Origin of the sequence: Brevundimonas sp. TWP2-3-4b1 (genome assembly GCF_049897665.1) — a bacterium.
Taxonomy (GTDB): domain Bacteria; phylum Pseudomonadota; class Alphaproteobacteria; order Caulobacterales; family Caulobacteraceae; genus Brevundimonas; species Brevundimonas subvibrioides_B.
Genome location: NZ_JAFCWQ010000001.1, coordinates 54,170 through 108,551, shown reverse-complemented (window position 1 = coordinate 108,551; position 54,382 = coordinate 54,170). Strand labels below are relative to the sequence as shown.

Below are 54,382 nucleotides of genomic sequence, written 5' to 3'. Positions count from 1 at the left end.
TCCGCCCACGCTCGACTACGCCGGACCGACGTCTCTGGAGGGGCTGCGGATCGCGACCTCCTATCCGAAGATCCTCAAGCGTTATCTGGATGAGCGTGGGATCCGGGCCGAGACCGTCGTCATGCGCGGGGCCGTCGAGGTGGCCCCGCGGCTGAAACTGGCCGCGGCGATCTGCGACCTGGTTTCCACGGGAGCAACGCTGGAAGCCAACGGCCTGGTCGCCAAGGAGACGGTGTTCGAAAGCCAGGCCGTGCTGATCCGGTCGCCCGTGGCGCCGGAGCCGGGGCTGCAGCACCTGCTGGATTCGATCATCGAGCGGATGGCCGGCGTGGTGTCCTCGCAGGGGGCCAAATATGTCATGCTGAACGCCCCGCGCTCGGCCCTGGACGAGATCACGGCGATCCTGCCGGGCGCCGGCGCGCCGACGGTGATGCCGCTGATGGGCCGGGACGATGCGGTCGCGGTCCATGCCGTGTGTCAGGAGGCCGTCTTCTGGGAGACGCTGGAGAAGCTCAAGCGGGCGGGCGCCTCGTCCATCCTGGTCCTGCCGATCGAGAAGATGATGTGATGAAGCGGTTCGACTGGTCATCGCTGGATGCGGCGGGGCGGAAAGACGCTCTCGCCCGGCCGAAACGGCGCTCGGAGACGCGTGTCGGCGACGTCGTGCGCGCGATCTTTGACGACGTGCAGGCGCGCGGCGGCGCGGCCGTGACCGAGTGGGCGATCAAGCTGGACGGCGCGCCGCCGCGGCGCATCGCCATCACCGACGCCGTGGTCGCCGAGGCGCGCAACGCCCTGCGCCCGGCGGATACGCGGGCGCTGCGGGTCGCGGCGGAGAATGTGCGTGTCTTCCATCAGGCCACGACTCCCGAGGATTCGAAACGGGTCGAGACGACGCCGGGCGTGACCTCGCGGATCGTCTGGCGCCCCATCGGTGCGGCCGGTCTCTATGCGCCCGGCGGGACGGCGCCGCTGTTCTCGTCCCTGCTGATGCTGGCCATTCCGGCGGGCGTCGCGGGCGTGACGACCCGCGTCGCGGTGACCCCGCCGTCGAAGGACGGTTCGGCGCATCCGGCGATGATCCTCGCCGCCGCCGAGGCCGGGCTCGACGCCCTGTGGCTGCTGGGTGGAGCCCAGGCGATCGCCGCCATGACCTTCGGCGTGACGCTCGACGACGGCGAGATTCCCGCCTGCGACAAGCTATTCGGGCCGGGCAACGCCTATGTGGCCGAGGCCAAGCGGTATGCGTCGTCCCTGCCCGGCGGGCCGTCGGCGGACATGCCGGCGGGGCCTTCGGAACTGCTGGTCATCGCCGACCGGTTCGCCGATGCGGAGTTGGTCGCGGCCGACCTGTTGAGCCAGGCCGAACACGACGCCGACGCCCAGGTCGTTCTGGTCGCCGACCGGGCCGCGACGATCGACGCGGTGCTCGAAGCGGTCGAGGAGCAGGTCTCCACCCTGCCCCGCGAAGCCATCGCGCGCGCGTCTCTGGCCGAAGCGCGGGCGGTGCTGGTCGCCGATCTGGCCGAGGCCATCGCAGTGTCGAACCTCTATGGCCCCGAGCACCTGGCCCTGCATGTCGAGGACGCCGAAAAGCTGGTGCCCTCGATCCGGGCGGCGGGCGCGGTCTTCGTCGGGCGCTGGGCGGCCGAGACCCTCGGCGACTATGCGGCGGGGCCGAGCCATGTCCTGCCGACCGACGGCGGGGCGCGGACGCTGGGCGGCATCACGACGTCCAGCTTCATGACCTCCATGTCGGTGCAGACGGTGACCGAAGCCGGCGCCGAACGGCTGGGGCCGATCGCGGCGCGGCTGGCGCGGCTCGAGGGGCTGGAGGCCCATGCCCGGGCAGCCGATCTGAGGAGCGTGCCGTGACCCTGCCTGCCCCCTATGCCCCCCTCGTCTCCGGCGGCGAGGGCCTGGAGAATTATCCCGGCGAGGCGTCGGCGCTGCAGGCGCGGATGGCGCAGATCTATGGCGTTGCGGCCGGTCAGGTGCTGGCGGTGCGGGGCCTGAGCCACGGGCTGGAACTGGTCTGGCGACTGGCGGCGCGCGACGGCCGGTCGGTCGAGGCGCCCGACGCCGAGCCCTATGCCGGACTGAGCCGCATCTATCGCGCCAGCGACGGCGAACGGGCGGCGGTGGTGATCCGCGCTCTGGGCTCTGCGGAAGCGGTGGCCGAGATGGCGGAACGGGTCGCGCCGGCCCTGCTGGTCGTCGACGAGGGGCTGGTCGAGTTCGCGGATGCACCGTCGGCGACGCCCCTGATCGCGGACCACGCCAATCTGGTCGTCCTGCGTAGCCTGTCGCTGGCCTATGGGCTGGCCGGGGCGCGGGTCGGGGCGGCGCTGGGTCAGACGCAGACGCTGGCGAAACTGGCCGAGGTGGTCGAACCCTACGCCCTGCCCGAGCCTGTGGTGCGGCTGGCGATCCAGGCCCTGGACCCGTCGCGGATGATCGAGACAGGGGAGCGGATCGCCTCGGTGCGGCGCGAACGCGAGCGGCTGGTGCGCGAGATCGGCCGGGCCATGGTGGTCGAGAGCGGCGTCGGGCCGATCCTGATGGCGCGTCCGTCGGACATCGAGGCGACGCTGGCCGAGTTGGCAAGATACGGGGTGGCGGCGGACCGGCCCAGAACCGGAGATCGCGACCGGCTGAGGCTGCCGGTTTCGATCAAGGCGGAGGTCAACGACCGGCTGTTGACGGCGCTCGGCCTGGCGCCCGCCAAGACGCGGCCGCACCGGGTCGGGCAGGCCGTGCGCGACACGAAAGAGACGCGCATCGTCTGCGCCGTCGATCTAGACGCGACCGGGCCGATCCGGATCGAGACCGGCGTCGGCTTCTTCGACCACATGCTGGAACAGGTGGCGGCGCACGGCGGGTTCTCGCTGCGCCTCCAATGCGAAGGCGATCTGCACACGGATCCGCACCACACGATCGAGGACAGCGCCATCGCCTTGGGCCAGGCGCTGAAACAGGCGCTCGGCGAGCGGCGCGGCATCCAGCGGTATGGCTTCGTCCTGGCCATGGACGAGGCCCAGGCCAAAGTGGCCATCGACCTGTCGGGACGGCCCTATCCCCTGTTCGAGGGGACGTTCGCGACGCCCTTCATCGGCGAGTATCGCACCGACCTGACGGCCCACGTCTTCCGCTCGCTGGCCGAGGCCATGGGGGCGGCGGTGCATATCTCGGTCACCGGCGACGACGACCACCACAAGACCGAGGCCGTCTACAAGGGCTTCGGCCGGGCGCTGCGGCAGGCCATCCGGGTCGAGGGCGACGCCGTGCCGAGCACCAAGGGGGTGCTGTGATGCGGGCGAACCCTTTCCTTCTCCCTGTGGGAGAAGGTGGCGAGCGCAGCGAGACGGATGAGGGTCGGGTCTCACCGGTAGCGCACGACCCTCACCCTTTCGCGCAATACCGATCGCTGACGCTCCCGGGCGCTCAAGCCCTCTCCCACCGGGAGAGGGCGCGGTGATCGCCATCGTCCATCTCGGCGCGGGGAACACCGCGTCCGTCCAGTTCGCGCTGGAGCGGCTGGGCGCCGAAGTCATCGTGACCTCGGACGCCGCCGTGATCGCGGAGGCCGAGCGCATCGTCCTGCCGGGCGTCGGGGCGGCGGGCTACGCCATGGAGCGGATGGGCGCCCTCGGCCTGACCGACATCATCAAGAGGTTCGAACGGCCGCTGCTGGGCCTGTGCCTCGGCCAACAGTTGCTGTTCGCCGAGAGTGAGGAGAACGGCGGGGCGACGATGCTCGGGTTCATTCCCGGACGGGTCACCCGGATGCCTGTCCGCGACGACCTGCCGGTGCCGCACATGGGCTGGTCCCAGCTCCATGGGCTGGCCGACGACCCGATCCTGCAGGGCGTTCGCGAGGGCGACTATGCCTATTTCGTGCATTCCTACGTCTGTCCCGATACCGATGCGACCATCGCCTGCGCCGACTACGGCGCCAAGGTTCCGGCCATGGTGCGACAAGGCAATCGCTGGGGCTGCCAGTTTCACCCGGAGCGTTCGGCGAAGGCCGGCGCGCAAATCTTGCGAAACTTCCTGGAGCTCGACGCATGATCGTCTATCCCGCCATCGATCTGCGGAACGGCGTCTGCGTGCGGCTGATGCACGGCCGGTTCGATCAGGTGACCGAGTATGATCAGGTCCCGGCCGCGCGGCTGGCGGCGTTCGTCGCCGAGGGCGCGACCTGGGTCCACATCGTCGACCTGGACGGCGCCGAGGCCGGCCGCGCGGTGCAGCACGCCCTGGTCGGCGAACTGGCCGGCAGTATCGAGGTCAAGATCCAGTCAGGCGGCGGCGTGCGCGACGTGGACGATGTGGAGCAGCTGCTGGCTGCGGGCGTATCGCGGGTCGTGGTCGGATCGCTGGCGGTCAGCAATCCGGTCGTGGTGGCGGCATGGCTGGAGCGATTCTGCCCGGATCGGATCACTCTGGCGTTCGACGTTCGGGTCGGCGAGGACGGGGTTCCCGTACCCTCGTTGAAGGGCTGGACCGAGGCGGCGGGGCTGGACCTGTGGGCGGCGCTGGATCGCTATCCGGTCGGGACGCTGAAACATGTGCTGATCACCGACGTGGGCCGGGACGGGGCGCTGACCGGGCCGAATCTGGAGCTGCTGGCCGAAGTGCTGGAGCGGCGGCCGGAGCTGAAGGTGCAGGCATCGGGCGGGGTCTCCTCGCTGGAGGACCTGCTGGCGGCGAAGGCCATCGGTTGCGACGGCGCTATCGTCGGTCGGGCGATCTACGAGGGCCGGTTCACCGCGCGACAGGCGATCGAGGCTGTGACTTGACCGCCTCCTCTTTTCTCAAGAAGCGAGTCGTCCAATGACGGCTCGACGCATCATCCCCTGCCTGGACGTCAAGGACGGCCGGGTCGTGAAGGGCGTGCGGTTCGAGGGGCATGTCGACATGGGCGACGCCTGCGAACTCGCCGCCCGCTATCGCGACGAGGGCGCCGACGAACTGGTCTTCTATGACATCACCGCGAGCCCCGAGGGGCGCACGCTGGACTATGGCTGGGTGCGGGATATCGCCAGGCTGCTGGACATTCCCTTCTGCGTGGCGGGCGGAATCCGCAGCGTGGATCAGGCGGCGGCCTGTCTCGACAACGGGGCGGACAAGGTCTCGATCAACTCGCCGGCACTGGAGCGGCCTGAGCTGATCTCCGAGATAGCCGAGCGGCTGGGGTCGCAGTGCGTCGTCGTCGGCGTCGATAGTCGGCGCGAGGACGGCGACTATGTCGTGCACAAATACACTGGCGATCCCGATGCGCGGCGGCTCGCCGGGCGGCGGACGATGGACTGGATCGTCGAGGCGCAGGAGCGCGGCGCCGGCGAGATCGTGCTGAACTGCATCGACCAGGACGGGGTGCGCAAGGGCTATGACACGGCGCAGCTGGCCGATGCACGGTCGCGACTGACCATTCCTCTGGTGGCCTCGGGCGGGGCCGGGGCGGCGTCGCATTTCCTCGACGTGTTCGACCGGGCGAACGTGTCGGGCGCGCTGGCGGCCAGCGTGTTCCACTCCGGACAGATCGCGGTGCCTGATCTGAAGGCGTTCCTGGCGGGCGCGGGTGTTGAGGTGCGGCAGTGACGACCCTCTCCATGCATCCCCGCGAAGGCGGGGACCCAGGTTTTCAGACGATCGGGCAGACCCGGCTCGTCCCTCACATCAATCCCGGACGCCGTGCGTCACAAAAGAACTGGGTCCCCGCCTTCGCGGGGATGCACGGAACCTAAGATGATCGATCCATCCAACCTCGACTTCGCCAAGGGCGGCGGCCTGATCCCGGCCGTGGTGCAGGACGCCGACACGCTTCAGGTGCTGACGCTCGCCTATATGGACCGGGCGGCGCTGGAGGAGACGATCGCGTCGGGAGAGGCGACCTTCTTCTCGCGCTCGCGCGGCGGCCGTTGGCGCAAGGGCGAGACCAGCGGCAACCGGTTGACGGTCGTATCGATCACGCCCGACTGCGACGGCGACGCCCTGGTGCTGGCGGTGCGGCCGATGGGGCCGGCCTGTCACCTCGGGACGACCAGCTGTTTCGGCGATGCGGACGCGCCGGGCCTGGGCCGGATCGCGCGGCTGGAACGGACCATCGCCGAACGCGCGAGCGCCGATCCGGAGAGCAGCTGGACGGCGAAACTCCTGGCGCAGGGGCCCAAGCGGGCCGCACAGAAGGTCGGCGAGGAGGGCGTGGAGACGGCCCTGGCCGGCGCCGCCGGGCCTGATGAAGAAGTCGCATCCGAAGCGGCGGACCTGATCTACCACTTGCTCGTTCTGTTACGGGCGCGTCACTTGTCGTTTCAGGCGGTGCTGGACGTGTTGGCCTCGCGCGAGCGACCGGCCAAACAACCACAATAGACGACGGGGCCTCGTCCCCGACAGGGAGACAGGCAAGCATGACGGCTCTGGTGCTGTTCGGCGGCGGCGGCGATCTGGCGATGCGCATGCTGCTGCCCTCGCTTTACTTCCTGGAGCACGACGGCCTGTTGCCGGACGGGCTGAAAATCATCGGCGCGGCCCGCTCCGAGGAGAGCCGGGACGAGTATGTGGAGAAGGTCCGCGCGGCCGTCGAGGGCAAGGCGAAGGCCGACGACGCCTGGGATGACGCCAGCTGGAGCCGGATGAAGGCGCGGCTCGACTATCTCGCCGTCGACGCCACCTCGGCGGAGAGCCTGAAGCCGCTGAAGGACAAGGTGGGCGACGGGTCCTGCACAAGCTTCCTCGCCGTCTCGCCGTCGCTTTACGCCAGGATCGTCACGGCCATGCGGGCGGCGGGTCTGGCCGAGCCCGAAGACCGGGTGGTGCTGGAGAAGCCGGTCGGGCGCGATCTCGAGAGCTTCCGCGCCATCGACGACGCGGTCGCCGACGCCTTCTCGGAACAGCAGGTGTTCCGCATCGACCACTATCTCGGCAAGGAGACGGTCCAGAACCTGATCGCGCTGCGCTTCGGCAACGTCATCTTCGAGCCGCTGTGGAACAACCTGTCGATCGACCATGTCCAGATCACGGTCGGCGAGACGGTCGGGGTCGGCGACCGCTGGCCCTACTACGACGAATACGGCGCCCTGCGGGACATGCTGCAGAACCACATGCTGCAGCTGTTGTGCCTGGTGGCGATGGAGCCGCCGTCTGACCTCGATCCGGACTCGGTGCGCAACGAGAAGGTCAAGGTCATCCGGTCCCTGCGCCCCATCACCGAAGAGGACGCCGAACGCACCACCGTGCGGGGCCAGTATGTTTCGGGCACCGTCGAGGGCCAGCGCGTTCCGGGCTACGACGAGGAACGCGGGGCGGACTCGGACACCGAGACCTTTGTCGCCATCCGCGTGGACATCGACAACTGGCGCTGGGCCGGGGTGCCGTTCTTCCTGCGCACCGGGAAGCGACTGCCCGAGAAGCGGACCGAGATCGTCATCCAGTTCAAGCCGGTGCCGCACTCGATCTTCGGCGACAACGGCCACGAGGAAGACAGCGCCAACCGCATGGTCATCGAGCTGCAGCCCGAGGAAGACATCTCCCTTACGGTCATGAACAAGAAGCCGGGTCTGGATCAGCGGATGCAGCTTCAGCCGATCCAGATGTCCCTGTCGTGGGGCGTAGGCGGGGCCGGGGACAAGCCGCCGCGCCGCCGGATCGCCTATGAGCGGCTGCTGCTCGATGCGCTGAACGGGGATTCGACCCTGTTCGTGCGCCGCGACGAGGCGGAAAAGGCCTGGGAGTGGGTCGACGGCGTGTCGCAGGCCTGGGTCGACGGCAAGGTGAAGCCGCAGCCTTATCGGGCGGGAACGTGGGGCCCGGATGCCGCCGACATGCTGATGGTGCGGACCGGCCGGGACTGGAACACGCAGGCATGACCCGCTTCACTCCGTGCATTCCCGCGAAGGCAGGGACCCAGGCCTTTGGGCGATCAGCGGCGCCGTGTGAGCCCCGCCGCCAACGGACCTTGTGCCTCACGACAGAACTGGGTCCCCGCCTTCGCGGGGATGCACGGAAATAATATGGCCGAAATCGAGACCTTCCCCACCCTCGACGCCTGGTCGGCTACGATCGCCGGCCGCATCGAAGAATCGCTGGCCGCCGCCGTGCTCGCCGACGGCAGGGCCCTGTTCGCCGGTCCCGGCGGCTCGACCCCGTCCCCTGTCTATGCCCGTCTGGCCCAGGCCGACATCGGCTGGGACAGGGTCGCGGTCACCCTCGTCGACGAGCGCTATGTGCCCGAGACCGACCCGGAATCGAACGCGCGGCTGATCAAGGCCGTGCTGCTCCAGGGGCCGGCGTCACGGGCGACCTTCCTTCCGCTGTACCATTCCGAGGTCACGGTCGACCGGGCGGCGGCGGTGGCGGCGCACAGGCTGGCCGAGGCCGGCGGGCGGTTCGACGCAGTGCTTCTGGGCATGGGCGAGGACGGGCACATCTGCTCGATGTTCCCCGGCAGCCCGACGCTGAAGACCCTGTTGTCGCCGACGCTGAAGCCCACGGTGCTGGGCGTGCCGCACGGGCGTGACGGGATGGCGCCGAGCCTGGAGCGGATCTCGATCAACCTGCCGTACCTGATGTCGGCGGGTCGGGTGATCCTGGGCCTTAAAGGCGCAGCCAAGCGTTCGGTGTTCGAGCGGGAGGCCCAAGGCGATCCGGCCGTGCAACCGATCGCGGCGATGATCGCCGCCAAGGTCCCGCTCGAAATCGTCTGGACGGAGGCCGGTTGATGGCACTGCATCCTGTTGTCGCGGAGGTTACAGCCCGCATCATCGAACGCAGTCGCGAGACGCGGACCGACTACATCCGCCGCATGGACGCGGCGCGGGACGCGGGGGTCGGTCGCGCCAAGCTGTCGTGCGCCAACTGGGCCCATGCCTTCGCGGGCCAGACCATCGCCGACAAGCTGAAGGTGATGGACGGCAAGACGCCCAATGTCGGCATCGTCACCGCCTACAACGACATGCTGTCAGCGCATCAGCCGTTCGAACGCTTCCCGGATGTGATCCGCAAGGCCACCCGCGAGGTCGGCGCGACGGCGCAGGTCGCGGGCGGCACGCCCGCCATGTGCGACGGCGTCACCCAGGGGCGGCCGGGGATGGAACTGTCGCTGTTCAGCCGCGACGTCATCGCCATGTCGGTCGGGGTCGCCCTGACCCACGACGCCTTCGACGCAGCCATGATGCTCGGCGTCTGCGACAAGATCGTGCCGGGCCTGTTCATGGGGGCGCTGGCGTTCGGCCACCTGCCCGTCGTGTTCGCCCCCGCAGGGCCGATGCCCTCGGGCATTCCGAATGCCGAAAAGGCGCGGGTGCGGGCCGAGTATGCGCAGGGCAAGGTGGATCGCCAGACCCTGCTGGAAAGCGAGATCGGCTCCTACCATTCGCCCGGCACCTGCACCTTCTACGGCACGGCCAACTCCAACCAGATGATGATGGAGCTGGGCGGACTGCATATGCCGTCGACCGCCTTCGTTCACCCGGAGACGGGCCTGCGCGACGCCCTGACGGCGGCCGCTGCGAAGCGGGCGGTCGAGCTGGCCGTCAACGGCGAGTCCCGGATGGCTGACGTCGTGGACGAGAAGTCGATCGTGAACATGATCGTGGCCCTGCTCGCCACCGGCGGATCGACCAACCACGCCATCCACCTGGTCGCCATGGCGCGGGCGGCGGGGGTGCTGATCGACTGGACCGACATGGACCAGCTGTCGTCCGTGACCCCGTTGCTGGCGCGGATCTATCCGAACGGATCAGCCGATGTGAACGCCTTCCAGGCGGCGGGCGGCGTGGCCTTCGTGGCGCGGGAACTGGCCCAGGCGGGCCATATCCATTCCGACGTCACCACCATCATGGGCGGGGGCATCCACCATTATTTCCAGGAGCCGGCGATGATCGACGGCGAGCTGGTCTGGAAGGATGGCGTGGCCGAGAGCCTGGACCGCGACATCCTGCGTCCCGCCTCCGACCCCTTCGACAGCGAGGGCGGCCTGCGGCTGGTGAAGGGCAACCTCGGCAGGGCGGTGATCAAGATCTCGGCCGTGAAGCCGCAGCATCGCAGGGTCGAAGGCCCCGCACGGGTTTTCGATGCCCAGGAGGACGTGCTCGCGGCCTTCCAGGCGGGCGCGCTGGATGGGGGCGGCGTGATCGTCCTGCGCTTCCAGGGGCCGAAGGCCAACGGCATGCCGGAACTGCACTCCCTATCGCCCCTGATGAGCGTGCTGCAGGATCGGGGCGTGCCGATCGCTCTTGTCACCGACGGCCGGATGTCGGGCGCCTCGGGCAAGACCCCGGCGGCCATCCATGTGACGCCGGAAGCGCTGGAGGGAGGGCCGCTGGCCTATGTGCTCGAGGGCGACATCGTCCGACTGGACGCCGAGGCCGGTGTCCTGGCCATCGACGCCGACCTGACCACGCGCGAGCGGGCGCGGCCGAACTCGGTGCAGAGCTGGGGCTATGGCCGCGAGTTGTTCGGCGCCTTCCGCGCGGCAGTGTCGTCGGCCGAGCGCGGCGCCTCGATCTGTTTCGCGGCCGAACCAACGCAGCAGCAACCCGAGATCCGCGATGTCGCCGATCCCAATGTGCAGAACCGGGAGATCGACGCATGAGCGACAGCACCCTTCTCGTCGGCGATGTCGGCGGAACGAATGCCCGCTTCGCCCTCGCCCGCATGGTCGACGGCCAGATCACGCTGGACCACCACGAGAGTTTCCCGGCCGAACAGTATCCGACCTTCCTGAAAGGGGTCGCGGCCTTCGTCGATGGCTGCGATGTCAAACCCTCGGGAGGCGTCATCGCCGTGGCCGGACCGGTGACCGACGGGGCCATCGACCTGACCAACAGCCCGTGGGCGGTGTCGGAAGCCGAGTTGCAGGCACTGGGCCTCAATCCCGTGCGGCTGATCAACGACTTCGAGGCTCTGGCCTGGGGCGCGCCGGTCGTACCGGCGGCGGATCTGGCGCATCTGGGCGGGCCGACCGAAGGCGATCCGCATTCCGCCATCGCGGTGCTGGGCCCGGGCACCGGCTTCGGCGTATCGGCCCTCGCACGGGATATCCACGGTCGGGAAATCGCCCTGCCGTCCGAGGGCGGCCACGCCTGTTTCGCGCCGGGCGATCCGGTCGAGGACGAAATCCTGCGCATCCTGCGCCAGCGCTACGACCGGGTGTCGATCGAGCGGCTGATCTGCGGTCCGGGCCTGCTGAACATGCACCGGGCCCTGGCCCAGATCGACGGCCGCGTGACCCATATCGATGATCCTGCCCAGATCACGAACGAGGCTCTGGCCGACCCGCGCAGCCACTGTGGCGCCACCCTGGCCCGGTTCTGCGCCATCCTGGGCGCCGTGGCCGGCGACGTGGCGTTGACGATGGGTTCGCGGGGCGGGGTCTATATCGCCGGCGGAATCGCGCCCCGCATCCTGCCCTTCCTGAAGGCCAGCCCCTTCCGTGAGCGCTTCGAGAGGAAGGGCCGGTTTCAGGACTATATGGCCGATGTCCCGACCTGGGTGATCACCCACAAACAGGCCGCTCTGCTGGGCGCGGCGCGGGTCGCCTTTGCCGACATCGCGTAACGTCGATCATGTTTTTCTTCACGTACCCGTGAACCTTCCGTGAGGTGGTGCATTTTTTGGGCTTCACTGAAAGGAATTCCCCATGCGTAAACTGATCATCGCCTCCGCCGCCATCGCCCTGGCCGGCTCGCTCGCCGCCTGCGGCGAATCCGCTGCCGACAAGTCTGCCGAAGTCCAGGCTGACGCCCTGGAACAGCAGGCCGCCGCTGCTCCGACCGAACAGCAGGAAACTGCCCTGAACGCTGAAGCTGACCGCATCGAGCAACAGGCCGGTAACGCCGATGGCGGCATGACCACCGCCAACACGCCGAACACCTCGCCTTCGGCTCCAGAAGCCCCGGCCCACTAAGCCGATCGGCACGGGGTGTCATGAACCCCGATTAGCCTTCAGAAGACTACGTAGCCCCCGTCGCGAAAGCGGCGGGGGTTTTCGCTATGTCTTCTTCGGCGGCATCGGGATGAAGGCGCTCGTGCGGCGGATGTAGTCGGCGTATTTCGGCCGGGACTTTCCGATGGCCTTCTCGGTGATGCCGATCCCCGACCAGCGGGTCAGGGTGAAGGTCAGGAAGATCGGCCCGACCACCGAGGCGATCCCGACCCAGCCGGTCTCGGCCGCGATCAGCCACAGCCCCCACCAGACGCAGGCGTCGCCGAAATAGTTGGGGTGGCGGGTGTAGCGCCACAGGCCCGTGTCCAGCACCTTGCCCTTGTTTTTCGGATCCTTGCGGAAGGCGGCAAGCTGGGCGTCACCGACGCTCTCGAAACCGATGCCGACCACGACGACGAGGGCCCCGATCCAGCCGAGCCAGCCGATCGGCCCGTGTTCGACCTGGCCCAGTTGCACCGGCAGGGAGGTCAACCACCCCAGAAACGCCTGGGGCAGGAAGACGAACAGCAGGGCGGTCTTGCCGAAACTCCAGCCGTGCTCCCTCTCCTGGGTCTCGACGATCTCGGCGTAGCGGCCGTCGACGCCGTTCGCGCGCCACCGGCGCAGCAGGTGCCAACCCAGGCGGACGGCCCAGACGGCGCAGAGCCAGAGCAGCAGGAATTTTCGCGTCTGATCGCCGTCGGTGCGGGGGAAGGTGATCAGGGCCAGGAGCAGCATCCCCAAGGGCCAGACGCCGTCGATGAAGCTGACGTCCTTCAGCCGCAGCGCCAGTCCCCAGAGGGCCAGCATCGTCACGGTCAGCAGGACGAGGTTGAGGCCCAGCAGGGCGGCGAGTTCAGGCAGGGTCATGCGACAGAAACGCTAGCATGACCCGCACGGATGCGTCCTGAACCTTGGGGGCCGTCAGTCGACGCACAGGGTGGGGCCGGCGCGGCCATTCTCAACCGGGGTGTTGCAACCGAACGGCAGGTCGTTGGGCGCGCAGACGCCGGTGACCGCTCCCTCGCGCGGACCCGCGGTCTCGGCGCGGCAGTCGCCGAGGCAGTCGTCGCCGTCGCGGCAGACCTTGCCCGCGTCCGGGAAGGGCACGACGCAGCGCGAGGTCTGCAAACGGCCGACGCGCATGATCTCCCCGCCCCGCGCGGCGCAGGCCGCCCCGGCGGTCTGGGTCGGGGCGCCGGCATCCGGGGCCTGTCCAGCCATAGGCGAGCAGGCTGCGGACAACAGGGCGAGGGCCACGATCAGGATGCGCATGGATAGTCCTTAGCTTATTTGGAGACGTCGCCCCGGGCGAAGCCGGTCCAGACGTCGTCGTAGTCGAGCTGCATCGTCGGCGTGGTTTGCGCCCATTCCGTGGTGCGGATCGGGAGACGGGTCTCGAACATGAAGGCCAGGGTGTTGTCCAGCCTGTGCGGCTTGAGGTCGGCCGAGACCGCCTTTTCGTAGCTCGCCTGATCCGGGCCGTGGCCGCTCATGCAGTTGTGCAGCGAGGCGCCGCCGGGGGCGAAGCCGCCCTCCTTGGCGTCATAGGCCCCGGTCACCAGACCCATGAACTCGCTCATGACGTTGCGGTGGAACCACGGCGGACGGAAGGTGTCCTCGGCCACCATCCAGCGCGGCGGGAAGATGACGAAGTCGCAGTTGGCCGTGCCGACCGTGTCCGATGGCGACGTCAGGACGGTGAAGATCGAGGGGTCCGGGTGGTCGAAGCTGACCGTCCCGATGGTGTTGAACCGGGCCGTGTCCCAGCGGTAGGGCGCGTTGTTGCCATGCCAGGCGACGACGTCGAGCGGCGAGTGATCGAAGGTCGTGACCCACAGGCGGCCGGCGTATTTCTGCACGCATTCCGTAGGGCGGGTGACGTCCTCGAAAGCCGCGACCGGGGTCTCGAAATCGCGCGGATTGGCCAGGCCGTTCGAGCCGATGGGGCCCAGGTCCGGCAAGCGGAACGGCGCGCCGTAGTTCTCGCAGACATAGCCGCGGATGGGGCCGCGGGTGGGGCCGCTGCACTCCACGCGGAAGCGCACCCCGCGCGGGATGACGACGATATGGCCGGCGCTGGCCTCAATCCGTCCGAACTCGGTGACGAAGGCGTGTTCGCCCTCCTGCGGCACGATCAGCAGCTCGCCGTCGGCGTCGTAGAAGACGCGGTCCGTCATCGACCGGTTGGCGGCGTAGAGGTGGATGCCGACGCCGACCTGGGCCTCCGCATCGCCATTGCCGCCATAGGTAACCAGGCCCTCGACCCAGTCGGTCGGCGTGGTCGGCAGGGGCAGAGGGTCCCAGCGCATGCGGTTCGGGCTTGGCAGGGCGTCGTGGAAGGGGCCGGAGCGAACGCGACCCTGATCGAACGGCTGATAGGCCGGATGCTGGGCCGAAGGGCGCAGGCGGTAGAGCCAGCTGCGGCGGTTCTCGGCGCGCGGGGCGGTGAAGGCCGTGCCGCTGAGTTGCTCCGCATAGAGGCCCATCGGCGTCTTCTGCGGCGAGTTCCGGCCGATCGGCAGGGCGCCGGGGACGGCCTCGGTGGCGAAGTGGTTGCCGAAACCGGTCAGATAGGTCGCGCTGTTCAGCGTCATGCAGAGTCTCCCTGACGCCGACTTAGCCCTTCTCCCCTTGCGGGAGAAGGTGGCGAGCGAAGCGAGACGGATGAGGGGTTACACCGACCTCTCCGATCCAACCGCTGGTGTGACCCCTCACCTGATCGCACAAGGACGACGGCTGCGCCGCCGTGTGCGCTCTCCCTCTCCCGCAGGGGGAGAGGGTCGGATCAGTAGCCGCTCGCCCGCGCCAGCTTCTCGGCGTGGAAGCCGGCGTCGCCGAGCAGTTCGTTCAGCACCCGCACCCGCTTCATATAGAGGCCGACATCGTACGCCTCGGTCATGCCGACGCCGCCGTGCATCTGGACCGCTTCCTGGACCGCCAGCTCCGCAACGCGGCCGGCCTTGGCCTTGGCAATGGAGACGGCGAGGTCGGCTTTCGGCGCGCCGGCGTCGAGGCGCTGCAGGGCGCCGAGGACGGCGGCCTTGGCCAGCTCCAGCTCGGTGAACAGGTGGGCGGCGCGATGTTGCAGGGCCTGGAACTCGCCGATCAGCTTGCCGAACTGTTTGCGGGTCTTGAGGTATTCGACCGTGGTCAGGAAGGCCTGGTCGCCAGCGCCGGTCAGACAAGCGGCGGCGCAGGCGCGGCCAAGGTTCAGTGCGCCATCGAGGGCCGCCTCGCCCGCATCGACGTCGCCGATGACGGCGTCAGAGTCGACGTGGACGTCGGTCAGGGTGATGCGGGCGGCGTTGTGGGCGTCGACCATGACAGTGCGCTCGATCTCGACGCCAGAGGTCTTCGGATCGACGAGGAACAGGGTCAGGCCGGCATCCGTCTTGGCCGCCACGATCAGGGCGTCGGCGATGTGGCCGTCGAGGACGAAGCCCTTGGCGCCGTTGAGCTTGAAGCCGTTGCCGCTGCGTTCGGCCGTGGTGGCGATCCGCGACGGCTGGTGTTTCGGCCCCTCATCGAGAGCCAGTGACAGAATGGCCTCTCCGGCCGCGATCTTCGGCAGCCAGGCGGACTGCTGATCGGCGGAAGCCGCGTCGATCAGGATGCGGGCGGCCAGGATCGACGAGCCGAAGAAGGGCGAAGGCGTCAGGGTGCGGCCCAGACCCTCGGCCACAATGCCCGCCTCGACCGCGCCGAGGCCGGAGCCGCCGTGTTCCTCGGGGATGATAACGCCGGCGAATCCCATCTCGCCGAACGCCTTCCACAGGTCGCGCGACACGCCATCAGCATCTTTCATGTCCCGCAGTTTGCGGAAGTGGGCGATGGGCGCGTTTTCGCTGAGGAAGCCGTCGGCGGCGTCCTTCAGCATGGTCTGCTCTTCAGTCAGGATCAGGGGCATGGGCTCAGGCTCCCGGCAGCTGAAGCAGGTGTTTGGCGATGATGTTCAGCTGAACCTCGGAGGTGCCGCCCTCGATCGAATTGGCCTTGGTGCGCAGCCAGTCGCGGGCCGGCGTGCCCTTGTGCGAGCGCTCGCTCTCCCACTCCAGGGCGTCCGAGCCGCCGGCGGCCATGGCCAGTTCATGGCGACGCTTGTTCAGCTCCGAGCCATAGTATTTCAGCATCGAGGCGATGGCCGGAGAGACCTGTTTGGCCTTCACCTGGTCGCCGACCCGCTCCATCGAAAGGCGGAAGGCGGCGGCGTCGATCTCCAGATCGGCGATCTTCGCGCGCAGCATGGGTTCGTCGAGACGGCCGGTGTCGTCCAGACCGATCGAGTCCACCGCCACCTGGCTCATCGGCCGGCCGATGTCGCCGATGCCGCCGATCATGGTGCGTTCGTGGGCCAGCAGGGCCTTGGCGACGTCCCAGCCGCGGTTCAGCGTCCCGATCAGGTTCTCCTTCTCGACGCGGACGTCGTCGAAGAAGGTCTCGCAGAAGGCGGACTTGCCGGAGATCAGCTCGATCGGCCGGGTCGTCACCCCCGGGGTCGCCATGTCAAACAGGACGAAGGAGATGCCGAGGTGTTTCGGCGCCTCAGTATCGGTGCGGATCAGGCAGAAGATCCAGTCGGCCTTGTCGGCGTAGGAGGTCCAGATCTTCTGGCCGTTGATGATCCAGTGGTCGCCCCTGTCCTCGGCGCGGGTCTGGACGGCGGCCAGGTCGGAACCGGCGCCGGGTTCGGAATAGCCCTGGCACCAGCGAATCTCGCCACGCACGATCTCGGGCAGGAAGCGCTTCTTCTGTTCCTCGGTGCCGAACTGCAGCAGGGCCGGGCCCAGCATCCAGACGCCGAAGGACGACAGGGGCATCTGGGCGTCGATGCGGCGCATCTCCGAGGCCAGGACCTTGGCCTTTTCCCGGTCGAGACCGCCGCCGCCGTACTCGGTCGGCCATTGGGGCGCGGTCCAGCCGCGCGCGGCCATGACGTCCATCCAGCGCTTGTGGGCCGGGGTCTTGAAGGTTGCGTTGCGGCCGCCCCAGACGCGGTCCTCGTCATTGTCGAGCGGACCGCGGCATTCCGCCGGGCAGTTCGCCTCAAGCCAGGCGCGCGTCTCCGCGCGGAAGGATTCCAGATCGGCCATGGTTCGCTCCCTGACGCCTGTGCCTGCGCCTCTGGGGGACAGGTTAGCAGCGATCAGTCTGGATAAGCCACCGTGACGCGGCGTCAGCTTCGAGCGTTTTGTCTCCTCCCTGTCCGCCGCTCGGCGGATGGGGAGGTGGCTCGGAGGCGGAGCCGGAGAGACGGAGGGGGTCCTGGTCGCGGCAAGAATCCCTCCGTCAGCTCGCAAGGGCTCGCCGCCACCTCCCCATGCGCAAGCGCGCACGGGGAGGTGGCGCCGGGCGTCACTTGCTGGGCAGGAAGGGCGAGAAGGTGATGACGGTGAAGGTGTCGCGGATGTGGGGGCGGGTCTGGACCGACTTCGTGACGAAGGTGCCGATGTCCATCTCCCGGGGCAGCTGGAACTTGGCCAAGAGGTCGTACTGGCCCGAGGTGGAATAGACCTCCGAGACATATTCGACATTGTCGACCATGTCGGCGGCGACGTCATTGGCGTGGCCCAGCTCGCATTTGATGAAGACGAAGATGGCGGTCATCATGGTCGTGGGCTCCGGTGTTCGGTGGCCTGAGTAGCGGATGCGCACGTGAGCGATAAGCCCCCCCAATCAGACGTGGATCTCGAAGCCGGGTACAACAACCGCGCGGCCGTGCCCGATCACGCCGCCGTCATGGCCAGGTGGAAGGCGGATGCGGAGACGGCTCGGGCGCTCCATCCGCCGACCGCCCTGCCCTACGGCCCCGGCAAGCGTGAGGTCATGGACCTGTTCGAGGCCGGGCCGGACGCGCCGGTCGCGGTCTTCAGCCATGGCGGATACTGGCAGGCGCTGGATCGATCGTGGTTCAGCTGGATCGCGCCGGCGTTTCTGACGCATGGCGTCAGCCTGGCCGTACCGTCCTATGACCTGTGTCCCGATGTGCGGCTGGGGCGGATCGTCGGCGAGATTCGGGATGCGGTGGAGTTGATCCGCACGCGGACCGGCAGGCGGCCGGTCGTGTTCGGCCATTCCGCCGGCGGGCATCTGGCGGCCTGCATGCTGTCGGAGGGACGGGCTTCGGCGGCCGTCGCGATCTCGGGCCTGTTCGATCTGGAGCCGCTGATCCCGACCTCGCTCAACGATGCGCTGCGGCTGGATGCGCGCGAGGCGGCCGCCCTGTCGCCGGTTCACTGGCCCGCCCCGAACGGATCGACGCCGGGCGGGACGGTTCTGGACTGCGTCGTCGGGGCGGACGAAACGAGCGAGTTCGTGCGCCAGTCGCGGGACATGGCGAACTTCTGGGGCGGCAAGGGGGTGAAGACGCGGTTCGAGGCCCTGCCGGGCCTGAACCACTTCACCGTCCTGGACCCGCTGGGCGACCCGGAGAGCGGGCTGGTGAAGCGGATCGTGGAGCTGGCGCAAGCCTGACGCCCCTCGCAATCGCGGCAAAGCGTCGCCACTATAGGGGCTCGCGGCACGGGACGGATCATGGCGGAACCGACGGGAATGGGTCTGGGCCACGCGGTGGCGCTGCTGGCGGCGGCGGTCGTCGCCGTGCCCCTGTTCAAGCGGTTCGGCCTCGGCGCTGTGCTGGGCTATCTGGCCGCCGGTCTGATCCTGGGACCGTCGGCCCTGGGCGTCGTGCGTGAGCCGGAAACCATGCTGCATGTGGCCGAGATCGGCATCGTGCTGTTCCTGTTCATCATCGGACTGGAGATGCGACCGGCGCGGCTGTGGAGCCTGAGGCGGGAAATCTTCGGCCTCGGCGCCGTGCAGGTGATGACCTGCGCCGTCCTGCTGACTGGCGCCGCACTGCTTGCGGGCCTGCCCTGGTATGCAGCGGTGATCGCCGGCTTCGGCTTCGCCCTGTCGTCCACGGCCATCGTCATGCAGCTGCTTGAGGAGCGAAACGAGAAATCCGGACCGGCGGGCCAGCGGGTCGTGTCGGTGCTGGTGTTCGAGGACCTCTCCATCGTACCGCTGCTCGCGATCGTCGCCGCCCTGGCTGGGGCCTATGGCACCGCCGTGGAGGCCGCGAGGCCGGTCTGGATCACCATCGGGTCTGCGGTCGCGGCCGTGGCCGGGGTCTATGTCGCGGGGCGCTGGCTGGTGAACCCCCTGTTCCGCCTTCTGGCGCGCTACGGCGGGCGCGAGGTCATGACCATGGGCGCGCTGGTCGTGGTGCTGGGCTCCGCCTTTGCCGTCAGTCTGGGCGGACTATCCATGGCCATGGGCGCCTTTCTGGCGGGCGTGCTGCTGTCGGAATCGACGTTCCGGCACCAGTTGGAGGCCGATGTGGAGCCGTTCCGCGGCATCCTGCTTGGCCTGTTCTTCCTGGCCATCGGCATGTCGCTGGACCTCGCCGTGGTCGTGCGCGACTGGGCCTGGGTGCTGGGCGGGGTCGTGGCCTTCTCGGCGCTGAAGATGATCGGCGTCTATGCCGTCGCCCGGCTGAAACAAAGCCACGGCGAAGGGCTGTTGCGCGCCGCCCTGATGGGCGAAGGCGGGGAGTTCGCCTTCGTCCTGTATGCGACGGCGGGGGCGGCCGGCCTGTTCGATCCGCGCATGGCGGCGATCCTGTCGGCGATGGTCATTCTGTCGATGGCCCTCACACCGGTTCGGCTGTTCATCGCAGACAGGCTGAGACCTGACGAGGCGCTGGATCCGGACGAGGCGGATGGCGTGGACCGGGCCGCGAACCTGCGCGAGCGGGTGTTGATCATCGGTTTCGGCCGGTTCGCCCAGGTCGTGGCGCAGCCGCTGCTGGCCCGCGACATCGATGTGTCGATCATCGACATGGACGTGGAGATGATCCAGGCGGCCGGAAAGTTCGGCTTCAAGGTCTATTACGGTGACGGCTCGCGCCTGGACGTGCTGCGCGCGTCGGGCGCCGAGGGGGCCGAGACCATCCTGGTCTGCGTCGACAAGCCTGAGGCGGCGGACCGGATCGTGGAACTGGTCAAGGCCGAGTTCCCGCTGACCAAACTGTTCGTGCGCGCCTATGACCGGGGCCATTCGATCCGGCTGATCAACGCGGGCGTCGAGTTCCACATCCGCGAGACCTTCGAAAGCGCCCTGGCGTTCGGCGAGCATGTGTTGAAGGACCTCGGCTTCTCCGAGGACGAGGCGCGCGAGACGATCGAGGACGTGCGTCGTCGCGACGAGGAGAGGCTCATCCTCCAGGTCACCGGCGGGCCACAGGCCGGCCGCAGCCTGTGGAGGAACAACACCTCGACCCCGCAGCCCGAACCTTACGTCAAGCCCCGTCGCGAGGCCCAGGCCCTGAACGAGGACGCCGCCGAGGTCATGACCGCCGAGGAGCGAGAGCGGCAACAGGAAGAGGCCTGAGGTCGCCAGCCCGGGCCTGCTCCAGGGTCTGTGGACTCTAGCGGCGCGTGACGATCCAGTCGTCACCGTCGCGACGGGCGGTCCAGGGCACACCTTCCCAGTCGAGGAAGTTCAGGATCGTGTCGGGATGGGCCGACCCCGCACCGAAGGGCGAATGGTCGAACCGCCGCGCATCGGCGTCCCACCTCGCACGCCAGCAGCCTCCGTCCCAGGTTTGATAATGGATGACGGTGTCTTCGTGCCCCGCGTCGGCGTCTCTGGCCGTATGCAGAAACCGTTCGCCGTCGAGGCTCGCCCGCCACAACGAGCCGTCGCAGGTGATGTAGGGGATTTCCGTGACTACGCGTTCCTGCGTCGCTGCGGGCTCGCTCGCGGCCCCCGCGATCAGACCCAGCGCCCCCCCGACTCCCGCCTGAATCTCATGCATGGTTTCCCTCCGGACCGCTCAAGCCTAGCCGTTTGGGTCGGGGGAGTCAGCCCCTGCTGCGGCGCCCCGGCAACAGTCGGGGACGACAAACACAACTCTCCGCGAAGGCAAGGAACAGCTTGACCACATCGCCATTGTGCTCCGTGAAAAAGGATTGCCGATGCCGACGAAAAAGCCGAACAAGCCCGACCTGAGACTCGTCGTCGAATCCGAGGTCTATGACCTCATGCGCGCGCCCGAAAGCACCACCGAACGGGTCAGGCGCCTACAGATGGAAGCACGCGCCCTGGCCATTGAGCAGGTCGAGGCGCTGGAAAAAATCCTGAACGACGCGGCGACCCTGGCCGACGAGATCGCCAAGGGCGGCGACGCATATCCGGTCGGGGCAAGGGAAATCGCTTCGCGCCTGGCCGACGACCTGCCGGCCAAGGCCGAGACCATCAAGGCGATCGTGTCGCGCCTGCCGTGACGCCGTCACGGGCGTAAAGCCTCTGCCGCAGGCGCTTCGCGAGGCGGAACACCAGAACCGCCAGGACGATCAGCACCACCGGAACGAGGATCGGGGCCAGGAAGGCCAGGATCACCGTGCAGAAGGCCAGCACGTCCTCGATCAGGGACAGGACCGGATTGCCGACGCCGCCGGTCGTCGCGGTGGAGGTCAGGCGGGCTCCTCCCTGGGCGGCGTTGAAGGCGAAGGCGGTCGGCGCGCCGACGATGACCCCGGCGATGGCGGCCGTGGTCGGGTCGAGGCCGGCGAAGACGCTGCCCGCCGCGACCGCTCCAGCGACCGGCCTGGTGAAGGCGCCCAGTACGTTGAGGCCGTGATCGACGACGGGGATCTTGTCGCCCGCGAACTCGACGACCGCAGCGACGCCGAGCGCCGCAATGGCGGGCCAGTCCGCCAGCCAGTCCATCTGGTCGTTCAACTGGATGCCGAACAGGCCGAACCGCGCAGCGAGGGCCAGCATCAGCAACGGCAGGAAGGTGCGCAGACCCGTCGCCGAGGCGAGGCCGAGCCCCAGCAGGGCTGGCAGGACCCAGGTCTGGAGCGGACCGGCAGCGGCGCCGAGCCCTTGCTGAACGGCTTGAAGGTCGATGCTGTCCATCCTTGCTCCTGCGCGTCCGTTGGGGGGCGAATGACGTAGCGCCCCGAAACGTTTAGCCGACCACGTCGGCGTAGTCCCGATGCCGCCTGAACCAGGCGACCGCATAGCTGCACACCGGCGTCAGCCTATGGTTCCCGGCGCGGGCGTGGTCGGCGAGGTTCTGCATGAATTTGCCCGCCGCGCCTGACCCACGCAGTTCGTCTTCGGCCTCGACGTGAAGGAGGGCGCGACGGTTTCCCTGAACAGAATAGTCGGCCCAGACGCGGCGGGTTTCGCCGTCGGCGTCGGTAAAGCCCTGTTCGTAGCGTTGCTCGGCCGCGACGTCGCGGAAGTCGGTCATGAATATCCCCTCAGCACCGGGGTCAAACCCCTTAGGGCGGCGCACCGTTCCGTATGGTCACGCCTGATCAGGCGGGCTTGTCCGACATCAGGTTCACTATGCCGAGAATGCTCTTCACCGTGAACCAGATGCTGAGCAGGAACCACAGGGCACCGAACAGCAGCAGGAACGGGATGCCGATCAGGATGATCGACGCCGCCATACTGATCGCGATCAGGACCCACAGGGCGATGGTCCACCAGAAGACCGACCAGAACAGCGCGATCTGGGCCTCGATATGCTGGCGCGGGAGACCGGTGGCGGAGCCGCGCGCGGCGTAGGCGACGACCAGTCCGACCAGGACCAGCACATTGGCCGACGGAATCGACAGGATGTAGAGGCCCCAGGCGATCAGGGCGGCGGGCTTGCCCTCGGCCTCGTGGCCGGGCTCGAGCCGAGGTTGCGACGCGTCGGACATGGGGACTCTCCTAGAACAGCCAGGCGCGGGGGCGCTCGATCGGACGGCCCGCCTTGAGTTTCAGAACGCCGCCGGCCCCGCGAAGGATCAACCACACCGCCAGAACGAACAGAACGAAGACGCCAAGACCCACGGCGATCAGGATGGCGCCGAGCAGGGCGACGACGGCGCCGGCCCACAGGGTACGCTGCTGGAACATGAAATGGCTGGCGGTCACCTCGCCTTGCGGGCCGGCACGGCCGGTGACGGCCAACAGGGCGATCAGGGCCGAGACGCCCAGGGTCGGCACGGCGAACAGGATCAGGGCGTAGACGGCGTAGATGCCCATGGCGCCGTCTACGGGCGCAGGTTGTTCGCCGCGACGGGCGAAACTGCCGACGGGTTGTTCGAAGATCGGCGTCTCGCGGGCCCACTGCGGGATCGGCTCCGGTGTGGGCGCCGGGGTGGGAATCGGGGTCGGGGCGGCGATCTCGGGAACCGGGGTGTCCACCGGGCCGGGCTCCGCGACGACAAGCTCGGGCTCGGGCTCGGGCTCGGGAGTCGTCGCTTGGGGTTCAGGCTCGACCGGGCGCGGCGCGGGCGCGCGCATCTGACCCTCCAGCGCGGCGGGCGAGGCGAAACCGATCAGGTCGTCGTCATGCAGCTCCGGATCAGAGTTCTGGGGCGCATTGGGATCGCCGGGCTCGGCCATCGGGGTCCTCGCGTTCATGGTCAGGACAATGGCGGGGCCGCCGGTCGGAGGCAAGCCGAACCGCGCGTAACCTTACCCCTTCAGGTCGTTGATCGACAGATCGGCCCGGTCGATCCAGCTTCCAGCGGCCCAGGCCCGTTCGGCGGCGCTCAGGTGCTCGCCGATGATGATGGCGTTGGTCGGGGTCTCTTCCAGAGTGAGTTCGACGCAGCGGTAGGGCGAGCCGTCGTCGGCCAGGATGGCGTCCAGCTTGCGACGCAGGGCGACCGCGAAGGCCTCGGTCGTCGGATCGCCGTCGAACACCATCAGGCGGTCGACCCGCTGAGGCTCGTTCGCCTGGAACCAGGCCAGCATGGGATCGGCGCCGTTCAGCTGGAAGGCGTGATCCACGGCCTTGTCGATGAAACCGTGCCAGCGGCCTTTCAGCGTTTCGAACGAAGTGACGAAGTTCGAGGCGCCGAAATCCATCTCCGCCTCCGTGGCCAGTACGACGTGGACGAACTCGTTGTGGCCATGCGGCACCGCGCACCGCGACGCGGGGTCGGAGAGCAGGCGGTGGGCCATCGAGAAACGGCGGGTAAAACGAACCTGGGGCATTGCGCGGCGACATGTCGTGCCGAAAGCCGGCAAAGGCAAGGCTGGAGCCGAATCAGCAGCCCCCTCGTCCTTCGGCCGAGACCCTTCAGCGTCTGTAGGTCAGTTCGCACCCGGCCCCGTCGGCGGCCTCCAGCGCGTCCGGCTTGTCGATCCGCACGGTCACGCCGAGCACCCGGGCATTCTCCAGACAGTGCAGGGCCAGCCGCTCGGCGAAGGTCTCGACCAGGCCGACGTGGCCCTCGGCGATGATGCGGCGGGCGGAGGCGGCGACGGTCTCGTAGTTGATGGTGTCGGCCAGGCCGTGGACCTCGGCGGGACCGAGATCGAGGGTCACGTCGATGACCAGGGTCTGCAGCCGGCCGTGCTCGTGGTCGTAGATGCCGATGCCGGCCTCGACCCGCAGGCCCTTGACGAAGACGGTCAGGTTGGCGCGCCGGGCGGCCGAAAGGGGTTGAATCACGGCGGGGTTCACTCGGCGATGTCGGGGGTCTGCCAGGCCAGGTGCTGGCCGCCGTCCACGGCGATCATCTGGCCGGTGACCGAGCGGGCGTCAACGAGATAGACGACGGCTCCCGCGATGTCCTCTGGCGACGGGCCGTGGCCCAGAGGCATGGCGGCCTGTTCGGCGGCGAACTCGGCCTCCGACTGATGGATCGAGGCCAGGGTCGGACCAGGGCCGACGCCATTCACGCGAATGCGAGGCGCCAGCGCCTGGGCCAGGGTCCGCGTCGCCCACCACAGGCCGTTTCGCGACAGGGCATAGGAGAAGAAGCGCGGGTCGGGCTTCAGCACCCGCTGGTCCAGCAGGTTGACGATCGAGGCGCCGTCGGGGGCCTGGGCGGCGAAGGCCTCGGCCAGGACGAGGGGGGCGCGAAGGTTGGTCTCGAGATGCAGGTCCCAGGTCTCGCGGGACAGGCTGCCAACACGGTCATCCTCGAACACAGAGGCATTGTTGACCAGGACGGAGATCGGGCCAAGCACCTCGACCGCCGCCGGAATCAGGGCGCGGGTCCCGGCCTCGTCGGCCAGGTCGGTGGGCAGGACCGCAGCGCGCCGACCGAGCGCGCGCACCTCTTCGGCCAGCTGCTCCGCGTCCGCGACCGAATCCCGATGGTGGATAGCGACGTCATGGCCGCGCGCGGCCAGAGCCAGCACGATGGCGCGGCCGATCCGGCGCGCACCGCCCGTGACGAGCGCCGCGCCGCGCCGGAGTTCAGTCAACCCGGCCGAACTCGAACAGGTTAATGGCGCCGAGAACGGCGACGAAGCCGAGGATGATGTAGAGGGCCAGCATGGGGAGTTCCTGATTGTGACGCAGGAATAGAGGGCGCGGTCGAACGGTTCAAGGTGTCGATGCGAGCAAGGCCTGGAACGCAACAAAGCCCCGATTGAAGATCAGCGTTGTGACGGACGAACAAGGCGACCGCCGTGACCCCTAGCGAACGCGATATCCTGAGCAAGGTCCCGGCCATCACCGCCGGCTTCTGGCTGATCAAGATCCTCGCCACGACCCTCGGCGAGACCGGCGGCGACACGGTCAGCATGTCGATGGGGCTGGGCTACCTGACGGGCACGGCGATCTTCGCCACGATCCTGCTGGTGCTGGTGGCGGCGCAGATCCGGGCGAGGCGGTTTCAGCCGTTCCTGTACTGGGCGACGATCATCGCCTCCACCACCGCCGGGACAACCCTGGCCGACTTCGCCACGCGGTCGCTGGGGATCGGCTATACGGGTGGTTCGGCCTTGCTGCTGGCCGCGGTGCTGGCGTCGCTGTGCGTCTGGCGGAGGGTCGAGGGCGAGATCCAGTCCGACACCGTCAGCTCGCCCCGCGCCGAGATCTTCTATTGGGTGACCATCACCCTGTCCCAGACCCTGGGCACGGCGCTGGGCGACTGGACGGCGGACACCGGCAGGCTGGGCTACCTGGGCGCGGCAGCGGTGTTCGGAGCCCTGCTGGCGATCGTGGCCGGGCTGGCGCTGTGGACGCGCGTCAACCGGGTGCTGCTGTTCTGGGCGGCCTTCATCCTGACGCGACCGCTGGGCGCGACGGTGGGCGACTTCCTCGACAAGCCGCTGGACGACGGCGGACTGGCCTTCAGCCGACCGGTCGCATCCGCGGTTCTTGCCGTCGTGATCGTGGGGCTGATCCTGTTGCTGCCCCAGCGAGCGGGCGGGCATCCGGGCGGCGGAACGGGGCGCACGATCCCGGCGGTCTGACGCAGGCGTTGATCGCCGGCCGTCCCTGTCGGACAAGGCGGCCATGACCGACTTTCCCGTGACGATCTTTCACAACCCCGACTGCGGCACGTCTCGCAATGTGCTCCGGGCCATTCTCGACCAGGGCTATGCGCCGAAGGTCTTGCTCTATCTCGAGAGCGGCTGGACGGCGTCGCAACTGACCGATCTGATCGCGCGCATGGGCGTTCCGGCCCGCGCCGTCCTGCGCGAGAAAGGCACGCCCGCCGAAACGCTGGGTCTGCTCGATCCGGCGGTGTCCGACGAGACCCTGATCTCGGCCATGGTCGAGCATCCGATCCTCGTGAACCGGCCGATCGTCGAGACGCCGCTGGGCGTGGTGATAGGGCGGCCGTCGGAGCGGGTGTTCGAGGTCCTGGACCGGCGGCCCGACCGGTTCGTCAAGGAGGACGGCGAGGTCGTCGTCCTGTAGCGTCGCCGCATGAACTGGCGCGTCCGAATCGAGCCCTTCACCCGGCCGCTCTTCTTTGCCTGGTCCCGGCTTCAGCGCGGCATGACGCTGGGCGTACGGTCCGTGGCGGTCGATGCCCAGGGGCGGGTCATGCTGGTGAAACACACATACCTCGCCGGCTGGTGGCTGCCGGGCGGGGGTGTCGATCGCGGCGAGGCGACCGGAGATGCAGCGGCGCGCGAACTGTTCGAGGAGACGGGGCTGAAGGCGACCACGCCCGGCCGGCTGGTCTCGGCCCATTCCAACGAACGGTTCTTCAAGGGGGACCATGTGCTGGTCTATCGCTTCGACGCCTTTGAGGCGGGCGCGTTGACCCACCATGGCGAGATCGCCGAGACCGGCTGGTTCGATCCGCGGAACCTGCCCGAAGATGCGCACAGGTCGACCCGTGACCGGATGGCCGAAATGTTCGGCGGTGCGCCCGTCGATCCGCGCTGGTAGAGGCTGAACCTATGAACTTCGCACCCTGGATCGCCATGCTGGCGGTTGTCCTCGCCGGCGGCGCCACCGCCCTTCAGGCGCCCACGAACGCCCGGCTGGCGACGGCCGTGACCGGCCCGGTCAACGCCGCCTTCGTCTCGTTCGCCATCGGCACGGCGGCGCTGGGCATCCTCGCGGCCATTCTGCACAGCCGCCCCGACATCGCAGCTTCGAAGGCGCTTCCCTGGTATGCCTGGGTCGGGGGCCTGTACGGCGCGATCTTCGTGGTCGCCGCAACCTGGGCCGTGCCCCGGCTGGGCGTGGCCATGACCATCACCCTGATGGTGGCGGGCCAGCTGATCATCAGTCTGGCGCTGGATCATTTCGGCGCGTTCGGCGTGCCGCGGGCGCCGGTCAATCTGGGCCGCATAGCGGGCGTGGCCCTGGTCATCGGCGGCGTCATCCTCGTGCGCCGGAGCTAGGCGGACGTAACCTCAGCGGATCCGGCGGCGAACCCGAGGCGAACCGCCACCGGAGCCTCCATGATCGAATCCCTGTCCCCGCCCCGCCTCGACGGCCGCGCCGCCTTGCGGTTCGGCATCGCCTTGCGGTTCGGCATCGCCCTGATCCTGCTGTGGTTCGGCTACATGAAATTCCTGCCTTACGAGGCCGAGGGGGTTCGCGGCATCGCCGAGGACTATTGGCTGTTCGGATGGCTCTATCCGCTGGTCGGCGTGGGCGGCGCCTCCGCAGTGATCGGCGTGCTGGAGATCACCGCGGGCGTCCTGATCGCCGTCGGCGGCCGATTCCCGTGGGCCGGGCTGCTAGGCGCGCTGATGGGCATGGTGACCTTTGTCGTGACGCTAAGTTTCTTCTTCACCGCGCCCGGCGTCTGGCAGGAGGGCTACGGCTTCCCCGCCCTGGGCTCGACCGGGCAATTCCTGGCCAAGGACGTCGGGCTGCTGGCCATCTGCGTCTATCTGGTGCTCGACGCGCGCGATCGGCTCGACCTGTGACCTGACGCCGGGCGGACGGAGTGCTATCCGTCCGCCATGTCAGCCCCCCTCCCCGACGCCGGCCGCAACTGGGTCGACGCCCGAGCGCCCGAAGGCCTGAAGCCGTGGCTGAAGCTCGGCCGGTTGGACCGGCCGGTCGGCATCTGGCTCTTGTTGCTGCCCGGGTGGCAGGGGATCACCCTGGCGCTGGCGCAGTACAGGACGACACCCGGCCTCCATGAGCTGTGGCTGTTCGTCGGCTTCGCCGTCGGCGCCTGTCTGATGCGGGCGGCGGGTTGCGCGTTCAACGACATCGTCGATCGCGATATCGACCTGAAGGTCGCGCGGACGGCGGCGCGGCCGATCCCGTCGGGACGGATCAGCGTGCGGCAGGCGTGGCGGTTCGTGATGGGGTGCAGCCTGGTCAGCCTGTCGATCCTGCTGACGCTGAACCTGACGGCGGTGCTTCTGGGCGTCGGGTCGCTGGCGCTGGTGGCGGCCTATCCCTTCATGAAGCGGATCACCTGGTGGCCGCAGGCCTGGCTGGGGCTGACGTTCAACTGGGGCGCGCTGATGGGCTACGGGGCCGCGACCGGCGCCCTGTCCTTCCTCGTCTGGGCCAATGGCCAATGGAAGGTCATGACAGGCGACTGGCTGACCTTCGCCGTCGCGCCGGGCGTGAACGGTGAACTGACGATCGCGGCCATCTTGCTCTACGTCGGCGGCGTGTTCTGGACCCTTGGCTACGACACCCTCTATGCCCTGCAGGACATCGAGGACGACGCCATGGTCGGGGTCAAGTCCTCGGCTCGGCGATTGGGCAAGGGCGTGAAGACCGGCGTCGCCGCCTTCTACGGGCTGGCCGTGCTGTTGGCCGTAGCCTCCGGAGCAGCCGCCGGACTGGGCGTGGCCTTCTACCTCGGCCTCCTCGTCTATGCCGCCCATCTGGCCTGGCAGGTGCGCACGCTGAGGCCCGCCGACGGCGCCCTGGCGCTGAAACTGTTCAAGTCGAACCGGGAAGCGGGGCTGATCCTGCTGGCGGCCATCGCCCTCGGCGCCGTATCACTGCCCTTCTAGTCTGGAGATCGCCATGTCCACGCCGTTTCGTCTCGCCGTTCTGAGCCTCGCCGTCGCCTCGACCCTGGCCGGCTGCAACCGCGACAAGGCGGCCGAGCCCGCCCCGCCGACTGCAACCGCCGGAACCGGCGCAATCGTGACCCCGGCCGACGCCGCCGCCCCCATGGCCTTTGAGTCCAAGACTGCCTTCGCCGAGGTCAGCCTGACCCTGCCGGTCGCGATCAAGGGCCAGCCCGACCTTCACGCCCGCCTCTACGCCGCCGCCGTCCGCGACCTGCGCGAGTTCTCCGAAGGGGCCCAGGCCGACCGCACCGAGGCCGGCGGCGACGAGGGCATGGGCGCCTACAACAAGTCCATCGAGATCACGCCCGGCGCCGAGACCGGCAAGCTGTTCAGCCTGATCCGCACGGATTCGGAATACACAGGCGGGGCGCACCCCAACTCGTCCTTCGCCGCGATCCTCTGGGACAAGGCCCTGAAGCGCGAGCTCGCGGCGGCAGACCTGTTCACCAAGACCGGCGACCTGTCGGCGCTGGACACTGCCCTGTGCGCCGCCATCAACGCGGAAAAAAGGAAGCGCGACCCGCAGGCCCGGACGGTGTCTCTGACCGGCAGCGATATGTGGACATGCCCGCGCGCGGCGTCCGTGCCCTTCGTCCTGGCGCAGGGCACGATGCCGGGCAAGACGGGCGGACTGGTCTTCCTGATCGGGCCCTACATGGTCGGGCCCTATTCCGAGGGCGCCTACGAGGTGACCGTCCCGCAGAGCGCCTTCCGGTCCCTGCTGGCTCCCGCCTATGCTGACGAGTTCGCCGGCCAGCCCAAGCCGGAAGCCTGACGATAGTCTCCCTCCCCCTCGGGGGAGGGAAAACATCACGCCCTACTTCAGAAACTCGTCCACCAGCGCGTCGAAGCGCGCCGGCTGGTCGGCCATGATGAAGTGGCGGCTGGCGTCGACGCGGATCACCTTCACGCCCGGCAGGGCGGCGTATTCCCGCTCCCACAGGCCTTGCGCCATCGCGGGCGGCGGCCCGCCGTCCGGATCGGTCGCGTAGAGGGCGGTGACCGGGGTGGTCATGGCGGCCAGACCCGGACGGGCGTCGGTGGTCATGACGTCGCTCATGGCGGCGGCGAAGGCGCGCCGGTCGCTCGCCATCGACCAGTCGATGATGTGCTCGCGCATGGCCGGATCCCGGGCGAGGCTCGCCGCAGTCTGACCCTGTTGCGCCCGGAAGGCGGTCTCGTCGGCGGCGAGGATGCCAGCAGCGGCCTGGGCCGCGAACGGACGAGCCTGATCAGCGGTCACGGTCGGGCCGAACATGGCGCTGTAGAACGGCAGGGCATCGACGATCATCAGTCGGCCGACGTGATCCGGATGCGACTGGGCCAGCAGCAGGCCGCTAAGCCCCCCCATCGAGTGGCCGATGACCGCCGGATGATCGAAGCCGACCTCGGCGATGTAACGGGCCAGTTCCTCGACCTCGGGCGTGACGAACGGGCCGTCGCCGTGGCTCCAGGGTTCACCGGCGAAGCCCGCCAGCTGAACGAGATGCACCCGATGGGTGGCGGCGAGCCGCGTGGCCAGCGGACGCCAGACCTCGCGCGACGAAGCCAGGCCGGGGATCAGGATGACGTCGGGGCCGGAGCCGATGACCTCGACCGACAGGCGATCGGAGCTGAAGGGCGCGGTCTGGGTCTCGGGGGCTGGCTCGGCGCGAGCCTGTGTCGCGAAGACGGCGCCGCCGACGGCCAGGGCCGTCGCGGAGGCCAGGAACAGGGCGCGCAGGGTCGAGCGCCCGACGAGGTAGCGGAGATGCAGCATGACGATGTCCTTGTAAGGTTATCCTGACGAAACGTCAGACGTGGGGATTGTCGAAGACGTCTTCCACCGCGCGTTCGAACAGGGCAGCGATACGGTAGGCGAGGTCGAGGGAGGGGTCGTGTTTCTCGGTTTCAAGCGCATTGACGGCCTGACGAGAGACGCCCAGCGCCTGACCCAGCTGTTCCTGGGTCCAGCCCTTGCCGGTGCGGAGTTCGCGCAGGGTGTTCTTCATCGGCCGCTGCTCTTCACGAACGGCGAGACCAGTCCGAACAGGCCCCAGAACAGCGGATAGATCAGCCAGCCCGGCGCATGCCACGCGCCGCCGTAGCTCTCGGCGAAGCCCCAGCCGCTGAACAGGGCCATGGCCAGTCCGGAGGCGATGACGAAGCGTTTCGCGGTTAGGGCGCGCACGAACTCGTCGGCCTCGTTCATCAAAGACAAGGTGGCCCACAGCTGCCCCGCGATCGGCGCGGCGACGCACAGACCGAGGACCACGCCCGCCGCCTTGCCGATGATCTCGTCGAAGGCGCCGAAGATGGCCGCCACATTGACCAGGACATAGCCGGCCATGAACATGTTGGTGCGGATCACATAGCGTTTGTGCGCCGGATCCAGTGTCTTCCACGAAGCCATGAGGCATCTCCTTTGTAAGGCTCACCTTACACGACAATTTTGTCAGGTCAACATGACTTTTGTCAGGTGATGCTGACACGCCTGTCCAACGCTTGGCCCCGACCCGGAGGCGGCCTATCATCGCCGCCATGCCCGCCGCCCTGCGCATATCGCCCGCCGAGGTCTTCGCTCCCGACGCGTGGGCGCCGTTCCAGGCGCGCTCGGCGTGGAAGGGACCGCTGCTGGTCGTCCACGCCTGGGGCGTCACCGCCCTGGCTGTCCTGGCGGGAGTCTGGCAGCCGATCCTGATCCCGCTCTGCGTCATGATCATCGGCACGCGCCAGCTGGGCCTCGCCATCCTGATGCACGAGGCGGCGCACGGGGCCCTGGCGAAGGACCTGAAGCTCAACGATGTCCTCGGCCACTGGCTGTGCGCCGTGCCGATCGGGGCGTCGCTGGACGCCTATCGCCCCTATCATCTGTCCCACCACCGGTTCGCCCAGCAGCCCGAAGACCCCGATCTGGTCCTGTCGGCCCCCTTCCCCGTCTCCGGCGCCTCCCTGCGCCGCAAGATGATCCGCGACCTGACCGGCCAGACCTTCTTCAAGCAGCGGGTGCTTCTGCCCCTGGCGATCCTGCGGAAGCGGTCGGCGGGCGGAGAGGCGCACGACTATGAGGCCATCGTCACCGGCCGCTCGGTTGCGCCCTTCCTGCTGGTCAATGCTGTGATGCTGGCCGGCTTCATCGTCGCCGGCGTCTGGTGGGCCTGGTTCGCCCTGTGGCTGCTGCCCATGGCGACCTGGTTCCCGCTGGTCACGCGACTGCGCAACATCGCCGAACACGCCTGCGTCGAGGGCTCGGCCACCGACCCCTTCCGCGCCGCCCGCACGACCCGCGCGAGTTGGTGGGAGCGCGCCCTGATCGCCCCCTACTGGGTCAATTTCCACGCCGAGCATCATCTGTTCATGCACGTTGCCTGCTGGAACCTGCCGCGCCTGCACAAGGCAATCCGGGCGACCGGGCCCGGCGGGCGGATGGAGGTGGCGCCCGGCTATGTCAGCGTCCTGCGTCAGGCAGCGTCCGGACGGGGCGGCCGAGACCGCGTGACCATCACCGATCCCGCCGCCTTCATCCTGGCCAACACCCGGCTGCAGGCCGTGCCGCATGCGCCGGAGATCTCGCTGTGGCTAGCAGACGAGATCACCCCGATCTGGAAGCTCACGGAAGAGGAGCTGGGCGAACTTGGTCTGCCGCCCCCGTTCTGGGCCTTCGCCTGGTCGGGCGGACAGGGGCTGGCGCGCTGGGTGCTGGATAACCCAGACACGTTCGCCGGCAAGACCGTCGTCGACTTCGCCACCGGATCGGGACTGGTCGGGGTGGCGGCGATGAAGGCGGGCGCGGCGAGCGTGCTGTGCGCCGATATCGACCCCTTCTGCGAAGCGGCGGTAAGGCTGAATGCCAAGGCCAACGTCGTGGCCCTGTCCTTCACCGACGCCAACCTGCTGGACGCCGCCCCGCCCGAGGTCGACATCCTCTGCGCCGGCGACGTCTGTTATGAAAGGCCGATGACCGAACGGGTCATGGCCTGGCTGAGACAGGCGCGAGCACAAGGATCGCAGGTCTTCGTCGGCGATCCGCACCGGACCTATTTCCGCACCGACGGCCTGACCCATCTGGCCGAGTATCAGGTGCCGACCACGCGAGAGCTGGAGGATTTCGCCATCAAGCGCAGTTCGGTCTTCTCTCTGGATTGATTGCGGCCACGCTTGGCCGAAACGGCGCCTGGCCCCATCTTGAGGACATGAAAGTCGCAGCCGTCATCCTGCTGTTCGCCCTGTCCGCCCTGTCCGCCGGGACCGCTTCGGCGCAGGCGTACGCGCCCGGCCAGCCCTATATCGGCGACCCGCTGGCCGACCGGCTGCGTTCTCGAATGGAAACCCTGCGCCTTCAGTCCGAACAGCAGGCCGCCTATGCTCGCCAGCAGCAGCTCAGCGCCCGCTTGGCCGAGATCGAAATCCGCGCCCAGCGCCAGCCGGAGCCCTATGTCCCGCTGGTCGATGTTCCATCCTCCCCCGACGCCCAGCGCCGCGCACGCGAGGCGGCGACGGCGCGGCGGGAGGCCGTTTCGTCAGGCGTGAGCCAGATCGACGACTGGCTCACGCGCCCTCGACGCTGAGGCTCGTTCTGATCAGACTGCATCCCTTCCCCTCCGGCTGCGTTCCGGCCTAGCTTGAGCGGGACATACGGGAGACGGCGATGCGTTGGCAGGGCGGACAGCGGGGCGGCGGGATCGAGGATCGCCGCGGCATGGGCGGCGGCGCGGTCGCGGGCGGAGGCATCGGCGTCGCCGTGCTGGCCCTGATCGGCTATTTAGTCTTCGGCATCGACCCCTCGACCACCACCCAGGTCGCCAGCCAGTTCGGGCAGGCGGGAGCCTCGCAAGAGGGGGTCCAGGGTACGCCTGAGGATCAAGCCGGTCTGTTCGTCGATATCGTGGGCAAGAACATCAACGACGTCTGGGCGACAAAGCTCGAAGGCTACCGGCCACCCGACAACATCGTCATCTATGAGCAAGGCACGCCCACGGGCTGTGGCTTCGGTCAGTCGGCGATGGGGCCATTCTACTGTCCGACCGATCGCCAGGTCTATCTGGACCTCGCCTTCTGGCAGGAGATGGAGACCCAGCTCGGCGCCTCCGGCGCCGACTTCGCGCGCGCCTATGTTCTGGCCCACGAAATCGGCCACCACGTCCAGACACTGACCGGGGCGTCGGAACAGGTGCAGCGGGCGCAGCAGGGCGCCTCCTCCGAGACCGAGGGCAACCGCTATTCCGTGGCGCTGGAGCTTCAGGCCGACTGCTACGCCGGGGTCTGGGCCGCCAATGCCGCCTCCGTCTCGGGTGGCGAGGTCGCGGTCGAACAGGGTGATCTGGAAGAGGGCCTGCGCACCGCCTCGGCCATCGGCGACGACACCCTGCAACGTCGCTCGGGCGGACAGGTCAGCCCGGAAAGCTTCACCCACGGCTCGTCGGCCCAGCGAATGGAATGGCTGCAGCGCGGCTACCAGACCGGCGACCCGGCGAGCTGCGATACGTTCCAAAGCCTCTAAAGGCCGCTTGTTGCATCGCACACGGCGCGGCATGGTCGCGCCGTGACCGCCCCTGCCCTGACCCCGCCCGAAGTCGCCTCCCCCGCCGCCAGCCTGCGCGCGGCGCGACGCATCGTGGTCAAGGTCGGGTCCTCGCTCGTGGTGGACCAGAAGGCCCCGGCGACCGTGTGGCTGGCCGGTCTGGCCGCTGATATCGCCGCGCTGCGGGCGCAGGGGCGACAGGTCGTGATCGTGTCGTCCGGCGCCGTCGCGCTTGGGCGCGGTCGGCTCGGGCTTGAGAAGAATGCACGCCTGGACGAGAAACAGGCCGCCGCCGCCGTCGGACAATCTCTGCTCATGCAGGCCTGGGAGGCGGCGCTGGCCGGGGCGGGCCTGACGCCCGGACAGGTTTTGCTGACCCGCGACGACACGGAACGCAGGCGGCGCTGGCTCAATGCGAGGGCGACGCTTGAGGCCCTGCTGAAGCTCGGCGTCGTGCCTGTGGTGAACGAAAACGACACCGTCGCCACCGAAGAGATCCGCTACGGCGACAACGACCGGCTGGCGGCGCGGGCGGCGCAGCTGGTCCGGGCGGACCTGCTGATCCTGCTGTCGGACGTCGATGGTCTGTACACGGCCGATCCGCGTCGCGATCCGGCGGCCCGGCACCTGCCGATAATCGAGAGCCTCGGTCCCGAAATCCTGGCCATGGCGGGCGGGGCCAATGCCGACGCGGCCGTGGGCACCGGCGGCATGGCGACCAAGCTTGAAGCGGCGCGGATCGCCCGGTCGGCCGGGTGCGCGACCCTGATCGTCTCGGGACTGGAGGCGCGGCCGCTGAGCGCGGTCGCCGCAGGCGCGCGCGCCAGCCTGATCACGGCGACCGCCACACCCCTGCAAGCCTACAAGGCCTGGATCGCGGGCAGTCTGGAATGGGCAGGAGCGCTGACCGTCGATGACGGCGCGTCCCAGGCGCTGGCGAGCGGACGCAGCCTCCTCGCCTCAGGCGTCAAACACGTCGAGGGCCGGTTCGACCGGGGCGACTGCGTGCGCGTGATCGGGGGCGATGGCGGGGTGCTGGGCGTTGGGCTGGCCGCCTATGCCGCCGACGAGATGGACCGGATCCGGGGCCGTCACTCCGGCGAGATCGAGGATCTGGTCGGCTACAAGGGACCGGGCGTGGCCATCCACCGCGACGACCTGGTCCTGCACAGATGAGCGATCTGGACAGGGCGATGCTGGAGCGTGGACGGCGCGCACGGGCGGCGGCGGACGCCGTGCGACTGGCCCCGGCGGACACGCGGTCGGCGGCCCTGAGGGCCATGTCAATCGCACTGAGGGCGCGAGCCGACGACATCCTGAAGGCCAATGCCCGCGATATCGACCGGGCCCGGACGAATGGCATGGGGGAGGCGCAGATCGACCGGCTGGCCCTCACTCCAGCGCGTATCGAGGCCATGGCGGCGGCGGTCGCCGAGGTCGCGGCCTTTCCCGATCCGCTGGGCGTAGAGACGGTGCGCTGGACGCGGCCGAACGGGCTTGATTTCGCCCGGGTGCGGACGCCGATCGGGGTGCTGGCCATCATCTACGAGAGCCGGCCCAATGTGACGGCGGATGCGGCGGCCCTGTGCATCCGTTCGGGCAATGTCGCCATCCTGCGCTGCGGGTCTGACTGTCTCGACAGTTCGCTGGCCATCCATGCGGCGGTCGTCGAGGGGCTGGCGGCGGCGGGATTGCCGGCAGACGCGGTTCAGTTGGTCGATACGCCGGACCGGGCTGCGGTGGGCGCGCTCCTGACGGGGCTCGAAGGCTCCATCGACCTGCTGATCCCACGAGGCGGCAAGAGCCTGGTCGCCCGGGTGCAAGCGGAGGCGCGGGTTCCGGTCCTGGGCCATCTGGAGGGGATCAACCACACCTATCTGCACGCCTCGGCGGAGGTGGGGATGGCGCGTGACGTCGTGGTCAACGCCAAGATGCGGCGGGTGTCCGTGTGCGGATCGACGGAAACCCTGCTGATCGATCAGGCCGGCGCAGCGCGGCTGTTGCCGCCGGTGGCTGAGGCGCTGATCGCAGCCGGATGCGAGCTGCGAGGCGACGCGGAGGCCAGGGCGCTTGTGCCCCAGATGCGCTCTGCGACCGACGACGACTGGGGGCATGAATTCCTGGCGCCGATCCTGGCGGTCAGGATCGTCGAGGGGCCGGACGCGGCGATCGAGCATATCCGCACCCATGGCTCTGGCCATACAGACGCGATCGTGGCCGGGGACGAGGCCGCGGCGGCCGAATTCCTGAACCGCGTCGACAGCGCCATCGTGCTGTGGAACGCCTCGACCCAGTTCGCGGACGGGGGCGAGTTCGGCTTCGGCGGAGAGATCGGCATCTCGACCTCGCGCCTGCATGCGCGCGGGCCGGTCGGCGCCGAACAGCTGACCAGCTACAAATACGTTGTGCGCGGGACCGGCCAGACCCGACCCTAGCCTATGGTCAGGTCCAGCGGTCGCGAGGCGTGCAGACGACCCCCGCCGAGATCGAGCACCATCCGACGCCCCGCGAAGGCCTCCATCCCGACCAGGGCGGCGGGGAAGCCGGGCAGGGGCACGTCGGCATAGATGGGTGTGTCGGCGTCGCGATAGATCTGGTCGCCGACGGTGATGGTCCGTGACCGGACGATCTGTGAGTCGATCGACCCGCCCAGGACAATACTGCTCCCACGCTGCGACGGCCGACCGTCCAGCAGTCCCGCGCCCTCTGCCGCCTCTCGCGACAGGGCCAGGAGGGCCGAGGCGCCGGTATCGACCACGGCCTGAATGGTCGCGCCCTCGACGGTCACCTCGGTCGTCAGGGCGCCGCTCGCCTTCGACACCGGGATGGCGGCGACGTTGGTCGGCAGGACGTGGCCCTCACGCGGCAGGAAGCGCATGCGGCGTTCCTCGGTGTCCAATTCCAGCACCGTCTCGCCCAGCAGGTCCTGGCCGAGGATCAGCGGCGCCGAGAGGCCTTCGCCGACCGCCAGCGGTCCCAGCGACAGGATGGCGGTGCGAAGCGCCTCGATCCGCATCGCCCCGACCGACACGTCCAGTGTCACCCCCCGCCCCATCTGCGCCCCGCCGCCGACGCCATAGGCGACCAGCGGAATGTCGAAGGCCTGGGTCAGGCCCAGCCGCTGGAACAGGCTGCGGTCGATGACGGAATACTGGGCCCCGGAATCGACCAGGGCACGGACCGGCTGGCCGGCGACCGTGACCCGTACGGTCGGCACCGAGGCGCGCCGCTCGTCATAGGGCAGCCAGCCGCTGTTTCCCTCCGGTCCGAAGGCGACGCCGGGATCGCGCCACAGCACATGGTCCCTCAGCCACCACGCCCCGCCGAGACCGGCGGCGACGAGCACGGCGCGGGTCAGAAGGGCGCGGCGGTTCATTCTTTCACAGTGGGGACGGGTTGCGGCGCTGTCGAGGCGCGGCGGCGTCGCAATTCCCCTTCCGCGTCGCCGGAGGACAGCGCCCGGCCGACTCGGGAATTCAGAGTCCAGATCGTCCCTAGAGTCCCGCGGGGCCGGTCTCGAAAACCCCGTCCGAAGCATCCGATGCGTCCGAAGCGTTCGCCCACGATCATCCTCTCCGCGCGAAAGGGATCAGTATGGGGCCGTTTCAGGGGGTGATGGGTAAAAGGGCTCTCGTTCGACCCGAGTGTTGATTTGAAAGGCCGATTCCGAGGATCCGTTGATGGGTATCACACCCGTTCCCTTCTCCCCTTGCGGGAGAAGGTGGCAGCCGAAGGCTGACGGATGAGGGGTCGCGCCGGCGGCGGGAGTGGGGGCTGCCAAAGCGGACTTCAGGCGTCAGCGTGACCCCTCATCCGACCTCGCTTCACTCGGCCACCTTCTCCCGCAAGGGGAGAAGGAAGACGGTTCACACCTCGAACCGCACGCCCTGGGCGAGCGGCAGGGCGGAGGAGAAATTCACTGTCTGGGTCTGGCGGCGCATATAGGCTTTCCACGCATCGGAGCCGGACTCACGGCCGCCGCCGGTCTCCTTCTCGCCGCCGAAGGCCCCGCCGATCTCGGCGCCCGAGGGGCCGATGTTGACGTTGGCGATGCCGCAGTCCGAGCCCCAGGCCGAGAGGAAGGCCTCGGCCTCGCGCACGCTGTCGGTGAAGACGCAGCTCGACAGGCCCTGGGGCACGGCATTCTGCATTGCCACCGCCTCGTCGAACTCGCGCCACGTCAGGACGTAGAGGATGGGGGCGAAGGTCTCATGCTGCACCACTTCGCTCTGGGCCGGCATGCGGACGATGGCGGGGCGGACATAGTCGCCCTCCCGGCTTCCGCCGACGACAATCTGACCGCCCTGCTCCAAGGCCTGTTTCAGCGCGGCGTCGAAGCCCTTCGCCGCGTCTTCGTCAATCAGCGGTCCGACCAGCACCCCGTCCTTGCGCGGATCGCCGATCGGCAGGGTGGCGTAGGCTCTGGCCAGGCGTTCGATCAGGGCGTCGGCCACATCCTCGTGCACCAGCAGGCGACGCAGGGTTGTGCAGCGCTGACCGCAGGTGCCGACGGCGGAGAAGGCGATGGCGCGGACCGCCATGTCCATGTCGGCGGACGGCGTGACGATCATGGCGTTGTTGCCGCCCAGCTCCAGCAGCGACCGCCCGAGCCGTCCGGCGACCGTCTTGGCGACGGCCTTGCCCATCCGGGTGGAACCCGTCGCGGAGACCAGGGCCACGCGGGGATCGGCGGCCAGGGCCTCGCCGACCTCGCGGCCTCCGACGAGAAGCTGAACGAGGCCGTCAGGCGCATCGCCGAACCGGGCCAGGGCGCGCTGCATCACCGCATGGGTGGCGATGGCGGTGAGAGGCGTCTTCTCAGACGGCTTCCAGATCACAGGGTCGCCGCAGACCAGCGCCAGCGCCGCGTTCCAGGCCCAGACAGCAACCGGAAAGTTGAAGGCCGAAATCACGACGACCGGGCCTGCCGGCTGCCAGGTCTCGCGCATGTGGTGGCCGGGACGTTCGCTGGGCAGGGTCAGGCCGTAGAGCTGGCGCGAGAGACCGACGGCGAAGTCGCAGATGTCGATCATCTCCTGCACCTCGCCCAGCCCCTCGGACGTGACCTTGCCGGCCTCGAGCGTGACCAGCATGGCGAGGTCGTCCTTCGACGCACGCAGTTCCTCGCCCAGCAGCCGGACCAGCTCGCCGCGACGGGGCGCGGGTATGCGGCGCCAGGCGTCGAAGGCGGACGTCGCGGCGGTCAGGGCGGCCTCGATCGCGGCGGCGTCGGCGAGGCGAACGGGCGCTCCGGTCGAGCCGTCGATGGGCGAGCGGGTGGGCAGGCCGGAGGGATCGAAGGTCGCCTCGGAAACGCCGAGGCGGGTCAGGATGGCGTGGGCGTTCTGGGCTGCGGTCATGTCGGCGGCTTAGCCGCACGACCGGAAAAGCGAAAGGGCCGCCTCCTTTCGGAAGCGGCCCCTCGATCAGGTTGCGATCAGCTTACCAGCGGCGACCGTCGCGATCGCGGCGTTCGTCGCGCAGGTTACGCTCGATGCCGTCGAGGCGGTCCTGGAGATCACGGCGCTCCCAGCGGCTCAGGCCGTCGCGGCCGTAGCGCCACTCCAGCCGCTGGTACTCGTCCAGCTGCCAGCGCAGGTTCTGGGCCTCGCGGCGGCTGATGCGGCCGTTGTAGGCGGCGCGATCGATACGCTGGGCGAGACGGGCCTGGTCGCCGTTCAGGCCGCCGCCGTTCCAGCCGCCATTGTAGCCGCCATTGTAGCCGCCGCCGTGGTTCTGGCCGTAGCCGCCGCCGCGGTCACCGTGGCCTCGGCCATAGTCCTGGGCCAGCGTCGGGGTCGCGATCGCGACCGCCGACGCCGCCAGAAGCGAAAGCAGGGCTTTCTTCGTCAGGGCGGTCGTCATGATCTTCTTCCTTCATCTGGTCCGGGGTGGGCTGCGAGGTGAAGAAAACCACGCTGAAGCTGACACGCGTCTGAGCCGTCTGTTGTGAAACAGACAGGTTGATGAACGGCCACGCTTGATGCCCGCGCTGAACGCGTCGGTCTGTGAGGTTCAAGGCACGGCGGCCGGAAGGCCGTCGTATCTTCATCCCTGCTTCACCCTCTTGCGAAACCGGGCGTCAAGGGCTGATCCCGCAGGGTGGAGCGGAACGGGTGAGGACGACCATGGCGCGTGCGCAATTCCAGAAGGGCCAGAAGGTCTGGGTCGAGTGCGTGGGCGCGTGGGCCCAGATCGAAAAGGTCCAGCCCGTTTGGGCGAAAGGCTTCGAAGAACCGGTCAAGGTCACCTACGACGTCGGCCTCGGCCGGGAGTTCCAGGCCTCCGAACTGATGCTCCCGGCCGAGAACGAGGCCGGCGGCGCTCTGGGCACATGGCGCATGCTGCGGGCCCGAAACAAGTGGCAGCTGGCCGAGGACGTGCCGCACCATCCCTATCCGGGCACCTATCCCGTCGTGGTCACCGATCCGGCGGACTGGGGCGGCTGGCGCGTGCCGGGCGCCGAATACGACCGAGATCCGCAGCGGATCGAGTTCCAGGCCCGCCTGATCGCCGCCGCGCCGCGCCTGATGGATCTGGCGCAGAAGCTGGTCGATACGGTCGCCGAAAGCCCCGAAGACGCCCCGCCGGAGACCCTGGCCCTGGCCCGTCAGGCGCGCGAGGTCCTGAAGTCCGTGACCGAGGCCCTGGCCCCGGCGCCCGAGGCCTCCGCGCCCGCTGTTCGCGCGCACGCCGCCTAGAATACTTTCGTTAACCAAACCTCGACAGGATTCAGCGACGCAGCCTAGATTCCGAGCCGTCGTCGAATCGCTCAGCGCCTGACCCTGCCGCCCCGGCGGGGACCGCAGCGATCATGTCCGGGAGAGCGCCTTGCGGGGCACAGAGCGCCGCATTCAGCAGCCGGGGCGACGGTCGCAGGACCGTCCCGAAGGCTTGCCGACCTGGGGCCGGGTGCTGGTTCTCGCCCTCACGCTCGGCCTCGCCATCTATGTCGTCCTGTTCGCGCGGGAGAGCACGCGCCCCGCGCGCGAGGCGGCGGTGCTGAAGGCCGAGGTGCTGCATCGCGCCGCCGACCTGGGCGCCGCCCTGCTGGACGCCAAACTGGCCCGGGCCCACCTCGGGCTGAACGTCGCCGCCGAGGCCCTGAGAAAGAACCCGAGCCGCCCGCTGGACGCGCTGGAGGCCGCCCGCGCCGCCGCCCCGACCAGCGCCTTCGCCGTGCTCGACGCGGCCGGTGTCGCCACAGCGGCCGTCGGGGCGAGCCCGGCCGAGTTTCGCCCCCTGGCGGCCTCCGGGTCCGCCGGACCTCGGGCGACGCTCGATCGCATCGCCCTTCTGTCGTTCGCCCCAGGGACCGCGGGTCTGGTCGCGCGCACGCCCGTCGCCGACGCGGCCGGCGTGCGCACCCTCGTCGTCTCGCCGACAGAGGGGCTCATCGCGGGTGCTGCCGGCGCCTCACTGAAAGATCGACTGGGCCTCGAGCTGTCGGCCCTGACCGCCTCGCAGACCGTGGTCCACGGCTCGCCCCGACCGAACGAAGCGGTACGGGCCACGGCATCCCCCGTGGGCGACACCGGCCTCAGCGTCGTCGCCTGGCGGCCGGACTCGACCGGGGCCGCCGCCATCATCAGCGACCTTTGGCTTTTGATCGCACCGCTGGGCCTGGGGGTCCTGGTGCTGGGCCTCGCCTTGCTGCAGCGCTGGCGACAGGCGCGCGCGTCCAAGGCCTGGGCAGAGACCGAACATCGTTTCCGCGTCGCCGTCGAGGCGGCGCGTTGCGGCGTCTGGGAATGGGATCTGAACGCCGGCGAGCTCGTGGTGTCGGACTTCATGGCGGAGTTGCTGGGCCTTCCCGCCGGCGGCGCGGTCAAGGCCGAGGCCGTAATGGAGCGAATTCACCCTCGCTATCGCGATCTGGTCGAACACGCCCTGCGTCAGGCCGCGACCTTCGGCGCCTTCGAGGTGACCTTCCCCGTACCGCTGGCGACCGGCGGAGCCCGCTGGATCGACGCGCGCGGCCAGGCGCGCGGGTCGCGCGGCGAGGACGGGTTCAGCATCATCCTGGGCGTCGCCCTGGACATCACCGAGGCTCGCCGCGCCAAGGCCCAGGCCCAGGCCGCCGAGAACCGGCTGCGCGACGGCATCGAGAGCGTCTCGGACGCCTTCGTCCTGTTCGACAAACACGGCCGGCTGATCCTGTGGAATCAGGCCTTCAAGGATGCCTTCGGCTTCGCTGACGAGGCGGTGCGCAAGGGCGCCATGAAGGACGAGCTGAACCGTATCGCCGCCCTCGCCATCAAGGAGGAACGCCCCTCCGCCGAGGGCCGCGCCGGCGCTCGCGAGGTCGAACTGCATGACGGCCGGGTGCTGCAGCTGTCCGAGCGGTTCACCGGCGACGGCGGCACGGTCGTCACCGCCGCCGACGTGACCGCCATCCGCCGCCAGGAGCTGGAGCGCCAGCGGGCCGCCGACAGTCTGCGGATCACCGTCGACCAGCTGGAGACCAGCCAGGAGAAACTCAGCCTGCTGGCGCGCAAATACGAGATCGCCATGACCCGGGCCGAGGCCGCCAACCAGGCCAAGTCGGAGTTCCTGGCCAACATGTCCCATGAACTGCGCACGCCGCTGAACGCCATCAACGGCTTCTCGGAGATCATGGCCGGCGAGATGTTCGGGCCGCTGGGGGACGCCAGATACAAGGGCTACGCCGCCGACATCCTGAAGTCCGGCCAGCACCTTCTCAGCCTGATCAACGATATCCTCGACATGGCCAAGATCGAGGCGGGCAAGATGACCCTGCACTACGAGCCCGTGTCCCTGACCGAGATCTGCGAGGACGCCATCCGGCTGATGCGCGGCAAGGCGCAGGACTCGGGCCTGATCCTGTCGCTGCAGGCGCATGATCTGCCCGAGATCGACGCCGACTATCGCGGGCTGAAACAGGTGATGCTCAACCTGATCTCCAATGCGGTGAAGTTCACGCCGGAGGGCGGCGAGATCACCGTGTCGCTGGACACCCTGAACGCGGACCGGGTGCGGATCTTGGTGACCGACACCGGTATCGGCATCGCGGCCGAGGACCTGAAACGCCTGGCCCATCCCTTCGAACAGGTCGAGGGCCAGCATTCCAAGACGACACAAGGGACGGGCCTCGGCCTGTCCCTGACCAAGGCCCTGATCGAGCTCCACCAAGGGCAGATGCTCATGGAGAGCGAGCCCGGCGTCGGCACGACGGTCAGCTTCGACATCCCGATCAAACGCCCCGGCGCGCCGGTCGAACAGATCCAGGCGCGAGCGGCCTAAAGCCTGATTCACGGCTCGAAGGTCACCACGGCCATGACCGCCACGGGCACGGCGATAACGCCGACCCACAACCCCGCTGAATGGAACGCCTACTTGGGCCGTCCGTCTCCGCCCTTGTCGCCGTGACCGCCGTCTCCGCCGCCCTTGCTGCGACGGAGAATCTGGGCGAAGGCCGCGCGTTCGGCCGGCTCCAGCGTGCCTAGGATGGTCAATGTGTCGGCTTCCAGCCGCCGGCGACCGCGAATCTCGGCCGCGCGGGACTGGTCCAGCAGTCGTTCCACGAGCGCCCGATCATAGGGCTCGGCGGCGGCGGCGGCGATCGCCTGTCGACGCGCCGCGCGGGCCTGCTGGAAGTCGGGCCGGGCGGCGAGGCCGGCGTCCCGCAACGCCTGACGCACACGGCCGCGAACCTCGGGATCGAGCGCCGCGACCAGTTCGCGCGGCGAGGCGCGATACTCGTCCCCCGCCTTGCCGTCCATGCGGCGTTCGATTCGATCCTGTCCCGTCAGGGCCGTATAGGCGGCGGTCGCGGCAAACAGGTTCACGGCGACGGAGGCGGCCAGGGCGACGCCGAGAACGATGGCGAGGGTGCGCATGTTCATCCCAGCACCTCGGTCTCGTCGAAGCTCAACATGGCCTGGTCCAGCACGGCGTCGGCCTGGCTCTGCGCCGCCAGATGGCCGCCCAGATTGGTGCCGTAGACCACGCCGGCGCAGGCCGCGGCGGCCCAGCTCGCCCCCCCGATCCACAGCAGCTTGCGTAGCGAAGGCCAACCGGCGCGCGCCTTCAGGTTCGCCGCTAGGGCCGAGGCAAGGACACGATCCCGGAGGTCCATGGACACGGCCGGATTGGGGGATGCGAAGAGGGCGGCGTCGGTCTGGCGCGCGTCGAACAGCGCACGTCCGGCCTCGAGCGGATGGGTTTCGATCCATGCGCGCGCGGCGTCGCGCACGCTCTCGGGCCAGCGACGGACATCGCCCCCATAGGCTGCGGCCAGTTCGCCGATACGCGTCTCATCCATGCCCTCGCGGGTCATCGTCGTGCTCCTTCGACCGCCGGCTCCGCGCCGGGGGCCAGATGCGCCAGCGTCTGCCTCAGGGTCCTGCGACCCCGCGACAGCAGGCTTTCCAGCGCCTCGATACTGACCGACATCAGGCCGGCGGCCTCGATATTGGTCAGTTCCTGATAGTGACACAGCACGATGGCCTCGCGCTGGCGCTGCGGCAGGGCGACCAGGGCCCGATCCACCTGCGCGCCCAGCTGGGCCGTCATGATCCCGCGATCCGGGGCCGGCCCCTCGTCGGGCCGATCCGGAGAAATCTCTGTCGGAACCTCGCGTCGCCGACGCAGGCGATCGTAGCAGAGGTTCAGCGCCACCCGGTGCAGCCAGGTGTCGAACTTCGCCTTGCCCGGCGTCCAGCGCGGCGCCTGTTTCCAGGCTCTCAGCAGGGCTTCCTGGGCCACGTCCTCGGCCTCGGCGGGGTCGCCCAGCATCCGCTGCGCCAGGGCCAGCATGCGCGGAAGTTTGCGCGCCACCATGGCCTGAATGGCCGCCGGGTCGCCCTGACCCACGCGGCGCACCAGTTCCTCGTCGGGGTCGGCGACAGAGGCCAAACGGTCCCTTTCCGGGCGAGCAGACAGGCGGGCGAACGGGCGGGACGGCCAGGGAAGTGCGACCGTCCCCACCCTCTTACTCCGAAGCGGGCGCCGAAGGCGACGCCTGGCGCGCGGCGCGACGCTCGTGGTGCTGCTCGCGCATGGCCTGGCGGGCCGCCGTGCGTTCCTCGGCCGTGATGAAGCCGTCACGGTTGGCGTCGACCCTGTCGAACCGGGCCGTCAGACGGGTCTGGACATCGGCGATGGCCATGGGACCGCGCCCCTCGGAGCCCTCACCCCGTGCGCCGCCGTGCCCCCGACCGCCGCGATGGCCGCGCATGCCGTGACGCGCGCCGCCCTCTGCGCGGTCGCCGCGCATCTGGCGGGCAGCGGTGAACTCCTCGCGGCTGACGGCGCCATTGCCGTCCGTGTCGAACGTCTCGAAGCGGGCGGAGACGCGCTGGTTGCGGCGCGTGTCCATGCCCGACCGGCGCTCCTCGGCGCTGATCGAACCGTCGCGGTTGGCGTCGAGGGCGGTCAGGCCGGCGATCCGGCCGTTCACGAACTCGGCGCGGCTGATCCGGCCGTCGCCGTCGGTGTCGCCACGGGCGCCCCGCGTCTGCGCCTGCTGGGCCATAGCGGAGCCTGCGGTCAGGACGGCCAGAACGGCGGCGGCGCCGACGGCCAGGGTGGATTTCTTCATCTGCTCGTCTCCGAAAAGAACGGCCGCTCAAGCGTCCGCAAGACCCCCGTCTTGGAACTGTAACGGGCCAGTCCGGGCTATCCGTCGTTCCGGGAGGGCAGCGCCGTCTCGAACGCCTCCCGCGCGGCCTTGCGCACGCGCTCCAGCCGGAGGCGCAGCACCGGGAAGTCCGCCTCCCCCGCCGCCTCGGCCAGGCGGGTCCGGAAGGTTTCCGACTCGGCCTCCGGATCGCCCTTGTCGTCAAAGGCGCAGGCGAGAAGCTGCGCCAGGGCCTGGTGCAGGACCCAGGCGTCCTTCAGCGGCGGATCCCTTTCCAGCTGATCCAGGATCGAGACGCTCAGACGTCCACCCTCGGCGGCCGTCTGCAACTGGCGGAACTGGCCGACGAACTCGGCGTCGACCAGACCGCCGGGCACCAGCTTCAGGTCCCAGAAGCCCTTGGCCGGCCGCTCCCGGTCCATCAGGTCGCGCATGGCCCGCACGTCGCTGGCCGTGTCCACCCCGGGTCGCGGACGACGCAGCGCCGCCTCGATGGCCGCTGTCACCTGGGCGCCGAACGCCGGCTCGCTGGCCCAGGCGACGCGGGCCCGGGTCAGGGCAATGAATTCCCAGGTCGCGGCCTCGTCCGAATAGTAGGTCTGGAACCCCGACAGCGGCACCGACACCGGGCCCTTCGACCCTGAGGGCCTGAGCCGCATATCGACCTCGTAGAGCCCCCCCTCGGCCGTATGCGCCGACAGGGCCGAGATCAGTCTCTGGGTGAAGCGGACGTAGAAGACATCAGGCGACCAGCCCTTGGTGGCGGACACGGCGTCCGACGGCGCGCCGTATACGGTCATCAGGTCGAGGTCCGATCCCGCCGTCATCTCCCCGGACCCGGCCTTGCCCAGGGCGATCACCGCCACCGCGCCCGGCATCGCTCCGCCCAGCCGTTCGGTTTCCGTCAGGGCCGCCGCCGACAGGGTGCGCATGACCGCGTCGGCGAGGTTGGTGAATCCCTTGCCCGCCGCTTGCGGCCCCACCCGACCACTGAGGGTCTGCATGCCGATGCGGAAAGCCTGTTCGCGATGCAGGCGACGCACGGCGTTCATCGCCCCTTCGAAATCCCCGGCGGCGCGCGCCTCGTCCGCCATCTGATCGAACAGGCCGGTGTTGACGCCGAGTTCGGAGTCGAACCGGGCGTCGAGCATCGAATCCAGCGCCGCCGGATAGCGGCCGAGGGTCCGCGCCAGTCGAGGGGCGAAGGCCATGACGCCGACGATCCGCTCGAACAGCTCTGGCTGGTTCAGGAACAGGGCCTGGACCTGAACCCCCGCCGACAGTCCGGCGAAGAAGACCGAGAACCGCTTGAAGGCGGCATCGGCCGCGCCGGTCCGGGCCAGGGCTGTGAGCAGCCGCGGCGCCAGTCGGGTGAACAGCTCGCGCCCCCGCACCGAACGCGTCGCCGGGATGCGGCCGTGGTGCCAGGAGCGGATGGTGTCGGCGACCGCACCCGGATCGGAAAAGCCCATCCGTTCCAGGGTCGCCAGGGTCTCCGGGTCGTTGTCGACGCCGGTGAAGACGAGACTGCCAAACGGTGACGAAAGCTCTTCCTCGCCCTCGAACAGGGCGCCGTAGCGGCGGTTCACGCCGATCAGCACGGCCTCGACCCCGGCGTCGAAGGCCGCCAGATCGCCCTGCCCCGCGAGCGCCGCGACCGCCGCGCGGCGCGCCGGATCGGCAGGCAGGATGTGGGTCTGCTCGTCTTCGAGCATCTGCACCCGGTGCTCGAGGCCGCGAAGCTCGACATAGGCTCCCGTCATTTCGGCGGCGACGTCGGCGGGCAGGTGCCCCTTCGCGACCAGGGCGGCGAGCGCATCGACCGTCCGCGAACTGCGCAGCGACGTATCGCGGCCGCCGAGGATCAGCTGCTGGGTCTGGGCATAGAACTCGATCTCGCGGATGCCGCCGCGCCCGAGCTTCAGATTGGCGCCCGCCGCCTCCATCGCCTCGCCGGTCTTGTGGACGTGGATCTGTCGCTTGATCGACTGGATGTCGAGGACGGCCTGATAGTCGAGGCTGCGGCGCCAGACGAAGGGGACGAGGGCCTTCAGGAACTCCGTCGCCGCGCCGAAGTCGCCGCAGATGGCGCGGGCCTTGATGAAGGCCGCCCGTTCCCAGTTCTGGCCGACGCTCTCGTAGTAGTCGAGCGCCATGGGCACGGTGACGACCGGTGGGGTCGAGGAGGGATCTGGACGCAGGCGCAGGTCGACGCGGAAGACATAGCCGTCGCCGGTGCGCTCGGACAGCAGCGACGCCACCCCCTGCGCCACCCGGTTCATCAGGCCTTGCGCCTCTGTGCCCTCGGCCAGCACAGGGGCCAGACGTTCGGGGTCGAAGAACAGGCTGAGGTCGATGTCGGAGGAATAGTTCAGCTCGAACGCGCCGTGCTTGCCCATGGCCAGGCCGAACAGGCCGGGAATGGGGCCGCGTGTGTCGTCGGCGGCGGTCAGGAGCTTGCCGCGTCGCCGAAGATCCTCGGCCACGCCGGACAGGGCCGCCCGCGAGGCGACATCGGCGAACCGACTGAGCGCGCCGGTGACCTGATCCAGATCCCAGATCCCGCCGAGGTCAGCCAGCGCCGTCAGCAGGTGCAATTCCGCCTTCAACCCCCGCAACGGCGAGCGCATGTCGTCCGCCCCGCCGGTCAGGGCGATGGTGCGGTTAAGCACATCGTCCAGCCGGACGTCGGGCGCATCCGACAGGATGGCGTGCAGCATGTCGGGCCATCGACGTGCGAGGCCGAACAGGTAGGGCGATGCGGAAAACACGGGCGCCAGGGCGGGCCAGACGCTGGCCAGAAAATCGCCTCGGCCGCCTTCGGACGCAGAACGGTACAGGCGCTCGCGCGCACGCTCTGCCGCCTCGCCGTCAACGACCGGCCCGCAAGGCTTCAACCGGGGGCCGAGCGATGCCGTCATTGGACCGCGGCCGGCAGGACCAGGGCGACGCGCAGGCCCGGCCCGGACTCGCCATAGGCGCCGGGGCCCTCATCCAGCTGGATGCGACCCATGTGCGCCTCCATCACCGCCCCCACCAGAGACAGGCCCAGACCGGAGCCCGCCTCGGTGCGACTGTTGTCGAGGCGGACGAACCGCTCGATGACCCGGCCGCGATCCTCTTCCGGCACCCCCGGCCCCGTGTCGGTGACGGAGAATTCGATCTCGCCCGAGGACCGCCGGCGCGCGCGCAGCATGACCGCCCCGCCGACCGGCGTGTATTTGATGGCGTTGTCGATGACATTGGCCAGGGCCTGGGCCAGGAACGGCCGGGCGCCCTCGATCATCAGGCCGCGCTCGATCTCGGCGGAGAAGTCGAGCCCCTTGTCCTCGGCGGCCGGCTCGTACAGCTCGGCCATGTCGGCGGCCAGTTCGGCGGCGTCGAACACCGCCGCATCGGGTACGCGCCCGGCCGCGGCCTGAAGCCGGGCGATGGCGAGCACGGTGTTGAAGGTCTTGAGCAGGGTGTCGGCCTCGTCCAGCGCGACCTGCAGGGCGTCGACGCCGTCGATCCGCCCGCTCTCGGCGTCGATCAAGGCGACCTCCAGCCTGGCCCGCATGCGCGTCAGCGGCGACCTCAGATCGTGGGCGATGGCGTCGCCGGCGTGGCGGATCGAGGCCATGGAGGTCTCTAGCCGGTCCAGCATTCCGTTCAGCCCCTGGCCCAGCTCGTCCAGTTCGTCACCGGATCCCCGCACCGCCACCCGCGCTTTCAGGTCGCCGTCCTGCACGGAGCCGACGACGGCGTTCAACCGCCCCATGGATCGTTCCAGATTGCGGCTGATCAGCAGACCTCCGCCGAGGCCGAGCAGCAGGACCATACCCATGGCCATCCACAGCGCCTGGGTCAGCCGGCCCAGATAGGCCTCGGTATCGCCCAGGGATTCCCCGACGATCAGCCCCTCGCCGCCCGCCAGCCGCACCTGGACGGCCCTCACCTGCGGCCGGATCACCCGCCCGTCGGCTTCGGTGTCAGTGAAGGTGAAGGTGGTCCATTCCTCGGTCGCCGGCCCGGCGTCGAAAGGCGAGACATTGAGGCTGCCGGTCCCCAGGCTCCCGTCCCTGTTGATCAACTGATAGATATAGGCGCTTCGGGTCAGGGTCCGGTCGATCAACGCCACGTTCAGGGCATCGACGCCGCGATTGTCATAGACGCCCAGCAGGGTCTTGAGCTCGCCGCGCACATCGGCCTCGGCCCGCGCCTGGGCCTCCGAGGCCGAGGCGACATAGACATAGGCCAGGATGGCGCTGGCCGCCGCCGCGAACAGCGCGAGGAACAGCAGCGTCAGCCGGAAGGGTGTGCGGCGGAAGAGGGACGGCAGCTTCATTGAGGCCTCTTAAGCCTCCAGCCGATACCCCGCCCCGCGCACCGTCTGCAGCATCGCCTTGTCGAAGCCCTTGTCGATCTTGGAGCGCAGGCGGCTGATGTGGACGTCGATGACGTTGGTCTGGGGGTCGAAATGGTATTCCCACACCTTCTCCAGCAGCATGGTGCGAGTCACCGACTGGCCGGCGTGGCGCATCAGGAACTCCAGCAGCTGGAACTCGCGTGGCTGCAGGTCGATGTCGGAGGTCCCGCGATGCACGGTGCGGGCGATCAGGTTCATCTCCAGGTCGCCGACCTTGAGCACGGTCTGGACCCCGCCGGTCTCGCGACGGCGCGACAGGGCCTCGACCCGGGCGATCAGCTCGGCGAAGGCGTAGGGCTTGACCAGATAGTCGTCGCCGCCGGCCTTCAGGCCCATGACGCGATCCTCGACCTCGCCCATTGCGGACAGGAACAGGACCGGCGTCTGGTCGCCGTCCTTGCGCAAGGTCTCGACCATGCCGATGCCGTCGAGGCGGGGCATCATCCGGTCGACCACATAGACGTCGTAGTCGCCCTTCTGCGCCTCCAGCAGTCCATAGGCGCCGTCGATGGCGTGACTGGCCACGTGACCCGCCTCGGCCAGACCGCGCACCATCGCCTGAGCCGCCTCGGCGTCGTCCTCGACCACAAGAATTTTCACAGGCCAGCCCCTCCGGAATCACAATCGCCGCCGACGGTAACCCATCGGCGGCGACTTAGGGAGTTAAGGCTTGTTCAGGCTGCGGACTACTCTGCGGCGGCGGCGGGCGTCGTCAGCGGCAGAACGACCGGGCGGTTGCCGTTCGACGTGCGGACCAGCAACACGATGCCCTCGCGACCCGCTTCCCTGACGCGCGCGATGGCGGCACGCAGATCGGCGGCGGTCCGAACCGGCCGCTGGTCCGCCAGAACGATGACCATGCCCGGCTCGAAGCCCATCCGACCCGCACGTGACGTCGGAGCGGCGGCGGTGATCACCAGACCGTTCAGCGTATCAGGCAGGCTGAAGCGGCTGCGCAGGGCCTCGCTTACCGGCGTGACGGTCATGCCTTCGACCACCTCGCCAGCGCTCGGGGCGGGGCGATCGGGGGCGCTTTCGGGCTCGCCCGGGTTCGCGCCATTCTGTGCCGCCTGGATATCGGCCGGGCGCGTTCCTGAGCGGACGTTGATAACCTGATTCCGGCCCTCGCGAATGATCTCCAGGCGCAGGTTGTCGCCCGGAGCGGCCTCGCCGACCGCACGGGTCAGCTGGGTCGAACTGGTGATCTTGCGTCCGTTGAGCGAGGTGACGATGTCGCCGACCTGCAGTCCGGCCCGCTCTGCGGGCGCGCCCGGGGTCACGTCGACGATATAGGCCGCTTCGAAGTCGGCGGCGAAGCCGTAGGATTCCCGCTCGTCATCGGTGATCGTGCTGATCGTAGCGCCCAGATAGCCCCGCTCGATGGCGCGGCCGCTCATCAGGCGATCCGTCACCGTCTTGGCGACCGAGGCCGGGATGGCGAAGCCGATGCCGACCGAGCCGCCCGTCGGCGAGAAGATCGCCGAGTTCACGCCGATCACACGGCCATAGATGTCGAAGGTCGGACCGCCCGAGTTGCCCCGGTTGATGGCGGCGTCGATCTGCAGGTAGTCGGTGTAGGGCGTCGAGCCGTCCCCGATGTCGCGGGCCCGGGCCGAGACGATACCGGCCGTGGCCGTGCCGCCGAGGCCGAACGGGTTGCCGACCGCGATGACCCAGTCGCCGACGCGCGGCTCCGCCGCCTCCTCGAAGCTGACGAATTTGAAGTCCGAACCCTCGACCTTGACCACGGCCAGATCGGTGTCGGCGTCGCGGCCGACCAGACGGCCGGCCAACTCGCGGCCGTCGGACAGCTTGACCGTGATCTTCGTCGCATTGGCCACGACGTGGTTGTTGGTGACGATGAAGCCGTCGGCCGAGATGAAGAAGCCGGAGCCGGCGCCCTGGGCGGTCTGGGGCTCTTCTTCCTCGCCGGGCTCCTGGGTCTCGGGGGCCTGGAAGCCGAAGCCCGGCAGGCCGGGGATAGGGATCATGCCGCCGCGCGGGCGTTCGATCGGGGTCTCGACGTCGATCTGGACCACGGCGGGCGAGACCTGGTCGAAGATGTCGGCGAAGCTGAGCGGGGCGCCTTGGGGCGGGGCGAAGGCGAGGCCCGAGGCGCCGGCGGAGGGGATCAGTCGCCCGCTCGCCTCTGAGGCATTGGCGCCCGGCCAGTCGATCACGCCTCCGGCAGTCGCGGCGGCGGCGAACACGAGGCCGACGGCGGCCCCCAGGATGAATTCCTTACGCTTCATCATCGGTGTGTTTTCGATCCTTCAATGGGCCCGGCCAGAAGACTGACCGGCGCCCGTTTCGCCTTGTGATATAGGGCTATGGCGACTTTCGCCAACCATTGCGCCATGACCCTTGGTCCGCCTCAACGCCCGTCGTGAGGCGCGGATGCGTCAGGATCGGGGCGAACTGTTTCCCTTTGGAGAAGATCGGCCAGCCGACGTTCCTCATCGGGCGAAAGCAGCGCGGTTTCGACGGCCTTGCGACGCGCGAAAACGAACAGGGCCAGACCGCCGATCAGCGCCAGCAAGGCGGGTCCGAACCACAGCAGCCAGGTCCCGGTCCGCACCGGCGGGGTGAACAGCACATAGTCGCCATAGCGGCGCACGAGATCGTCCCTGACCGCCTGGTCGCTGGCGCCCGTGGTGATCTCCTCGCGGATCAGACGGCGCATGTCTCCGGCGATGCCGGCGGGGCTGTCGGCGATGGATTCGTGCTGGCAGACGACGCAGCGCACGACCTCGAAAATAGCCTGGGCCCGGGCTTCCTGACCGGGAGAGGCCAGCGGCCGGTCCGGCGGGGCGGCGGGTTCCTGGGCGAGGGCGGGGCCGGACAGCGTCAGGGCTGCCAGCACCAGAGCCACTATAAATCCGTGCATCCCCGCGAAGGCGGGGACCCAGTGCTTTGGGCGATCAGCGGCGCCGAGCGCGCGTTGCCCGTGAACCCAGACGCCGCAGTCTTGGCCAACACCTGGGTCCCCGCCTTCGCGGGGATGCACGGAAAAATGGGAGCTCATGCAGCCCTGCGTTTCCCGCCCACCGCCAGCCTCAGCCGTCGATCGAACAGCGACAGCACCCCGCCCAGCGCCATGACGAACGGCCCCAGGAAGATCAGCCGCGCCCACGGATTGAAATAGACCCGCACGGTCCAGGCCTGGGCCGCCTCCGGGGTGCTACGGCGCTCGCCCATGACGACATAGACGTCGTCCAGACCCCGGAAATCGAGCCCGACCTCGGTCGTCGTCTGGCCCCCGGCGGGGAAGAAACGGCGCTCGGCCGTGACGGTGCGCAGGAAGGCGCGGCCATCGGTCGAGGCCACCGTCAGCGTGCCGCGTTCGGCCAGATAGTTGGGGCCCTCGACGATCTCGACCTTGTCGAGCGTCACGACCCAGCGTCCGGCATGCACCTCGCCGCCGATGGGCAGGGGGGCGGCGGCCTCGACCTTGAAACCCGTCTCGACCACGGCGCCGAGTACGAACAGGCCGAGACCCGCGTGCGCCAGCGTCATGCCCCAGGCGCCGAGCGGCAGACCCCTGGCCCGACGGCCGACCTCGGCCAGCGGAGCCCGGAACAGGCGGACGCGTTCGACCACCTCGGCCAGCGCCCCGAGGATCAGCCAGGCCCCGACGGCCAGACCCGCAGCCGCGAAGGCCTTCTTCGG

Annotated in this window: 59 protein-coding genes and 1 pseudogene (2 of these 60 cut by a window edge); 30 read left to right on the top strand and 30 right to left on the bottom strand. The window is 69.1% G+C overall.

What is annotated here, in order from left to right; translation table 11 throughout:
• From hisG to ACP7A5_RS00540, 12 genes are all read left to right on the top strand, one after another.
• Positions 1-568, top strand: partial view of an ATP phosphoribosyltransferase gene (gene hisG, locus ACP7A5_RS00595; protein WP_426040096.1) — the 3' portion only. The gene continues 314 nt to the left of window position 1, outside the view; 568 of the gene's 882 nt are visible here — the last part of the coding sequence; its start codon lies beyond the left edge, outside the window; its stop codon occupies positions 566-568.
• Entirely contained in the window at positions 568-1,875 is a 1,308-nt protein-coding gene (gene hisD / locus ACP7A5_RS00590; protein WP_426040095.1) for a histidinol dehydrogenase, read from the top strand. Before hisG ends, hisD begins: the two co-directional genes overlap by 1 nt.
• Complete coding sequence (gene hisB / locus ACP7A5_RS00585; RefSeq protein ID WP_426040094.1) at positions 1,872-3,311, top strand: imidazoleglycerol-phosphate dehydratase HisB; 1,440 nt, start codon at positions 1,872-1,874, stop codon at positions 3,309-3,311. The genes hisD and hisB overlap by 4 nt, the downstream gene beginning before the upstream one ends.
• Before the next feature lie 163 nt (positions 3,312-3,474).
• Entirely contained in the window at positions 3,475-4,071 is a 597-nt protein-coding gene (gene hisH, locus ACP7A5_RS00580) for an imidazole glycerol phosphate synthase subunit HisH (RefSeq protein ID WP_426040093.1), read from the top strand.
• A complete protein-coding gene (gene hisA / locus ACP7A5_RS00575) occupies positions 4,068-4,802 on the top strand; it encodes a 1-(5-phosphoribosyl)-5-[(5-phosphoribosylamino)methylideneamino]imidazole-4-carboxamide isomerase (RefSeq protein WP_426040092.1) in 735 nt (244 codons plus the stop codon). The genes hisH and hisA overlap by 4 nt, the downstream gene beginning before the upstream one ends.
• 34 nt (positions 4,803-4,836) lie before the next feature.
• Positions 4,837-5,604, top strand: a complete 768-nt coding sequence (hisF, locus tag ACP7A5_RS00570; protein ID WP_426040091.1) for an imidazole glycerol phosphate synthase subunit HisF — start codon at positions 4,837-4,839, stop codon at positions 5,602-5,604.
• 147 nt (positions 5,605-5,751) lie between these two features.
• A complete protein-coding gene (gene hisIE, locus ACP7A5_RS00565; RefSeq protein ID WP_426040090.1) occupies positions 5,752-6,375 on the top strand; it encodes a bifunctional phosphoribosyl-AMP cyclohydrolase/phosphoribosyl-ATP diphosphatase HisIE in 624 nt (207 codons plus the stop codon).
• 38 nt (positions 6,376-6,413) lie between these two features.
• Positions 6,414-7,871 carry a glucose-6-phosphate dehydrogenase gene (gene zwf / locus ACP7A5_RS00560; protein ID WP_426040089.1) on the top strand — a complete coding sequence of 486 codons (1,458 nt, stop codon included), beginning with the start codon at positions 6,414-6,416 and terminating at the stop codon, positions 7,869-7,871.
• Between the two features lie 144 nt (positions 7,872-8,015).
• Complete coding sequence (gene pgl, locus ACP7A5_RS00555; RefSeq protein ID WP_426040088.1) at positions 8,016-8,723, top strand: 6-phosphogluconolactonase; 708 nt, start codon at positions 8,016-8,018, stop codon at positions 8,721-8,723.
• A complete protein-coding gene (gene edd, locus ACP7A5_RS00550; RefSeq protein ID WP_426040087.1) occupies positions 8,723-10,597 on the top strand; it encodes a phosphogluconate dehydratase in 1,875 nt (624 codons plus the stop codon). Before pgl ends, edd begins: the two co-directional genes overlap by 1 nt.
• Positions 10,594-11,562, top strand: coding sequence for a glucokinase (gene glk / locus ACP7A5_RS00545; protein WP_426040086.1), 969 nt, complete (start codon positions 10,594-10,596; stop codon positions 11,560-11,562). Before edd ends, glk begins: the two co-directional genes overlap by 4 nt.
• Positions 11,563-11,644: 82 nt before the next feature.
• On the top strand, positions 11,645-11,911 hold the full coding sequence (locus ACP7A5_RS00540) for a hypothetical protein (protein WP_426040085.1): 267 nt from the start codon (positions 11,645-11,647) through the stop codon (positions 11,909-11,911).
• Positions 11,912-11,995: 84 nt separating this feature from the next.
• On the opposite strand, the gene ACP7A5_RS00535 is transcribed toward ACP7A5_RS00540, so the two are convergent.
• The 6 genes from ACP7A5_RS00535 to ACP7A5_RS00510 form a co-directional block, all read right to left on the bottom strand.
• Positions 11,996-12,799 carry a DUF1295 domain-containing protein gene (locus ACP7A5_RS00535; RefSeq protein WP_426040084.1) on the bottom strand — a complete coding sequence of 268 codons (804 nt, stop codon included), beginning with the start codon at positions 12,797-12,799 and terminating at the stop codon, positions 11,996-11,998.
• Positions 12,800-12,853: 54 nt separating this feature from the next.
• On the bottom strand, positions 12,854-13,204 hold the full coding sequence (locus ACP7A5_RS00530) for a hypothetical protein (protein WP_303694129.1): 351 nt from the start codon (positions 13,202-13,204) through the stop codon (positions 12,854-12,856).
• Between the two features lie 14 nt (positions 13,205-13,218).
• Entirely contained in the window at positions 13,219-14,526 is a 1,308-nt protein-coding gene (hmgA, locus tag ACP7A5_RS00525) for a homogentisate 1,2-dioxygenase (protein ID WP_426040083.1), read from the bottom strand.
• A gap of 191 nt (positions 14,527-14,717) precedes the next feature.
• Positions 14,718-15,839 (bottom strand): acyl-CoA dehydrogenase family protein, encoded by a 1,122-nt coding sequence (locus tag ACP7A5_RS00520; RefSeq protein ID WP_426040082.1) that lies wholly within the window; start codon positions 15,837-15,839, stop codon positions 14,718-14,720.
• 4 nt (positions 15,840-15,843) lie between these two features.
• Positions 15,844-17,022 (bottom strand): acyl-CoA dehydrogenase family protein, encoded by a 1,179-nt coding sequence (locus ACP7A5_RS00515; RefSeq protein ID WP_426040081.1) that lies wholly within the window; start codon positions 17,020-17,022, stop codon positions 15,844-15,846.
• 262 nt (positions 17,023-17,284) lie between these two features.
• Complete coding sequence (locus tag ACP7A5_RS00510; RefSeq protein WP_426040080.1) at positions 17,285-17,539, bottom strand: Lrp/AsnC ligand binding domain-containing protein; 255 nt, start codon at positions 17,537-17,539, stop codon at positions 17,285-17,287.
• Positions 17,540-17,584: 45 nt separating this feature from the next.
• On the opposite strand from ACP7A5_RS00510, the gene ACP7A5_RS00505 reads away from it, so the two are divergent.
• Both ACP7A5_RS00505 and ACP7A5_RS00500 read left to right on the top strand, forming a co-directional pair.
• Complete coding sequence (locus ACP7A5_RS00505) at positions 17,585-18,403, top strand: alpha/beta hydrolase (RefSeq protein WP_426040079.1); 819 nt, start codon at positions 17,585-17,587, stop codon at positions 18,401-18,403.
• A gap of 60 nt (positions 18,404-18,463) precedes the next feature.
• Entirely contained in the window at positions 18,464-20,323 is a 1,860-nt protein-coding gene (locus ACP7A5_RS00500) for a monovalent cation:proton antiporter-2 (CPA2) family protein (protein ID WP_426040078.1), read from the top strand.
• A 37-nt stretch (positions 20,324-20,360) separates the two neighbouring features.
• Here ACP7A5_RS00500 and ACP7A5_RS00495 read toward each other — a convergent pair whose 3' ends face one another.
• Positions 20,361-20,750 (bottom strand): hypothetical protein, encoded by a 390-nt coding sequence (locus ACP7A5_RS00495; RefSeq protein WP_426040077.1) that lies wholly within the window; start codon positions 20,748-20,750, stop codon positions 20,361-20,363.
• A 160-nt stretch (positions 20,751-20,910) separates the two neighbouring features.
• Between ACP7A5_RS00495 and ACP7A5_RS00490 the strand changes: the two genes are divergently transcribed.
• Positions 20,911-21,219 carry a hypothetical protein gene (locus ACP7A5_RS00490; protein ID WP_426040076.1) on the top strand — a complete coding sequence of 103 codons (309 nt, stop codon included), beginning with the start codon at positions 20,911-20,913 and terminating at the stop codon, positions 21,217-21,219.
• Here ACP7A5_RS00490 and ACP7A5_RS00485 read toward each other — a convergent pair.
• The 7 genes from ACP7A5_RS00485 to ACP7A5_RS00455 form a co-directional block, all read right to left on the bottom strand.
• Positions 21,191-21,856 carry a DUF4126 domain-containing protein gene (locus tag ACP7A5_RS00485; RefSeq protein ID WP_426037241.1) on the bottom strand — a complete coding sequence of 222 codons (666 nt, stop codon included), beginning with the start codon at positions 21,854-21,856 and terminating at the stop codon, positions 21,191-21,193. The genes ACP7A5_RS00490 and ACP7A5_RS00485 overlap by 29 nt on opposite strands.
• Before the next feature lie 52 nt (positions 21,857-21,908).
• Positions 21,909-22,196 (bottom strand): GNAT family N-acetyltransferase, encoded by a 288-nt coding sequence (locus tag ACP7A5_RS00480; RefSeq protein WP_426040075.1) that lies wholly within the window; start codon positions 22,194-22,196, stop codon positions 21,909-21,911.
• Between the two features lie 67 nt (positions 22,197-22,263).
• Positions 22,264-22,653, bottom strand: coding sequence for a hypothetical protein (locus tag ACP7A5_RS00475; protein ID WP_426040074.1), 390 nt, complete (start codon positions 22,651-22,653; stop codon positions 22,264-22,266).
• 10 nt (positions 22,654-22,663) lie between these two features.
• Positions 22,664-23,344, bottom strand: a complete 681-nt coding sequence (locus ACP7A5_RS00470) for a DUF4870 family protein (RefSeq protein ID WP_426040073.1) — start codon at positions 23,342-23,344, stop codon at positions 22,664-22,666.
• A 72-nt stretch (positions 23,345-23,416) separates the two neighbouring features.
• Entirely contained in the window at positions 23,417-23,941 is a 525-nt protein-coding gene (locus ACP7A5_RS00465) for a 6-pyruvoyl trahydropterin synthase family protein (protein WP_426040072.1), read from the bottom strand.
• A gap of 85 nt (positions 23,942-24,026) precedes the next feature.
• Positions 24,027-24,401 carry a dihydroneopterin aldolase gene (gene folB, locus ACP7A5_RS00460; protein WP_426040071.1) on the bottom strand — a complete coding sequence of 125 codons (375 nt, stop codon included), beginning with the start codon at positions 24,399-24,401 and terminating at the stop codon, positions 24,027-24,029.
• A gap of 8 nt (positions 24,402-24,409) precedes the next feature.
• Positions 24,410-25,162 (bottom strand): SDR family oxidoreductase, encoded by a 753-nt coding sequence (locus ACP7A5_RS00455; protein ID WP_426040070.1) that lies wholly within the window; start codon positions 25,160-25,162, stop codon positions 24,410-24,412.
• A gap of 207 nt (positions 25,163-25,369) precedes the next feature.
• Between ACP7A5_RS00455 and ACP7A5_RS00450 the strand changes: the two genes are divergently transcribed.
• The 7 genes from ACP7A5_RS00450 to ACP7A5_RS00420 are packed head-to-tail and all read left to right on the top strand — an operon-like array spanning position 25,370 to position 29,978.
• On the top strand, positions 25,370-26,158 hold the full coding sequence (locus tag ACP7A5_RS00450; RefSeq protein ID WP_426040069.1) for a hypothetical protein: 789 nt from the start codon (positions 25,370-25,372) through the stop codon (positions 26,156-26,158).
• Positions 26,159-26,201: 43 nt separating this feature from the next.
• Positions 26,202-26,609, top strand: coding sequence for an arsenate reductase (glutaredoxin) (gene arsC, locus ACP7A5_RS00445; RefSeq protein ID WP_426040068.1), 408 nt, complete (start codon positions 26,202-26,204; stop codon positions 26,607-26,609).
• 9 nt (positions 26,610-26,618) lie between these two features.
• Positions 26,619-27,089, top strand: coding sequence for an NUDIX domain-containing protein (locus tag ACP7A5_RS00440; protein ID WP_426040067.1), 471 nt, complete (start codon positions 26,619-26,621; stop codon positions 27,087-27,089).
• A gap of 11 nt (positions 27,090-27,100) precedes the next feature.
• On the top strand, positions 27,101-27,550 hold the full coding sequence (locus ACP7A5_RS00435; protein ID WP_425988732.1) for a DMT family transporter: 450 nt from the start codon (positions 27,101-27,103) through the stop codon (positions 27,548-27,550).
• Positions 27,551-27,610: 60 nt separating this feature from the next.
• Positions 27,611-28,084, top strand: coding sequence for a YkgB family protein (locus tag ACP7A5_RS00430; RefSeq protein WP_426040066.1), 474 nt, complete (start codon positions 27,611-27,613; stop codon positions 28,082-28,084).
• 36 nt (positions 28,085-28,120) lie between these two features.
• On the top strand, positions 28,121-29,140 hold the full coding sequence (locus tag ACP7A5_RS00425; protein ID WP_426040065.1) for a UbiA family prenyltransferase: 1,020 nt from the start codon (positions 28,121-28,123) through the stop codon (positions 29,138-29,140).
• Positions 29,141-29,153: 13 nt separating this feature from the next.
• A complete protein-coding gene (locus ACP7A5_RS00420) occupies positions 29,154-29,978 on the top strand; it encodes a DUF3298 domain-containing protein (RefSeq protein ID WP_426040064.1) in 825 nt (274 codons plus the stop codon).
• A gap of 42 nt (positions 29,979-30,020) precedes the next feature.
• Here the strand turns inward: ACP7A5_RS00420 and ACP7A5_RS00415 are convergent, their stop codons facing one another.
• The 3 genes from ACP7A5_RS00415 to ACP7A5_RS00405 are packed head-to-tail and all read right to left on the bottom strand — an operon-like array spanning position 30,021 to position 31,595.
• Positions 30,021-30,962, bottom strand: coding sequence for an alpha/beta fold hydrolase (locus ACP7A5_RS00415; RefSeq protein WP_426040063.1), 942 nt, complete (start codon positions 30,960-30,962; stop codon positions 30,021-30,023).
• 34 nt (positions 30,963-30,996) lie between these two features.
• Positions 30,997-31,194: a helix-turn-helix transcriptional regulator gene (locus ACP7A5_RS00410; protein ID WP_426040062.1), complete on the bottom strand. Its 198-nt coding sequence runs from the start codon at positions 31,192-31,194 to the stop codon at positions 30,997-30,999.
• Positions 31,191-31,595, bottom strand: a complete 405-nt coding sequence (locus ACP7A5_RS00405; RefSeq protein ID WP_426040061.1) for a hypothetical protein — start codon at positions 31,593-31,595, stop codon at positions 31,191-31,193. The genes ACP7A5_RS00410 and ACP7A5_RS00405 overlap by 4 nt, the downstream gene beginning before the upstream one ends.
• Positions 31,596-31,723: 128 nt before the next feature.
• On the opposite strand from ACP7A5_RS00405, the pseudogene ACP7A5_RS00400 reads away from it, so the two are divergent.
• The 6 genes and pseudogenes from ACP7A5_RS00400 to ACP7A5_RS00375 form a co-directional block, all read left to right on the top strand.
• Positions 31,724-32,593: pseudogene (locus tag ACP7A5_RS00400) on the top strand (fatty acid desaturase family protein); the annotation flags it as partial.
• A gap of 84 nt (positions 32,594-32,677) precedes the next feature.
• A complete protein-coding gene (locus ACP7A5_RS00395) occupies positions 32,678-33,328 on the top strand; it encodes a class I SAM-dependent methyltransferase (protein ID WP_426040395.1) in 651 nt (216 codons plus the stop codon).
• Positions 33,329-33,375: 47 nt separating this feature from the next.
• Entirely contained in the window at positions 33,376-33,750 is a 375-nt protein-coding gene (locus ACP7A5_RS00390; protein WP_426040060.1) for a hypothetical protein, read from the top strand.
• Between the two features lie 80 nt (positions 33,751-33,830).
• Positions 33,831-34,682, top strand: coding sequence for a KPN_02809 family neutral zinc metallopeptidase (gene ypfJ, locus ACP7A5_RS00385; protein WP_426040059.1), 852 nt, complete (start codon positions 33,831-33,833; stop codon positions 34,680-34,682).
• Positions 34,683-34,724: 42 nt separating this feature from the next.
• The gene (gene proB, locus ACP7A5_RS00380; protein ID WP_426040058.1) at positions 34,725-35,879 is read left to right on the top strand and encodes a glutamate 5-kinase; all 1,155 of its coding nucleotides are present in this window, start codon (positions 34,725-34,727) and stop codon (positions 35,877-35,879) included.
• Positions 35,876-37,138: a glutamate-5-semialdehyde dehydrogenase gene (locus ACP7A5_RS00375; RefSeq protein WP_426040057.1), complete on the top strand. Its 1,263-nt coding sequence runs from the start codon at positions 35,876-35,878 to the stop codon at positions 37,136-37,138. The genes proB and ACP7A5_RS00375 overlap by 4 nt, the downstream gene beginning before the upstream one ends.
• Here ACP7A5_RS00375 and ACP7A5_RS00370 read toward each other — a convergent pair.
• The 3 genes from ACP7A5_RS00370 to ACP7A5_RS00360 form a co-directional block, all read right to left on the bottom strand.
• Positions 37,135-38,079 (bottom strand): aspartyl protease family protein, encoded by a 945-nt coding sequence (locus tag ACP7A5_RS00370; protein WP_426040056.1) that lies wholly within the window; start codon positions 38,077-38,079, stop codon positions 37,135-37,137. The genes ACP7A5_RS00375 and ACP7A5_RS00370 overlap by 4 nt on opposite strands.
• 490 nt (positions 38,080-38,569) lie before the next feature.
• A complete protein-coding gene (locus ACP7A5_RS00365) occupies positions 38,570-40,063 on the bottom strand; it encodes an aldehyde dehydrogenase family protein (protein WP_426040055.1) in 1,494 nt (497 codons plus the stop codon).
• 82 nt (positions 40,064-40,145) lie between these two features.
• Positions 40,146-40,568, bottom strand: coding sequence for a hypothetical protein (locus tag ACP7A5_RS00360; RefSeq protein WP_426040054.1), 423 nt, complete (start codon positions 40,566-40,568; stop codon positions 40,146-40,148).
• 263 nt (positions 40,569-40,831) lie between these two features.
• Between ACP7A5_RS00360 and ACP7A5_RS00355 the strand changes: the two genes are divergently transcribed.
• Both ACP7A5_RS00355 and ACP7A5_RS00350 read left to right on the top strand, forming a co-directional pair.
• Positions 40,832-41,404: a hypothetical protein gene (locus tag ACP7A5_RS00355; protein WP_426040053.1), complete on the top strand. Its 573-nt coding sequence runs from the start codon at positions 40,832-40,834 to the stop codon at positions 41,402-41,404.
• 130 nt (positions 41,405-41,534) lie between these two features.
• Positions 41,535-43,967, top strand: coding sequence for a PAS domain-containing sensor histidine kinase (locus tag ACP7A5_RS00350; RefSeq protein ID WP_426040052.1), 2,433 nt, complete (start codon positions 41,535-41,537; stop codon positions 43,965-43,967).
• 89 nt (positions 43,968-44,056) lie between these two features.
• Here ACP7A5_RS00350 and ACP7A5_RS00345 read toward each other — a convergent pair whose 3' ends face one another.
• From ACP7A5_RS00345 to ACP7A5_RS00300, 10 genes are all read right to left on the bottom strand, one after another.
• Entirely contained in the window at positions 44,057-44,569 is a 513-nt protein-coding gene (locus ACP7A5_RS00345; protein WP_426040051.1) for a periplasmic heavy metal sensor, read from the bottom strand.
• Positions 44,566-45,003, bottom strand: a complete 438-nt coding sequence (locus ACP7A5_RS00340; RefSeq protein WP_426040050.1) for a hypothetical protein — start codon at positions 45,001-45,003, stop codon at positions 44,566-44,568. Before ACP7A5_RS00340 ends, ACP7A5_RS00345 begins: the two co-directional genes overlap by 4 nt.
• Positions 45,000-45,581: an RNA polymerase sigma factor gene (locus tag ACP7A5_RS00335; protein ID WP_426040049.1), complete on the bottom strand. Its 582-nt coding sequence runs from the start codon at positions 45,579-45,581 to the stop codon at positions 45,000-45,002. Before ACP7A5_RS00335 ends, ACP7A5_RS00340 begins: the two co-directional genes overlap by 4 nt.
• A 76-nt stretch (positions 45,582-45,657) precedes the next feature.
• Positions 45,658-46,266 carry an EF-hand domain-containing protein gene (locus tag ACP7A5_RS00330; RefSeq protein WP_426040048.1) on the bottom strand — a complete coding sequence of 203 codons (609 nt, stop codon included), beginning with the start codon at positions 46,264-46,266 and terminating at the stop codon, positions 45,658-45,660.
• A gap of 77 nt (positions 46,267-46,343) precedes the next feature.
• Complete coding sequence (locus ACP7A5_RS00325) at positions 46,344-49,226, bottom strand: bifunctional [glutamine synthetase] adenylyltransferase/[glutamine synthetase]-adenylyl-L-tyrosine phosphorylase (RefSeq protein ID WP_426040047.1); 2,883 nt, start codon at positions 49,224-49,226, stop codon at positions 46,344-46,346.
• On the bottom strand, positions 49,223-50,632 hold the full coding sequence (locus ACP7A5_RS00320) for a sensor histidine kinase (protein WP_426040046.1): 1,410 nt from the start codon (positions 50,630-50,632) through the stop codon (positions 49,223-49,225). Before ACP7A5_RS00320 ends, ACP7A5_RS00325 begins: the two co-directional genes overlap by 4 nt.
• 9 nt (positions 50,633-50,641) lie before the next feature.
• Positions 50,642-51,313: a response regulator transcription factor gene (locus ACP7A5_RS00315; protein ID WP_426040045.1), complete on the bottom strand. Its 672-nt coding sequence runs from the start codon at positions 51,311-51,313 to the stop codon at positions 50,642-50,644.
• A gap of 86 nt (positions 51,314-51,399) precedes the next feature.
• Positions 51,400-52,968, bottom strand: coding sequence for a Do family serine endopeptidase (locus ACP7A5_RS00310; RefSeq protein ID WP_426040044.1), 1,569 nt, complete (start codon positions 52,966-52,968; stop codon positions 51,400-51,402).
• Between the two features lie 119 nt (positions 52,969-53,087).
• Positions 53,088-53,585 carry a cytochrome c-type biogenesis protein gene (locus tag ACP7A5_RS00305; protein ID WP_426040043.1) on the bottom strand — a complete coding sequence of 166 codons (498 nt, stop codon included), beginning with the start codon at positions 53,583-53,585 and terminating at the stop codon, positions 53,088-53,090.
• A 149-nt stretch (positions 53,586-53,734) separates the two neighbouring features.
• Positions 53,735-54,382, bottom strand: partial view of a heme lyase CcmF/NrfE family subunit gene (locus ACP7A5_RS00300; RefSeq protein ID WP_426040042.1) — the end only. Its footprint extends 1,341 nt past the window's final position; only the last 648 of its 1,989 coding nucleotides appear in the window; its start codon lies beyond the right edge, outside the window; the stop codon is at positions 53,735-53,737.

Coding starts and splice junctions, on each gene's coding strand:
- hisD (WP_426040095.1), top strand. CDS start 568: ATGAAGCGGTTCGACTGGTCATCGCTGGATGCGGCGGGGCGGAAAGAC.
- hisA (WP_426040092.1), top strand. CDS start 4,068: ATGATCGTCTATCCCGCCATCGATCTGCGGAACGGCGTCTGCGTGCGG.
- hisF (WP_426040091.1), top strand. CDS start 4,837: ATGACGGCTCGACGCATCATCCCCTGCCTGGACGTCAAGGACGGCCGG.
- hisIE (WP_426040090.1), top strand. CDS start 5,752: ATGATCGATCCATCCAACCTCGACTTCGCCAAGGGCGGCGGCCTGATC.
- zwf (WP_426040089.1), top strand. CDS start 6,414: ATGACGGCTCTGGTGCTGTTCGGCGGCGGCGGCGATCTGGCGATGCGC.
- pgl (WP_426040088.1), top strand. CDS start 8,016: ATGGCCGAAATCGAGACCTTCCCCACCCTCGACGCCTGGTCGGCTACG.
- edd (WP_426040087.1), top strand. CDS start 8,723: ATGGCACTGCATCCTGTTGTCGCGGAGGTTACAGCCCGCATCATCGAA.
- glk (WP_426040086.1), top strand. CDS start 10,594: ATGAGCGACAGCACCCTTCTCGTCGGCGATGTCGGCGGAACGAATGCC.
- ACP7A5_RS00540 (WP_426040085.1), top strand. CDS start 11,645: ATGCGTAAACTGATCATCGCCTCCGCCGCCATCGCCCTGGCCGGCTCG.
- ACP7A5_RS00535 (WP_426040084.1), bottom strand. CDS start 12,799: ATGACCCTGCCTGAACTCGCCGCCCTGCTGGGCCTCAACCTCGTCCTG.
- ACP7A5_RS00530 (WP_303694129.1), bottom strand. CDS start 13,204: ATGCGCATCCTGATCGTGGCCCTCGCCCTGTTGTCCGCAGCCTGCTCG.
- hmgA (WP_426040083.1), bottom strand. CDS start 14,526: ATGACGCTGAACAGCGCGACCTATCTGACCGGTTTCGGCAACCACTTC.
- ACP7A5_RS00520 (WP_426040082.1), bottom strand. CDS start 15,839: ATGCCCCTGATCCTGACTGAAGAGCAGACCATGCTGAAGGACGCCGCC.
- ACP7A5_RS00515 (WP_426040081.1), bottom strand. CDS start 17,022: ATGGCCGATCTGGAATCCTTCCGCGCGGAGACGCGCGCCTGGCTTGAG.
- ACP7A5_RS00510 (WP_426040080.1), bottom strand. CDS start 17,539: ATGATGACCGCCATCTTCGTCTTCATCAAATGCGAGCTGGGCCACGCC.
- ACP7A5_RS00500 (WP_426040078.1), top strand. CDS start 18,464: ATGGCGGAACCGACGGGAATGGGTCTGGGCCACGCGGTGGCGCTGCTG.
- ACP7A5_RS00495 (WP_426040077.1), bottom strand. CDS start 20,750: ATGCATGAGATTCAGGCGGGAGTCGGGGGGGCGCTGGGTCTGATCGCG.
- ACP7A5_RS00490 (WP_426040076.1), top strand. CDS start 20,911: ATGCCGACGAAAAAGCCGAACAAGCCCGACCTGAGACTCGTCGTCGAA.
- ACP7A5_RS00485 (WP_426037241.1), bottom strand. CDS start 21,856: ATGGACAGCATCGACCTTCAAGCCGTTCAGCAAGGGCTCGGCGCCGCT.
- ACP7A5_RS00480 (WP_426040075.1), bottom strand. CDS start 22,196: ATGACCGACTTCCGCGACGTCGCGGCCGAGCAACGCTACGAACAGGGC.
- ACP7A5_RS00475 (WP_426040074.1), bottom strand. CDS start 22,653: ATGTCCGACGCGTCGCAACCTCGGCTCGAGCCCGGCCACGAGGCCGAG.
- ACP7A5_RS00470 (WP_426040073.1), bottom strand. CDS start 23,344: ATGGCCGAGCCCGGCGATCCCAATGCGCCCCAGAACTCTGATCCGGAG.
- ACP7A5_RS00465 (WP_426040072.1), bottom strand. CDS start 23,941: ATGCCCCAGGTTCGTTTTACCCGCCGTTTCTCGATGGCCCACCGCCTG.
- arsC (WP_426040068.1), top strand. CDS start 26,202: ATGACCGACTTTCCCGTGACGATCTTTCACAACCCCGACTGCGGCACG.
- ACP7A5_RS00440 (WP_426040067.1), top strand. CDS start 26,619: ATGAACTGGCGCGTCCGAATCGAGCCCTTCACCCGGCCGCTCTTCTTT.
- ACP7A5_RS00435 (WP_425988732.1), top strand. CDS start 27,101: ATGAACTTCGCACCCTGGATCGCCATGCTGGCGGTTGTCCTCGCCGGC.
- ACP7A5_RS00430 (WP_426040066.1), top strand. CDS start 27,611: ATGATCGAATCCCTGTCCCCGCCCCGCCTCGACGGCCGCGCCGCCTTG.
- ACP7A5_RS00425 (WP_426040065.1), top strand. CDS start 28,121: ATGTCAGCCCCCCTCCCCGACGCCGGCCGCAACTGGGTCGACGCCCGA.
- ACP7A5_RS00420 (WP_426040064.1), top strand. CDS start 29,154: ATGTCCACGCCGTTTCGTCTCGCCGTTCTGAGCCTCGCCGTCGCCTCG.
- ACP7A5_RS00415 (WP_426040063.1), bottom strand. CDS start 30,962: ATGCTGCATCTCCGCTACCTCGTCGGGCGCTCGACCCTGCGCGCCCTG.
- ACP7A5_RS00410 (WP_426040062.1), bottom strand. CDS start 31,194: ATGAAGAACACCCTGCGCGAACTCCGCACCGGCAAGGGCTGGACCCAG.
- ACP7A5_RS00405 (WP_426040061.1), bottom strand. CDS start 31,595: ATGGCTTCGTGGAAGACACTGGATCCGGCGCACAAACGCTATGTGATC.
- ACP7A5_RS00390 (WP_426040060.1), top strand. CDS start 33,376: ATGAAAGTCGCAGCCGTCATCCTGCTGTTCGCCCTGTCCGCCCTGTCC.
- ypfJ (WP_426040059.1), top strand. CDS start 33,831: ATGCGTTGGCAGGGCGGACAGCGGGGCGGCGGGATCGAGGATCGCCGC.
- ACP7A5_RS00375 (WP_426040057.1), top strand. CDS start 35,876: ATGAGCGATCTGGACAGGGCGATGCTGGAGCGTGGACGGCGCGCACGG.
- ACP7A5_RS00370 (WP_426040056.1), bottom strand. CDS start 38,079: ATGAACCGCCGCGCCCTTCTGACCCGCGCCGTGCTCGTCGCCGCCGGT.
- ACP7A5_RS00365 (WP_426040055.1), bottom strand. CDS start 40,063: ATGACCGCAGCCCAGAACGCCCACGCCATCCTGACCCGCCTCGGCGTT.
- ACP7A5_RS00360 (WP_426040054.1), bottom strand. CDS start 40,568: ATGACGACCGCCCTGACGAAGAAAGCCCTGCTTTCGCTTCTGGCGGCG.
- ACP7A5_RS00355 (WP_426040053.1), top strand. CDS start 40,832: ATGGCGCGTGCGCAATTCCAGAAGGGCCAGAAGGTCTGGGTCGAGTGC.
- ACP7A5_RS00345 (WP_426040051.1), bottom strand. CDS start 44,569: ATGAACATGCGCACCCTCGCCATCGTTCTCGGCGTCGCCCTGGCCGCC.
- ACP7A5_RS00340 (WP_426040050.1), bottom strand. CDS start 45,003: ATGACCCGCGAGGGCATGGATGAGACGCGTATCGGCGAACTGGCCGCA.
- ACP7A5_RS00330 (WP_426040048.1), bottom strand. CDS start 46,266: ATGAAGAAATCCACCCTGGCCGTCGGCGCCGCCGCCGTTCTGGCCGTC.
- ACP7A5_RS00325 (WP_426040047.1), bottom strand. CDS start 49,226: ATGACGGCATCGCTCGGCCCCCGGTTGAAGCCTTGCGGGCCGGTCGTT.
- ACP7A5_RS00320 (WP_426040046.1), bottom strand. CDS start 50,632: ATGAAGCTGCCGTCCCTCTTCCGCCGCACACCCTTCCGGCTGACGCTG.
- ACP7A5_RS00310 (WP_426040044.1), bottom strand. CDS start 52,968: ATGATGAAGCGTAAGGAATTCATCCTGGGGGCCGCCGTCGGCCTCGTG.